Source organism: Spirochaetales bacterium, from assembly GCA_016930085.1.
In the GTDB taxonomy this organism is placed as follows: domain Bacteria; phylum Spirochaetota; class Spirochaetia; order SZUA-6; family JAFGRV01; genus JAFGHO01.
In genome coordinates this window covers 1-57671 of record JAFGHO010000025.1, presented here as the reverse complement: position 1 = coordinate 57671, position 57671 = coordinate 1, and the positions used below count along the sequence as shown (strand labels likewise).

Below are 57671 nucleotides of genomic sequence, written 5' to 3'. Positions count from 1 at the left end.
AGTTAAGCATCAATCGCGGAAAAATGCAATCCATTAACCCGTATTCTCTCAGGTGAGATTATCGCGGTGACAGTGAATCCATTCGACGGCGTATCGCCTCAGGTCGCTGCTCGATTGAAACATGAGTTTGTTTTTGATGCCTGCCCTGAAACCTTCGACCGTGTTGACCGAAAGCCGCAGCTTTCGCGCGATCTGCCGGGGCCGGTATCCTTTCCCAAGAAGCATGAAGGCGGTAAACTCGAGATCGTTGAGCTGATCAACGGCATGCTGTCCGGGATATTTTTCGACTCCCGACATTGCTTCGATTACCCTGCACTTTATCCGGTCGCTGAAGTAGATGTTTCCGTTTAAAATGCTCTTCACCGCCGCCTTTATCGTCCCGGCCGGCGCGTTCTTCATCACATAGCCGTTCGCCCCCGCCTTGAGCGCCCTGTGGGCAAAAAGACATTCGTCATAAACGGTAAAGACCAGAACCGGCAGAAGCGGAAAGGCTTTTCGAACCACTTTGACGAAAGACAACCCGTCCATATGCAGAAAGGCGAGTTCGGTGACGAGAAATTCCGGTTTCACGTCATTGATCCTGCCGAGGGCGTTCATCGGATCGCTTTCCTGAGTTTCAACGAAAAAGCCCGGTTCATTTTCCAGAATGGCGGAAAGACCAAGCCGTGTCATCGGATGTTCATCGATAATCATGAACGAGGTTGTTTTTTGTTTCCCGGTTTCCGATGTTTCGCCTTTTTCTCCCTGTTCCTTTTCTTCGATGATATCCGCGAGGATTGATTTTAAAAATACGATCATTCCGGTCTCTCCATTGTTGTTCTTTCTCTCGTTCATTATTTTGCAAAAAGCATGCCAGACCGGAACAATCGTCATTATTACTTACACGGAAAGCATTTATTTAATTTCCAGAAACCGGACGCGTTTCGTTGAAGATGAAAGAATGCAAGAATTCATTTTGAAATTCAGAAAAACAGGGCGGCATGAAAGGATTATTTCTTTCCGTACAACAATCCGGACGGCATTGCAGGAACGAAACCCCTTCGTTGCATTATTGCAATGCGGGATGTAATCGTGTAGGATCAAGGAAGACGATCATGAATGTGCAGCAGGATTTATTTCATCATGTACGGGAAAACCCAGACGATGCCAAAAGCAGGGAGTTCGAGATACAAAACAGAAAATATATCGGTTCCAAATATCGCCTGCTTCCCTTTATCACCCAAACGATATCCGACAGGGCGGGAACCATAAAGACATTTTTCGACGTGTTTGCCGGAACCGGCGTCGTCGCCCACGCCTTTGCGGACCGGGCCGAAACGGTAATCGCAAACGACCTCCTCTATTCGAACTATGTCGCAAACACGGCGTTTCTCCAAAGTTCACGGGAAAATGTCGATATGGATAACATCGTCCGGTTACTTGATGAATTGAACCAAAGCGAACCGGAAGAAGGGTACGTGTGGGAACATTTCGGGGGAAGTTATTTCTCGTACGAAAACGCGGGACTCATCGACGCGATACGGGAGAAGATCGAGATCGTTTTCAATCGTGGCCGTTGCACATTACAGGAGAAATATATCCTTTTAACGAGTCTTCTTTACGCGATCGACAAGGCCGCGAATACGGTAGGCCAGTACGACGCTTTTTTGAAACATCTGGGCAAAAAAAGCTATAGCCATACCGGCAGCCACCTCGTCGACTCGAACGTTTACAAACGGATCGTTTTGAAACCGCTACTTCTTTCTTTCCGGGGCAATGCCAGGGTCCATAACGAAGACGCGAATACCCTGATACGAAAAATAAAGGTCGATGTCCTCTACCTCGATCCGCCGTACAACACCCGCCAGTACATCGACAACTATCACCTCCTCGAAAACATAATACAATGGAAAAAACCGGCTGTGTTCGGCAAAACGAAAAAATTCGAGCGGACCTCGCTGAAAAGCAGGTATTCCCGGAAGCACGAGGCGGCGATGGCGTTACGGGAACTTGTCATGCAGACAGATGCGGGACACATTTTCCTGAGTTACAACAACGAGGGAATTATCCCCGAGGAAACGATCCGCGGCATCATGTCCGAACGGGGACGTGTCGAATGCGTCGAACGGGACTATTCGATTTTCGGAAACGGGGCCGGGGTATCTGGAAAACGGCGAATAAAGGAAAAACTCTTTTACTGCAAAACATCTCTGCGATATAAACCCGGAAGAAAGGGCAACCCGGAAACCGGAGGCAAGCGGTCGTGAACTGGAAAGAACAGGAACTGCCCATGGAAGGCCCTCCCCGCCGTTCGAAAAAAAAATCCGGAAGCGACAAAACGGAATTGTTCGACCCGAACGGACAGAGCAGGGGATTTTATTCGGACAAGAACCGTCTGAACGACCTGACCGGGAAGGAATGGGTCTTCTGGACCCGGTCCGTGATTACAAAACAATACCCCCCCAACCGCCAACACAAACTGCGAAGCAGACACGGGGGCCAGAAACCCCCCGACCTCTGCGCCGACCTGATCAGGGTGTTCACCAAAAAAGGACAGAGTGTGCTCGATCCTTTCATGGGGGTGGGAGGGGTCCTGCTCGGCGCCGCGATTGCGGGAAGGAAGGCTCTCGGTATCGAAATCACGAAGGAATGGATCGATATCTACGATGAGGTCTGCGAACTGGAAGGAATCGGGCGGCAGCGGACCATACACGGCGACAGCGCGGAAGCCATCGCCGCGCTCGACGAAGAATTCGATTTCATCCTCACCGATGTCCCCTACTGGAATATGGACAAACTCGAAAAATCAAAAGGCAAATACAAGAAGACCGGTGAGGAATCGAAAGAAAACAGGCAGTCGAAATTGTCCTCGTTCAACGGCAAACTCCAGAACAAGGAGGAATGGCTTGCGGAAATGGAACGCGTCTTCCGGCCCGCCTACCGCGTGTTGAAAGACAAGGGGTATTGCGCGGTCTTTATCGGGGAGATGTACCGGTCCGGCAGGTACCATTTTCTGCCGTACGAGCTGGCCCGGGTGCTCGAGGCCATCGGTTTCATTCCGAAGGCGAATCTCGTCTGGTATGACGTGTCGAACAGTCTCCACGTCTACGGCTACCTCTACGATTATATTCCCAGCCTCGTCCATCAGCATATACTGATTTTCAGGAAAGACGAAACCACATGTTAACACCCGGCATCGGCAGCGGGAGGAATGAACGTGCGGAATCCGTGGTTTGCGCAATCCGATCGAAGGGACAATAAAACCGATATCGGTCTATACCGGGAAGGAGGAATATGAAAAGCATACGGTTTCACGACGTGACGAAATGCTTCGGGGACAAAAGGGCGACGGACGCCCTCTCCTTTTCCGTGGAAAAGGGCGAGATTTTCGGCATCCTCGGTCCCAACGGGGCGGGGAAAACGACCATTATCAGACAGATCATGGGACTCCTGGCCCCCGACAGGGGAGAGATCAGGGTACTGGGACTCGATCCGCAGAAAGAATGGAAGGCGATGAGGCGAAACGTCGGTCTCGTTCCGCAGGAAAGCCCCCACTATCCCGAATTGTCAGCCCGCTGTAATCTCGAGTTTCAGGCCTCGCTGTATCTCCCGTCACTGAAAGGCGCCCGGGCCAGAATTCAGGAGATACTCGAACTCGTCGACCTGAAAGCGCGGGCAAACGATCCGGTCAAAACCTACTCGGGCGGTATGAAACGGCGGCTTGCGATCGGGAGGGCGCTGATTCACGACCCCGAAATCATCTTCATGGACGAACCGACCCTCGGTGTCGACGTTCAGGGAACCCACAAAATATGGGACTATATAAGGATGCTGGCCGGCACCGGAAAAACGATTCTTCTCGCAACCAATGTGATGAGTGAGGCCGATTACCTTTGCGGCCGTGTTTTGATTATCGACTGCGGGAAAAAGATCGCTTCCGGTTCTCCCGAAGCCTTGAAAAAAACCCTCGGCGAGAACGAAATCATCATCGGCCTGGAACATGAAACGGAGGAGACCGTCATCAAACAGGCGGTTCCCGTTCCCTTCATGAAACGGGGACTCACGCTTACGGTCCGGGCGGCAAAAGGGACGGAGGACCTGATCGGTATTATCCGGCGTCTTCCCGAAACCCTTCCCGTCAAGAGTATCGAATTGAAAAAACCCTCTCTGGATGATGTCTTCCTCCACTACACCGGCAGATCGTTGAGGGACACGCAATGAAAAGACTCCTGTATATTGTTAAAAAGGAACTGGGCGAGGCAAAAGGAAGCCTCCCCTTTCACATCATCGCGGTCGCCTCCCCCCTGGTTTTCCTCTGTTTCTGGGTGCTGGCGCTCGCCGAAGAAATCAGCCTTCCCGTGACCCTGGCGCACGGAGAAAGGGACCCCGCGTTCGCGTCGTACCTTGAAACCTATGCGACACCCGACGGCATACGGTATTTCGACGTTTCCGATGAATCCCATAAAGACAAAAACGTCATCTCGATCGAACGACCGATAACGGTAGAAAACGGAAAATTAACCGGAACGATCGTCCATGAAATGAAAAGCATGGACAGGAACATGACCAAAAACTTCCGGAACAGACTGACCGGCGCCGTTACCTCCTATATCGAAAAAAACTATCTCGAAAACAGGGCCGTCACGATTACGGAGAAACCTGTCCACCGGCACGATATTCTGTGGAAACGGTATTTCGCTGCGAGTCTTTTAGTCATGGGGATTCTCATGGGCGGGCTCCTCTTCGGTTCGCTCGGTGTGTCGAAGGAATGGCAGGGAACGATGATCCTGCTTTCCGTCTCACCCGTCTCGCCGTGGTGGGTACTCGCGGGGAAAGAGATTGCGGTGGTTCTCAAGGGACTCGTTTCGACCGGCTGCTATGTGCTGGCCGCCGCCATCACCGTCCCGGGCCTTACCATCGACATCGCCGGTATCGCCGCGGCCGTCTTTACCGGATACCTGATCGCCGGTCTCGCCGGCATGCTCGCGGGAATCGCCTTCAGGGATGCCATCATCTGTTTCCTGGTATCCCTTCTGGGCTCACTCGGCCTTTGGCTTCTGGGAAACGGCTTCGGCACCATGGCCGTCATCGGTCCGGCCGGCGCCTGTATAACCCGGGCAAACCCCGCCACCTATCTGCTCGCCGTCATCCAGCATGTCATAAACGGGACACCAGTCCAATGGCAGGTCGCCGTCACGGTTCTTTTCGCCTGGTACGTGATCCTCCAGGGAACCGTCTTTCTGGTCTACCGGCGCCTCATCTATATGCCCGGGGGCAGGCCGCAATGAACCGGTTCACAGCTGAACTGAAAAAAATCGCCGTCATCATCGCCAACGATCCCCGTTCCCTGGCCGCGGGTATTATCGCACCGTCCCTCGTTCTCATCATGTTTTCCCTTCTCTTCGGCGGGCTTTCACCGATGCCAGTGGGTATCGTCGACAATGACCGGGGGTCCTGGGGGCGGCGGCTCGAAAAAGAGATACTCTCACAAATATCGCCGCTCGGGGACATCCCCTATTTCGGGAAAAAGGAAACGGATTATACAAAATCCCTGGCCGAATTCGAAAAAGGAATCCTCACGGGCGTTTTAGTCATCCCCGAAGACTTTTCATCGTGCATGGAACATCATGACAAACCGCATATCGTCTACCACCTGAACAATTTCAATACCGATTTCGCGAAAAACATGCGGCTGTACCTCGAGGAGGGGATATACTCCTTTTACCGGAAGTACTACCGGGATATCGATATCGAAATCGAAGAACGATTCGCCGCACAGGCCCAGGTCGAATGGGTCGACATCATCGCGGTGGGCACCCTCCTTCTTGCCTTTGCCATCGGCGGGATGTTCAATTACCTCTATGTCTTTTTCAAGGAGAAGCTGTACGGAACCCTTCTGCTGTACCGTGTAGCGCCCCGAAGCCCGCTGTTATCTTTTTCAGCCCGTATCATTGCCGCGTTTCTCAGTTCACTCCTTGCCGGACTGTTCAACGCCCTCCTCGCCTGTCTGCTGCTCAATCTGAATCTCTTTGCGTATCTTCCCCACATGGGAACGGCCGTTTTCTTAACCGTGATCACCTATATCTCCTGGGCCGTTTTATTGAGTCTTTTCATGGACAATTTCTACGGCGCCGTCATGGCCGCGATGGGGGGCGCAATGATTCTCTGGTTCTTTTCAGGAGGATTCACCATGGCGGTGCCGGAACAACCCGTTCTGCTTTTTATCTACAGGATCATCCCGAACAGTTACGCCCTGGACGTCATGCGGGGGATCGTCTTCGGATCGAACGCCGCGGACGGCACCCTCGACTATATCGTCCTTACGGGAACGGCCGCCGTCTCTTTTTCATTCGCCGTTTGGGCGTTCAGGAGCAGGGTGTGGAAACGGCCGGCGGCTTGATTTAACACGAAGGGACGAAGGTCACGAAGAATTTTTTTTATGTTTTGTTTTCCTCATCTTTCTCTATGGCCATTACAAAAAAATTATATACTTTCATTATACCATTATATCCTTCTCTCATTTTTCTGTTATCGTATGTCCGTATTTTATCGTTAGCTTTACGCTTTTTTGCATGCATGATATCATTTCTTATTTCAATTCCTTTAATACATAATTTTATATCCTCATTTGAAGGTCGCTCTTCTTTTTCTAAAACCAGATAAGGTGTTAACTTGATAAGTGTATGAAGACCTTGTTCCCGCAGTAGATTATTCAATATTTCATGTTTTGGGTCATTGTAATCTTTTAATTTATCATCTATGAAAATATTTAGTAATGTTCCAAGAGCACCTTCCAAAGCAGCGCATGCGAGTACAATTGCTACAATATAATTCTGTTCAAGCATAGCTGCTTTACCCATCATATAAAATTCATAAAATACATGTCGTCTCAATTTTAATATACAATCATTTATTATATTCAATTTCATTTCACTTAAATCGATGATATCTCCAATTACTTTAGCATTACGCCTTATAGGATATAATTTTGCTTTATTTAATATTACCATAATTTCAGCTTTTGATAATTCATGTTTTTTTGGTATAATTATTAAGAATTCTGTTATATGTGAATTCATATAATCTTCACTATTTGGTTTATGGATTGGCTGTCTTTGTCCAGCTGTAATTATTGGTCCTGTACGAAGCATACTATATGAAAGAATAAACTCATTAAGTAAATCCAATACTTGATTTTTAACACTTCCTTTACCTGCTCCTTGTATATCTTTATTTGTTATAGCTTCAAATTCTTCCGTTTTTAAATCAGGCTTTATATTAATAAGTAGAACTCTTGTATATGCTTTTTCTGTAAAAATATCCTGTGGTGAAGTATCCTCTTCCAGCGTTCCTTCAGGGAAATAGATTTCATTATATAAACATAGTGCGTAAAACGAATTTTCAGGGTCTTTAAAGAAAAAATATTCACCTGTACATAAATGAAATGGCAAGACTAAAAGTGTAGCTGAAATTATTTTATCTTCCTTGGGTGTGTCTATTGAATAATCTTTAAACTCTAATATTTCTCGTCTAAGTACCATATTGAATTATTTTAACTATATATAGTCTTTATATTTTAGTCAATTTTTATTCAATCCAAATGTATATAAATAATCCATAAACCGTTAACATAAAACCAACTGTCTTTTTCATGGCAGAGAATATTTATTATCCTTATTACGTGGAATAAAAAAACCTTTTATGCAGTTCGGATTTCTAATACATATTTGAATATGGTTTCTCTCTTTAAAACCGGCGTTCGGATATAAATCTTCTCCTTCCCAGAAAGTACCTCTTACAGAGTCATAATTGTATTTTTCGCTAATTGCAGAATGCATAAATTCAATGACAGCACAATCAAGTTTTCTCAGTAATAAATCCTTATTATTCTTAAGTGTTTTAAAATTTTCCGGTAGTGGTTTATTTGCTTTATGCATGACTTTTTTTAATTCTTGATAACTTAATTTCAATAATTCCAGATTTCTTGTATTCATTAAATCAAGACAAACACCCAAATCAATTACAGCCCCAATTACGGAAGGTTTTCTTATTTTTGGTTTATTTTTTCGAGGATTTTCATGTAAAAATTTTGCCCACTCATAGGCACGATCTTCATCGTTTTCCCAGAAATAAATTCCATGTCCGAGCCAATCATAATCATTTTGACTTTTGTCCAGGCAAACTTGACCTTTTACGACGTTATCCCTTATTGTTTCATCACATCCATGAAATCCAATAATAAGATTGTATTTATGAGAATACATATATTTCTTTTATTTATAAGGGGCTTTCAAATTTCCTTGTTTATCACAAATCCCGGCCTTATATAATGAATCAGTCGCGTCTTTTTCGGTCGAAGCCGCCATCGTACCGTAACGGCGAATTTCCTTTTTAATATCATTTAGCGTTTTTTCTCCCATGGGATAACTCCTCCATTTAAAATATATCACTTCCGGACAATTTTAGCAATTATTATTTCTTCACTTTTTTACATCAAACTTTCAATCAATTTCCTTTATATTTTTTCTTCTCATAGATTATGCTCTCGTATGTTTCCTCCGGCGCCCCCTCCGCTTGGACAAAAAAAACGCCTTCCGTATACCGTTATTTCGGGACGGCCGCAAGGTGCCGGCGGGTCAACGCGCTTCCTGAAGCGCGCGGTGGATGCACATCGGGTTGTCCCCGATATTACCGGTAAAGGCGATCGCGCACGAACTGCACCCCGCCTTGCAGATGGGACCGTATGTGCATTCGGCGCAATAGCCGGAAAGCTGTTTCATCGAGAACTTTCTGTTGTACGAAAAGCCGTCCGGGTTTTTCCAGAGAGTGACGAGGGAGATTTCCTTTATGTTGCCCTCCAGGTATTCGGGTGTGGAAGGAAGCGACTGGCAGCCCTTGATGTTTCCGTTCGAATCGATGCCGAGAACCTGGATCCCCGCGTGGCACCCCATCCACAGGAGGCCATTGTTTCTCGTGTTTCTCAGATACCCCTCCTCCCACGGCGGATAGTAGCCGACATCGTCCGCGAGATCGATGTGAATGGGTCCTTTCAGCGCGCGTTTTTTGTAAAAAAAATCGTAAAGCGTCTTTATCTGCATCGGTTTGATGAGAATCGGGTCGTCCTTTTCGAGCCGTCCGAGGGGGGAGGCGATCTGAATCTGCCAGACCTTGACCCCCTTGTCGATGAGGAGATCGTAAAGCCCGTCCAGGTCCCTGATCGAGTCCGATGTGATAACGGTACAGACGGCAACGGACACACCGCGTTCCTTCAGAAGGTCCATCCCCCTGACGATTCTCTCAAAGGATCCTTCCCGCCGCAGTTTGTCGTGCGACCGTTTCATCCCGTCGACGCTTATCCCGACGATCGTGAGCCCCGTCTCTTTCAGTTTGTCGCAGACGCGTTCGTCCGTCAGGGTCCAGCCATTGGTAATCACGTTGACGCGAATCTTGTTTTGCTGCAGGCGTTTCGTGACCTCCGGCCAGTGCGGGTGGATGAGGGGTTCCCCCCCGAGCAGGGTGAGGCGCTCGCACGAAAGCTCCCCCAGTTCGTCGGCGCACCGGTACATCTGGTCGAGGGTGAGTTCGTCCTCCCGCCGCACGCCCGCGGTCGAACCGCAGTGGGCGCACCTCATGTTGCAGGCGAGGGTGAGTTCCCAGACGACGTAACGGGGATACCACGGCAGGCTTTTATAGGGGGCCATGGGATCTTTCGCCGCTTCTTCGAGTTTCTGCCGGATAATCTCTTCCGCCTTTTCTTCCTTTATTTCCCTGAAGACCGATTTTGCCTCGTTGAGCAAATTCGCAAGCCGTTTATGTGACATGATCGTCCCCCTTCTTACACATAATCGTTACAGCCACAACCTGTTTCCGTTCCCAAGAACCCCCGCGACGTAACGGATTATCCGTTCCGCCATATTAATTGTAACAAGTTTACTCCATCCGGTAAAGAGCGCGGAAGGGTTAAAATCAAGCAGGTAGTACGCTCCCGTCTGCCCGTCATATTCCAGATCCACCGCACAATAGGCGAGCCCCAAAAGCCGTACCGCCTTTTCGACCTGGTCCGCGGCTGCCGTTTCCAGGGTACACGCCGTTGTCTTCCGCACCCGCTCCCGCCAGTCCACGAACCGTCTGTCGAAGAAAATTTCTCCGGAAGAAACGATCCGCCCGCCGAGAAGGTATGTCCTGAAACTTCTGCCGCTGACGAACTGCTGGTACATAAACGGCCGCTTTCCGAGAACCGCTTCGTTTCGTTCGAAAAACTCATTGTCCGCCATGACGACCTCGGCGCCGCTTGAGCACGGTTTCGCGACGACCCTGTTCCCGAAGCGTTCGATAAACGACGAGACAGTCCCGCGGTCAGCGGTCACGAGTGTGGCGGGCACCCGGATACCGTGCGAATGAAGGAAATGATACTGATACGGTTTGAGTCCGTGGAACCTCGACGCGTCGGGATGATTGACGACCGGAATATGTCTTCCCGCCGCCCTGACAAAGGCCTGCTGAAGGCCGAGGCTGTCTCCCACCCCGCGCGACCACCGTTCGATCCCGTCGGGTGTGGCGACCGGTTCCCTGCCGTGCGCCCGGAAGTTCCTCACCAGGAGGAGATTCAGTTTTTCGACCGGAACGGGGTCATGTATCCCGATATCGTCGTATCCCCGCGGCTTCGAAACGGTAAGCAGGTTGTAGGCGGGAAAGTGCGTGAAGTCGATGACATGGGGCTCGATCCCCTGTCTGCGGCTTTCTTCCGCGAGCTGTATGACATGGGGATCCATTTTGCTGCCGACGATTCCTATTGCGTACACCCGCTTTATCTCCCGAACAACCGCTTTCTGATTTCGGGATCGCGGGCAAGGATGTCCTTTGCCTCGTCGAGGAGGGAAAGGGTCTTTTTCTTCCGCTTTTTCCCCGACTGTTCGATGAGAAACCCGGCCAGGAGGGCGGGAATGTCGATACCGCTCAGCCGGGCAAAATTGACGAACATCGGGGACATATTGCAGTCGATGAGAAAAAACTCGCCGGTCTCACCGTGTCTCATCAAATCCATGCCGCAAAATGAAAGCTCAAGCGATTCCGCCGCGGATTCGGCGATACGCCGTGCCGCATCGGGAAGGGCGATCACCTCGATCCCTGTCTGACTCATTGAAGAATCGACGGTCCCGCCGTGGACGATGCGGGCCGCGGCGATGAGCTTTCCTCCGAGCACATAACACCGTATGGTATCCCCCCTGATGTACCGCTGGTACAATGCACCCCGTCTGTTCCACGCGTGGGTTTTCCACATATCCGTATTCCAGAGATGCGTCTTGTAGATCCCGGCAAGGGGCTTCGACACCACCCCGTCATCTTCAGCGAACGCCTTCTCCGCGAAGTCCTTGAGCGTCATTTTGTCCGATCCCGCCATGAACGCGGGCAGCCTTTGCCCCCCGGTCTTGAGAAACCGGTACAGGTAGGTTTTCATGCGGTGAAGGTCGTTCCGGCGGATCGGATTGACGAGGACGCCTTTTTGCGCGATGAGGTTGATGAATGCCGTTTTGACAGCGAGGTGTTTTTTCTCGTTTTCTATAAAACCGATATAATCCCGGTACAGCCCCCGCCACTCGTCTTCGGATTCGACCGTGGTACTCTTTTCGTAATCGATATACCACGGGGCGGTGGCGCCCCGTCTTCTCAAGTAAGCCGATTCGATCCCCGCGATATCGATACCGTTCAGTCCGGTATATTCCCGCCCGATCGTGAGCGCGGCGTCACCCGGAAAACGGGAAAGATCGACGATGCACGCATCAGCTCCCCTGTTCCGCAGCCGCGAATAGACGGCGTCGACTTCCTGGTCCCCCGGCGGACCGATCACGGCGATCATCGGTCTTTATCCTTGAGAAGGCAGCATAAAGCGGCAAACACCTTTCCCCTGATATCTTCGGGAAGCGCCTCCAGGTCGGGCGAAGGCTCGAAATCGCCAATAACCATCCCACCCTCCCCCTCTCTCAAGGTGATCCCGGCAAGGGGCATGGCGAGGGTCTTCTGGAGGACGGTAATCTTTTCCGGAAGCTTCTCCGGCACTTCAAGCGGGGAAGGTTCGAGGCAGACCTGCTTTCCGCCGGCCGCGACAAGCTGTATTTCCTTTGTACCGGTCAACGCCTGAAGAAAAAGCGGGGTTTCGTTCAATGGATGTTTCCTTATTTCATTCTCATCCATCCACTCGGCAGCCCCGATGCCCGCGAGGGGAAGCGAGAGAAAACACCCGTCATGGGCTTTCAGAAACGAGGCGATCCGCTCCGGATCGTTCCCCGCAAGAGACGGGGCAACAGGAACACCGGCTTCGGTGAGTAGTTCGAAGGCCCACGGTTTGAACACGGCAGCCTCATAGGCGCGCTGCGGGTTGACGCAGAGGGGAACCGCGTCATTGACGATCTCGAGAAGACTGAACCAGAGTGAAGCGCTTTCACGTTCGTTCCTGAGATACTCGTCGAGGTTCTTCCGGCACGCGAGCCATTCGGCTTCCGTGGGCTCAAGCGCGGGCTGGGGCCACATGTATCCCAAATCCGGGATGAAGGCGGCGAGGGTGCCGCTGAGGATATCGGTATCGCCGTACCGGACGGTATCCTCACTCACGGCGAGACGGCCGTCATGAAGGATTTTTTCCCGTTCGATGACGGTCACCCCGTATCCCTTCCCGGCAAGGTACCGGGAAAGGGATGCGGTGCGGTTTTTGTTCTGTGTCAGGATAAGCAGCTTTTTTTCCATAAGTACGACAATTGTAGCATATCGGAGAAGTTTTTCATAGTGACAGGGGAAAGTGCTGCTTGCGACACAGGAAAAAATCTGCCTCTCAGATCACGGCATACGGGAGGCGCTTTACGGCAATAACCAGCGGGACGTCAATCAGGTCATGAAAAATATCGTGTATATGGAACTTTTGAGGCGCGGTTACGAGGCGACGGTGGGCAAGGTAAAAAACGCGGAAGTCGATTTTTGCGCCCCAAAAAGCGGCGATACATTATATGTGCAGGTAACGTATCCTCTTGCCGGTGAGAAAACAATGGAAAGGGAATTCGGCGTGCAGGAAACGATCCCGGACAACTACCCCAAATACATCCTTTCAGTGGATAAAATAAACCGGAGTCAAAACGGTATCACCCATAAAAACATCCGCGATTTTTTATTGGAGCAACAAGATGACGAAAACACGTCACAGGATTGGTTGACAAAAAAAAATATCGCATTTAAACTAATACAACAGGCAGCTGGGAATGTTTTACGGTAATTATTCTGGCCTTTAATAAGCACATAACGTCCGTGTTACCTGCGGTAAATGAAAGATAATGAACGGAGAAATCATGGCAAAAACCAGGGAAAACAAAAACAGCAGCGAACCAATCGAAAAACAGCTCTGGAAATCCGCCGACAAGCTTAGAAAGAACATTGACGCGGCTGAATACAAGCATGTCGTTCTGGGTTTGATATTCCTGAAATATATTTCGGATGCATTCGAAAACCTTCACTCGAAATTGAAAAGCGGAAAGGGCGAATATGCCGGGGCGGACCCGGAGGACAAAGACGAATACAAGGCAGAGAATATATTCTTCGTACCCGAAATCGCCCGGTGGTCATACCTGCAATCAAAGGCAAAACTGCCCGGCATCGGCAAAGAAGTGGATAACGCCATGGACGCCATCGAAAAGGACAACCCCTCGCTGAAAGACGTGCTTCCTAAAGTATTCGCCCGCGGCAATCTGGATCCGGCGAACCTCGGCGGGCTGATCGACCTTATCGGGAATATCGCGTTCGGCGACGCAAAAGCCCGGAGCGCGGATGTTCTGGGCCATGTATTCGAATATTTCCTTGGTGAATTCGCCCTTGCGGAAGGGAAAAAGGGGGGACAGTTCTACACGCCCCGCAGTGTCGTCGAACTTCTCGTGGAAATGCTCGAACCATATAAAGGCCGTGTCTTCGACCCCTGCTGCGGTTCCGGCGGCATGTTCGTGCAGTCGGAACAGTTCGTGGCCGGACACCGGGGCAACGTCAATGACATATCGATTTACGGACAGGAAAGCAACCAGACGACCTGGCGTTTGTGCAAAATGAACCTGGCAATCCGCGGCATCGACAGCTCGCAGGTCAAATGGAACAACGAAGGTTCGTTCCTGAACGACGCGCACAAAGACCTGAAGGCCGATGTCGTCATCGCAAATCCCCCCTTCAATGACAGCGACTGGTCTGGCGACATGCTCCGCAAAGACGGCAGGTGGAAATACGGCGCTCCCCCGTCCGGCAACGCCAACTACGCATGGATACAGCACTTCCATTATCATTTGAGCCCGGGCGGTATTGCCGGTTTTGTTCTGGCAAAAGGCTCCCTCACCTCTAAAAGCTCGGGCGAAGGCGATATCCGCAAGGCGTTTATCGAAGCGCGTCTTGTCGACTGTATCGTCAATCTTCCGGCAAAGCTCTTTTTGAATACCCAGATACCGGCCTGTCTCTGGTTTTTGTCACGGAACAAGGCAAACGGCGGCTACCGGAACAGGAGGGAAGAAATATTGTTCATCGACGCCCGTAACGAAGGTCATTTGATCAACCGCCGCATGAGGATATCATGAAAATAGCATCGACCTATCACGAATGGCGAAAAGAGAAAGGAACATACGAAGATATAAAAGGTTATTGCAACTCCGCGAGTATCGAACGGGTGAAAGAACTCGATTACGTGCTGACGCCGGGCAGATACGTGGGCCTCCCCGATGAAGAGGATGATTTTGATTTCAAGGAACGCTTTACCGGCTTGAAAGTCGAGTTCGAGGCGCAGTTGAATGAAGAGGAGCGGCTGAACAAGGCGATTATAGAAAATTTGAAAAAGGTGAAGCTATGAGTGGAATTATTAAAAAAGACAATGAATATGTTGATTTCATAGAAGAAATAAAAAACCGCGTGCATAGTGCACAGATAAAAGCCGCCGTTAGCGTTAATCAGGAACTTCTACGTTTATACTGGGACATGGCCGTAAGGATTGTAGAAATACAAAATAAAAGCGCATGGGGTGATGCATTTTTAGAACGATTGAGTAAAGATTTACAAAAGACTTTTCCCGATATGAAAGGTTTTTCACTTCGAAATTTAAAATATATGAGACAATGGTATTTATTCTGGTCGGATTCACCAATTGGGCAACAAGCTGTTGCCCAAATTCCATGGGGACACAACCTGGTTATTATCAGCAAAGCAGTTACACTGGAAGAAGCATTATTTTATGTGAAAAAAACCATTGAGAATAATTGGTCAAGAGCGGTTCTTGCCCATCAAATAGAAGGCAGGTTATTTTTCAGAGAAGGAAAAGCATGTACGAATTTTCAGATGGTTCTACCCAAACCGCAGTCTGATCTGGCTAATCAAACGCTGAAAGACCCTTATATATTTGATTTTCTGTCAATCAGGGAAAAACACGATGAAAAGGAACTGGAAGATGCCCTTGTGAACCAGGTGACCAAATTTCTGCTGGAACTAGGAACAGGTTTTTCCTTTATAGGCAGGCAATACAAACTGGCGGTTTCTGGTGATGATTATTTCATCGATCTCCTTTTCTACCATATCCGCCTTCACTGCTATGTTGTTGTAGAATTGAAAACTGTAAAATTCAAACCAGAATTTACCGGAAAGCTGAATTTCTATGTGTCCGCAGTAGACGGGATTCTCAGGACCGAACAGGATAAACCGACAATCGGTATTCTTATCTGCAAATCCAAAAACAAAACAGTGGTGGAATACGCACTCAAAGATATAAACAAGCCGATAGGTGTTAGTGAATACCAGATAACGCAACATCTCCCCGATCATTATAAGCCTTCTATTCCGAGCATCGAGGAGATTGAAGCAGAGCTGGAGGGAATGCATGATTGATAATTATCCTGAAAAAATAACTGTCAATGAATTGATTGAGTTTCTGAAACAATTTCCACCGGACATGCGGGTCGTGACTCACGGTAAACGGAAAGGATTCCATAATATTCTGGTTCCCGAGATCAGAACCGTTTATCGCGATGAAGAGGCGATGTCCGAATACGAGGGTGAATATGATGTGGGTGAAATACCCGGTCAAAAGCCGATTGAGGTCGTCGTGATTTTCAGGGATAACGGGTGGGATTGAATAGGTGAGTGGAAGGAATGTACATTAAAACATGTATTAGGTGATAAAGGTTATATTCGTGGTCCTTTCGGGTCTTCTTTAAAACGTGGAGAAATGCAGACTCATGGAATACCTGTATATGAACAAAAGAATGCAATAAACAATGATCGAACTTTCCGTTTTTTTATAAATAAACAAAAATTTGAAGAACTTTCAAGATTCCAAGTAAGAACAAATGACCTAATAATTAGCTGTTCAGGTACGGTAGGTAAAATTTCAATAATAAAAGATGAAGACCCAAAGGGTATCATCAGCCAGGCACTTTTAATTCTTCGCCCAGATGTAAGCAAAATCAGATTAAAATATCTATACTACTTTCTTTCTTCAAAACAAGGCTTTGAACTTCTAACTCAAGCTTCACACGGTTCTGTACAAATAAATATTGCAGAAAGAAAGGTAGTTGAGAGTATTCCTATTCTCCTCCCCCCTCTCCCCGAACAAAAGGCCATTGCCGGGGTGCTTTCCAGCCTTGACGACAAGATCGACCTTCTGCACCGCCATAACAGGACGCTGGAAGCCATGGCAGAGGCACTGTTCCGGCAGTGGTTTGTGGAAGAAGCGGATGAGGGGTGGGAAGAGAGAAAGCTAGAAGAATTGTGTACTATTACTCGTGGTTCATCACCTCGACCTATCATAAAATATATTTACAATGGAACAGTTCCGTGGATTAAGATTGCAGATGGCTCAAGAAGTAGTAATTTTTTCATCGATAGTACAAATGAATTTATTATTGAAGAAGGTGTAAGTAAAAGCGTTAAAGTTTTTCCTGGTGATTTAATTCTTTCAAATAGTGCCACTTGTGGATTTCCATATTTTGTTGAAATTGAAGGATGCATACATGACGGTTGGTTATTATTCAGAGATTTTAAAGGCATTACTAAGTTATTTTTATTTTTCTTTATTAAAACCATCTTCAATGAATTAAATAATATTGCTGATGGTTCAGTTCAGAATAATTTAAATACTGGAATCTTGAAAGAATACCTAATAAAATTACCTAATATTGATTTGGTTACCACTTTCGACAAACATGCAGAAATATTTATAAATAAGCTAAAACAAAACCAGCTTCAGATCCGCACTCTCGAAAAACTCCGGGACACCCTCTTGCCAAAGCTCATGTGCGGTGAAGTGAGGGTTGTCACGTAATGGAGGCTTTATGAAAATTTCATTCATCGAAATCCAGAATTTCCGTAAGTTAAAATCTTGCCGTATGGAATTCGCTGATAAAGAAACCATTTTTGTTGGTGCAAATAACAGCGGTAAAACTTCCGCCATGGATGCCCTTATCCTATTTCTTGATAAAGGTCAAAGAAAATCAATCGTAACAACAGATTTTACATTGTCTAATTGGGCAGTCATTAATAAAATCGCTGATACCTGGGTCAGAACAGATAATAAAACAGCTTTAAATTTGAGCATAGATCAATGGCGACCATATCTTCCGGCAGTCGATGTTTGGTTGAATGTGAATGAAGATCAGATTCATTATGTGAGTCATCTCATACCAACATTAGACTGGCAAGGAGGATTACTCGGAGTGCGGCTGTGTTTTGAACCGAAAAATGTTGAAAACCTTTATAAAGACTATTCCCAAGCTTTTACTGAATCACAAAATCTTCTAAAATCAAAAGATGAGGAAAAGACAAAAATCAACATCTGGCCTTCATCAATGCAGGACTTTTTAGATAAAAAATTGCATTTGTATTTTAAGATGAAGTCTTTTTTGATTGATCCGAAAAGATGTTGCGATCCAAAAGATGGCATCTCACAGCCACAAATATTACCGGCAGATTTGCCTGAACTTGAAAAAGATCCCTTTGAAGGTTTGATCAAAATAAACTCAATCAATGCTCAAAGAGGATTTTCGGATGTAAATAGCTTTGAAGGTATAGAGGGATACAAGGGAAACAAATTATCAGCACAGCTCAGCAGTTATTATAAAAAACACCTTGATCCTTCAGATTCACCAGGGATAGAAGATCTCTATGTGCTTGAAGCAATTGAAAACACACGTATCACTTTTGATGAAAGACTTCGTGATGGCTTTAAGGTTGCAATTTCTGAACTTGAAGGGTTGGGTTACCCAGGGTTCAGTGATCCGTCATTGATATTGACGAGCAAAGTTAACCCTGTTGACCTGCTCAATCATGATGCAGCCGTCCGCTTTGTTATCGGCAAAAATGATGAATCCACTAATAATATCATGCATCTCCCTGAAAAGTATAACGGCTTGGGATATCAGAATCTCATTTCAATGATATTCAATCTAATCCAGTTCCGTGATGCATGGATGTGTGTGGGTAAATACAGGAAATCTGCAGAAGATGATGGTAAATTTATTGAACCATTACACCTTGTTCTGATTGAAGAACCGGAAGCTCATCTGCATGCCCAAGTCCAACAGGTTTTTATTAAAAAAGCCTTTTCAGTTCTGCGAAACCATTCTAATTTAAAGACTTCGCGTAATTTTAATACGCAGTTGATTGTAAGCACACATTCCAGCCATATTGCGCATGAAGTTGATTTTTCATGCTTAAGGTATTTCAGAAAAAACCCTTCACAAGCTAAAAAGGATGTACCGAATGCATGTGTGATTAATCTATCAACTACTTTTGGAAATCAGGATGAAACTTCAAGGTTCGCCGCACGGTACCTCAAAACAACGCATTGTGATCTATTCTTTGCCGATGCGGTAATTCTTGTGGAAGGACCAGCAGAACGGGTGCTCTTGCCTCATTTTATCCGCCATAAACATCAAAACCTCGATTCACGATATATTTCTATCCTTGAAATAGGAGGCAGTCACGCACACAGGTTAAAACCGTTAATTGAAACACTTGGATTATATACATTAGTAATTACCGATATCGATTCTATTGGTCAATCCGACTCAAAGAAGGTCTTGCCAGAAAAGAATAAAGGTTACAGGACAGGAAATGACACATTAAAAACATGGCTTCCAAAAAAGGAATCATTGGATGATCTCTATGCATGCAAGGATACAGATAAAGAATCAGATAACGGCAAAGTAAGAATCTGCTACCAAACGCCTATTAATTTGAATAGTACCGAAGCCCTACCCTATACATTCGAGGATTCTTTAACCTTATCAAATAAGGCGTTTATAGAAGGTATTAATTCTACAACAGGTTTATTAGATAAGATGAAGCAAGCATTAACAAAAATCGATATCTCAGAAATATGTAAAGAGATGTTTGAAGCTTTAGAAAGTGGTAAGAAAGCAGAAATGGCTTTGGAGCTTTTATTTCATAAAGACCCGAAAGAAATCGAGGTACCAAAGTATATTGCAGAAGGTTTGAAATGGCTGGAAGATAATTTGCGCCAAAAAGACTTGGATTATTTAATAACAGGAGAAAGCAATGAATCCTGTAAGTAATCTAAGTGATGCCGATAGAGAGATCAGCAGTTGCCTTAACCTTGATTCTCCAAAAAGTTTCTTTCTGTTCGCAGGCGCAGGATCTGGTAAAACACGGTCATTAGTCAATGTTTTACAAGAGTTTAGAAAAAGCAAAGCACGATTATTAGCACTGCGTGGACAGAAAGTTGCGGTAATCACTTACACAAACGCTGCCTGTGATGAAATCAAACGCAGGCTTGAATTTGACAATACATTTATTGTTTCAACAATACACAGTTTTTCATGGGAATTGATTAAGCCATTTCAGAACGATATTCGTAATTGGGTGAGAGATAATCTAAATAAGGAAATCAGCGAACTTGAAGCGAAGCAAGGAACTGGCCGTGCGGGTACAAAAGCGGCTTCTGACCGTGCAATACAGATAGAGTCGAAGAGAAAGCGTTTAGATAATATTGAAACTGTTAAAAAATTTTCCTATGACCCGAATGGAACAAATACCGGGAGGGATTCTCTCAACCATGCCGAGGTTATAAGCATTACCGCAACATTTTTAACAGAAAAGAATTTGATGATGCAATTACTAATAAATAAGTACCCCATTCTTTTAATAGATGAAAGCCAGGACACTAAAAAGGAATTGATGGAAGCATTTTTCAATGTTCAAAATAATTATAAGTGTAATTTTTCGCTTGGAATATTTTGTGATACAATGCAACGGATTTATACAGATGGGAAAATTGATTTGGGAAATAACTTGCCCGATGATTGGTCTAAACCTGTAAAGCTAATAAACCATAGGTGCCCCAAGAGAATAATCACACTTATTAATAAAATTAGATCAGTAGTGGATAGCCATATTCAAAAACCTTCCAATACTAATGAAGAAGGGTTTGTTAAGCTGTTTATTGTCAATACTAAGGGTGCTATTGATAAGCTGGAAACAGAAAAATCTATTATGCAACAAATGCAAAACCTAACAAAAGATGCAGGATGGGATTCATCCAATGCTGATGTTAAGATTCTGACACTTGAACATCATATGGCCGCTCGCAGAGGCGGCTTTCTGGATTTTTTTGAACCTCTTTATAGAATAGAAAAGTATAAAACCGGACTGCTGGATGGAACTTTGACTGGAGTATCATTTTTTATACAACAAGTTATACCATTGATACAAGCAAAAAGAGATGATAACAAGTTTAAAGTTGCTCAAATAATACGCAAACACTCTCCACTTTTAAGTTCGAAAATATTGAGCGAAAGTAAAAACCAGTTAGATGAAATAAAAAATGCAGATACTGCTGTTAATGGTGTCTATAATTTATTTAAAAAGGAGAATCAGAAGCCGAAATTGTTAGATATACTTAGCAACATCGATTCGTCAGGTCTTTTGACCATACCCGATGTTTTTGCACAAACACTTAAACGTAAATATACAGAAAATCGGCTTGATGAGGACGATGCGACTGATAAGGAAGAAGCAGTTGATGCGTGGGATAATGCATTAAAGTGTTCTTTTGACCAGATTATTGCCTATTCTGAATATATCACAGATAAATCTATGTTTGGGACACATCAGGGAGTCAAAGGTCTTGAATTTCCAAGAGTACTTCTGATTCTTGATGACGAAGAGGCGCGGGGATTTATGTTTAGTTATGATAAGTTATTCGGCACAAAACCTTTAACTGATACCGACAAAAAAAATATATCGGAGGGAAAAGAAACAAGCATAGATCGTACACGAAGACTTTTTTATGTAACTTGCAGCCGCACTGAAAAAAGTCTTGCGATTGTTGCTTATACAAAGAATTCTGATGCAGTGAAGAATCAGGTTCTAAAAAATGGCTGGTTTTCTGAAAATGAGGTGGTTTTGTTATGACCAGTAAATTCACCGAAATATCTACCACAACCTTCGCCATCCAACGGCTTGGCTGTAATCGTCCCTGTGCTTACGATGGAAATAAATCCGTAAAAAGCACTGCTGCAAAAAATCATATAAAGAGAGGAAATAACCGATGCTTACTCCCCTGAACCGCAGCGCCGTCATCATTACCCCGCGACAGTCTTTTTTTGACATGATTGCCAAAATTTCAGGAGCAAAACCGGAGAAAGCTGTTGCCCCGCTTACAGAAGACGAATCAACAATTTATCTTATTCAGGAAGCAGATCTTAATGAACTTGATTTAAAAGAACGAATGGCAAACTCTTACAAGGAAATATTTTTTGAAGAACTGGAAGGCTGGTTTACCGATACAAGCAGATGGCCGAAAGATGTTACCTGGCAAGAGTTTACCGAATGGTTTCATATCTCGTATCAATCAGTGATACTGGATACGTTGGATGAGGAGATAGAATATGTCTAAAAAACACCACCTCCCCGACAACCGGATCACCTTCTACCGGACCCCGGACGGCCCGGTCAATATCGAGATGATGTACGCCAATGAAAACATCCGGCTTTCGTAATTGGATAAATCCGATCAACGAACGGAATAAAGCCTGAAAGTGCCGGCTTTCGGGCTTTTTTTATCCTTGGTAATATTATATTTAATAAAGAAAATAATGTCAATATAGACAGGCCACTATTTAATAAAAATACTTGAAATATATTAAATAGTCCGCTATATTTATATATATAAGGAGTGTGAAAATGGAAACCGGAAATATTGCCGGCAATACCCGGCGTTTTATGAAGATGAAGAAATTATCTGTTTCCGCATTATCATCCAGAATGGGCATGGGTTCGGCTACTTTGTCCAATATCCTTAATGGCAAATCCGAACCTAAAAGTTCAACTTTGCTCAAACTTGCGGATGCTTTGGGAGTCAGTCTTGTCGATTTGCTGTCGGAATCACCTGCATTGAATAACGTGCGTTTCAGATCCTGTAAGCTTAGTGCGAGGGAAAAGGCGGAACGCGATCAGACCATAATAAGCACCGCTCAATGGCTTGAAGATTACAATTATCTCGAAAAAGAACTGGATGAAAAAAAAGATTACAGCCTGGATAACCTTGCCGATCATAATGGGCGTGACGGTAAAAAAAGTCTTGCAGAAAAAGTTCGTAAGGCTTTTAGAATCAATGACCCGAAAGAACCTGTTTATGATTTTGTTAATTCAATAGAAAATGCCGGGATTAAACTCAGGATTTATAATTTTGGATATAAAAAAAGTTTTGGTCTTTCTGTCGGAAAAGATGAAAAAGGCCCGGCCATAATTATTAATTCGCATCCGGAAATATCTGTCGAAAGACAGCTTTTTACTATTGCGCATGAACTCGGACATCTTCTCATGCATCAGAATACCTATGGTTCCGCTACCGGTAACGCTCGGGAGGATGAAAATCAGGAAAAAGAAGCGGATGAGTTTGCCGGGCATCTTCTTTTACCGGATGAAGGATTACGTCGCGAATGGAATGAATCCGGGGGTTTGCATTGGGTCGATGCCGTTTTACGGATAAAAAAGATATACAAGGTTAGTTATATAACCGTTCTGAAAAGACTGGCCCAGCTTGACAATAATCTTGATTATGGTGATCTGATCAAAAATTTTGCCGTCTATTATAAACGGTTGCATAACCATGATCTGAAAAATCATTATGAACCCGATGCCTTGAGCAGGAATGACCTTGTCGAGGATCGTTTCAGCAGGCTGGTACGGGAAGCTTATGAAAAAGAAATAATATCCTTGTCCCGCGCAGCCGAAATTCTCGGCGTATCGATGGACTCAATGCGGGAATTGCTTGTTTCATGGAAGGAAATGCCTGTTGAGTTCCGATCCTGAACGGAAAGCCGTTATTTGTGATGCAAATGTCCTGATTGATTTCACAACGGTTGATTTGGACATTTTAGCTAAAGCAGCCTCTTTTTATAGTAAAGTATATGTACCCGATTGCATTATTCATGAAGTCAACAACCTTTCAAGTGAAAAAGCAGAAAAACTTGGAATTATTATTATTCCAACACCATATCGGGAAGTAGTAAAATTGCCGAATCTTTCATTTGAGGATGCAGTTTGTCTTTTTTACGTAAAAAAGGAAAACTATGTCTGTATTACCAATGACAAGGTATTACGAAGAGAATGTATTGCAGCCGGCGGGGAAGTCGTATGGGGTATGGAAATGCTTCTGAACATGGTACAAAAGAAAATAATCAGTACCAAAAAAGCTACTTCGGTTGCAAAAAAGATATCAGAAATTAATCCGACTATTACAAAAACGGTCCTTGATGATTTTTTGCACAAACTTGAACAGTAATATAATCTCGTTTTTGTATTGTTCCACATTCATTTATTCGGTATTATACATTTATGACCAGAATCACCGAATCCGCCATCGAAACCTTTGCCGTCGAACTCCTCGAAAAACACGGTTACCAATATATATACGGTCCCGATATCGCCCCGGACGGTGAAGCGCCGGAGCGCGCCTCCTTTGAAGATGTCCTTCTGCCTGAAAGAATAAAAAAAGCGGTTTCCCGCATCAACCCGGCAATACCGGCGGACGCGAGGGAGGATGCGGTAAAACAAACACAACGTCTCAACTCTCCCGAACTGATTGCCGATAACGAAAGCTTTCACCGGATGCTGACCGAAGGCGTCAAGGTCGCCTGTCGGAAAGACGGAAGCAGCCGGGGCGAGCTTGTATGGCTTATCGACTTTAACGATCCTGAAAACAATGATTTTATCGTCCTGAATCAATACACCGTGATCGAAAACCATGTGAACAAACGCCCCGATGTGGTATTATTCGTCAACGGCCTGCCCCTTGTCGTTATGGAACTTAAAAATCCCGCGGATGAAAACGTAACGGTTCATTCGGCATTCAAGCAATTGCAAACCTATATACGGTCGATCCCCTCCCTGTTCGCCTATAACGGCTTTTTAATTGTCTCCGACGGGCTCGAAGCAAAGGCCGGAACGATTTCCTCCGGGTACAACCGTTTCATGGCATGGAAAACCGCAGACGGCAACATCGAGGCTTCTCCCCTCATAGGGCAGCTTGAAACATTGATTCGCGGCATGCTCGATAAAAAAACGCTGCTCGACCTTATCCGGCATTTCATTGTTTTTGAAAAATCCGGAAAAGAGGACCGGGAAACGGGCGTCATCACCGTCCGGAGCGTTAAAAAACTGGCCGCCTATCATCAATACTATGCGGTAAACAGGGCGGTCGAATCGACGCTCCGTGCGGCAGGCTATGGTGAAAAAACGGCCGTTCGTGCCGGAGTCTCCATGGTTAAGGAGTCGCCGGAAAGCTACGGCGTACCCGGCGTGAAATCACAGCCCGCGGGAGACAAAAAAGGCGGCGTCGTCTGGCATACCCAGGGGTCGGGGAAATCCCTGTCCATGGTTTTTTATGCCGGAAAGATCGTTCTTGCCATGGATAATCCCACCATTCTCGTCATCACCGACCGCAACGACCTCGACGACCAGCTTTTCGACACCTTTGCCTCGTCCAGGCAATTGCTCCGCCAGGAACCGGTACAGGCCGGGAACAGGGAGCAATTGAAGGAATTACTGAAAGTCGCCTCCGGGGGTGTGGTTTTCACCACGATCCAGAAGTTCCAGCCGGAAGAAGGAAACGTGTATGAAAAACTGTCGGACAGAACCAATATCGTCGTCATTGCGGACGAAGCCCACAGGACACAGTACGGTTTCAAGGCGAAAACGATCGACGACAAAGACGAAAACGGGAATGTCACCGGCAAAAAACTAGTACTCATACTTTCCGCCGAGGAACACATACTCGGTCTCGAAAACGGAAGAAAACGTTTTATTGACGAAGTTACCGCTTTATCCAAAGCATTGTCCATAGCAATACCCCATGAAAAGGCAATGGACGTGAAAGATGAAGTGGCGTTCTTTCAGGCGGTGAAATCACGGCTCGTCAAGTTCGACATAACGGGTGAAGGCAGAACGGATGAAGAAGTCGGAACAGCCATAAGGCAGGTCGTTGACAAAGCGCTTGTTACGGAAAAGGTAATCGATGTCTTTGATACCGCCGGAATACAAAAACCGGATATTTCCATATTGTCGGAAGACTTTCTCCTTGAAGTGAAGAATATGGAGCACAAAAACATCGCCCTTGAAGTGCTGAAAAAGCTTCTCAATGATGAAATAAAATCCCGGACAAAGAAGAACCTGATTCAAGGCAAAACCTTGATGGAAATGCTCGAAAATTCCATCAGGAAATATCACAACAAAATTCTTACTGCCGCGGAAGTCATAGAAGACCTCATTGAATTATCCAGGGAAATTCATGAAATGGACAAAGAACCTCAGGAAATGGGTCTTTCCGATTATGAATACGCTTTCTATACCGCCATTGCGAATAACGAAAGCGCGCGGCAGGTCATGGAACAGGAAAAACTCCGTGAACTTGCGGTTGTCCTTTATGAAAAGGTCAAGGAAAACGCATCAATCGACTGGTCCATAAAGGAAAGCGTGAAAGCGAAATTGAAAGTAATTGTTAAAAGGGTTCTCAGGCAATACGGCTATCCGCCGGACATGCAAATGCTTGCGACGGAAACAGTATTAAAGCAGGCGGAATTAATTGCAGAAGAGTTGACAAGTGGTAAATAGATACCCCCCCCGGCAAAAAATGCGGGAGCATACTGTGTCAGGCAATACTCCCGCATCCGGCCTTTGAAACGGTGCTTTCGCCGCCGTCACTGACGGCCATAAAGCCGGGTGTCAATCCGAATAAGGATTAAGGCTTTCGAAGTCCACGTCGAAGACGCTTTTCGCCTCCGGTTCTTCGACCTGCGTCAACAATCCCAGGCTCCAGGGAATCAGTTCGTAGGAAGATGCCGAACCGGTGCTCCCCTGATATAAAAACCGGAGATTTCCGTCGTCGATCGTCATGGTCTGGTCATAGCCCGCGCGCAGGAGTTCTCCGTGGCTGAAATCGCGGGTCCAGGGTTCGACGCCATCCGGAAAGGTGACGTTCGCCCCGCCGCAGAACGGTTCGTCGTAACTCGGGGCCAGTTCATACCATGTGCCGTCAATGCTGTCCGAAATGAACGCCTTGTAATACCGCCGCCAGCTGCTGTTCGCGCATTCATTGAGCAGCAGATACCTGTTGCGTCCTTTGATTTTGTACACACAGCAGCCTTCGAACAGGTCTCTCCGCTCGGGGAACGACATGACGACCGTGATCTCTCCGAAACCCTCGGGAAAATCCTTGACCTTCGTCTGACTCCGGTAGAGCTTGCCGTCGTCGCCGGAGAAAAACAGATAGGCGTTCGCCTCGTCGCAGATAATCCAGTAATCGATCCAGAGACCGGGCGCGCCTTCCGGTTTGCGTTTATAGAAATACTTCGGCGCGCTCCATTCGGAAGGCCCCCCCAGTGTATCGGCAGTCGAATAGGTGGGCGGCTGGGACTGGTAGATCAGGTACCATTTCTTCTGCGGTTTGAAATAGAAAACCTGCGGCGCGCACTTGTAGCCGCGCAGCGCCGGATTGGCGTCCATGTAGTATTGAGTGGCGGTATCCGCCTCCGACCAGTCGGAAAAACTCAGGTAAACCATACTCCAGGTTTTTGCGGCCGTATCGTAAATGGTCGCGTAAATATGCCACTTGCCTTCGAAAAAGACGATCGTCGGATCCTTGATCGACACGGGGGTATGGCGCTCGTCGGATTTCGGATTGATCAGAATACCGCTCGATTCCCACGCGAAAGGCGTTTGAACATCGATTACCCGTTGTTTTGCCGCCTTTGGTTCATTTTTTTTCATGGTAGTGCCCTCTGTTTCTTTGATGGTTTGATGCTGGCACGAGGCGGTCATTATCAGACAGATAAAAACGAAAGCGATAAACCTGTACATTTTCTTCCTCCTTATAACATCACATATTTTTTCTCACTGAAGAAGCCGTTCCCGGCTTTCTTCAAAAATGATTATCCTTCATGTATCGGTCCCGGACGCCCAAAACGGAAAGCCGAAGACACGGAATGCGTTAACGTTAACCCGGATATCAAAAACAGTCAACCCCCAATTTTTCAATGAATCCTTTTTCCATTCTATTCCGAACCGTATCCGGAATGACGAACGGGGAGAAACGGCGCCGATATTATTGGAAAAATGGTTATTGTGAGGCCTTATTGTTTGAGATATATTATTCCGTAATTACATGCCACACACGTTCGTGATACGGGAAAGAAGGACTATGCACCTGATAAAGACAGACGAAAAACGGAGGTCATTATTCGGTAAATTATTATCGTTTCTGGGGCCCGGCTTTCTCGTGACCGTGGGATTTATCGATCCCGGCAACTGGGCGACCAATATCGAGGGCGGTTCCGGGTTCGGTTACGAACTCCTCTGGGTGATCACCCTCAGCACGATGATATTGATCCTGATCCAGAGTATGTCGGCGAAACTTGGAATCGCAACAGGTAAATCCCTTGCCGTGAACATCAGGGAGAACTTCCCCCGGCCTGTCTCGGCGGTTTTAGGCGTAACCATCGTCCTGGCGTGCATGGCGACCGATGTCGCCGAACTGCTGGGCGGCGCGATCGGCTTTTCACTCCTTTTCGGTTTTCCGCTTTGGCTCGGTGCGTTCGTCACCGTCGTTTTGGAAGTATTTTTCATCGTCAGCCAGCGTTATCACCATCTCGAGAAGATTATTATCGGTTTTCTCGGCGTCATATCAATCTGTTATGTCATCGAGATCGCGATCGTGAAACCGGCCTGGCCGGAACTCCTTCCGTTTGTCGTCGTTCCCAAAATCACGGAGGGCAACATCTATATCGCGATGGGGATTCTCGGAGCGGTGGTGATGCCCCACAATATTTTTCTCCATTCGAATGTCATCCACAGCAGGCGGTGGGGTATCCGTGAATCGGAGAAAAAAAGGCTTTTAATATACGAGAAAATCGACACCTTTTCCGCAATGTTTTTGGGCTGGATCGTCAATTCGGCAATGATCGTCGTCGCGGCCGCGGTCTTCTCAAAGCACAATATAATCGTGGACAGTATCGAGTCGGCATCGAAAACACTCTCCCCTCTCGCGGGCCCCCTTGCGGGACTGCTCTTCGCGGTCGCGCTTCTTTTTTCCGGCGTGGGTTCCTCCATTACATCGTCCATGGCGGAAGTCAATGTCATTACCGGTTTTCTGGGAAAACCGGAAGACCCCAAAACCCTTTTATATAAAATTTCCACCTTCATTACCGCGATCCCCTCGTTTCTCATCATTCTTTTGAACCTGGATACCTATAAAATACTCATTTTCAGCCAGGTGGTGCTGAGTATCCAGCTTCCGTTTACCCTGATCCCCCTGCTTCTCCTGTGCAGGAAAAAGAAAATCATGGGCTCCTTTCGAAGCGGCCGGGCTGAGTTCGGTCTTGCGGTCCTGATATCAGTCATTATAATTATGTTGAATATATATCTTCTTTATACAACGCTTTTCGGGGGAGGATGACCATGGATTTGTATCGAAAAATACTGTTGACGATAGATCTTTCGTCCGCCGATGATGCGGTCATGGATCATGTATGCAGCCTCGCTAAAATCCACCGCTCCGAAGTCGTTCTCCTGCATGTCGTTCATTCGCATACGCTGGACCAGCATCGCTTCATGACGGACAAGGCCGCGCCGTATCTCGACGAGAAAAAAGCACGCCTGGAAAAGGAAGGAATCCCGGCCGGTATTATCATGCGGCACGGGGAGCCGGAAAAGGAAATTCTGAAAGAGATAGATGGCGGATCGTACGATCTCGTGGCGATCGGCACCCACGGCCACGGCTTCTTTCTCGATTTTCTGTTCGGGAGTGTTTCCGACTGCATCAAGCACAAGACGAATATTCCCGTTCTGCTTATCCGCGGAGAATGATACATAATGCCGCAGGTGGAATGATCGGTCGTTGCACACGAAACGTTTTTACTGTAATATTGAAAGACCGATATATATCGGTATGAATCGGACTATCTCCATTATACATGGAGACAGCGATCAACCGCGAAAGGAACACCATGGAAAACAATCCGCGCTATGATCTTGAAGAAGGATCGGAACTCAGACTCGATTTTACGAAATTATCGGCCATCGCCAAAACAGGACAGGATTGCATTCCGGTCGCGGTCCAGGATAGTGAGACCGGAGAGGTTATTCTGATTGCCTACACGAACCGGCCGGCCTTTGAAACGACCGTCGACACGGGTATTGCGACGTTCTGGAGTACATCGAGAAACGAGTTATGGATAAAAGGTAAAACTTCCGGCAACACCTTTGAAGTAAAACGTATCCTGGTCAATTGTGAACAAAACTCACTTGTGTATGTCGTGAAACCCAAAAAAAGCGGCATTTGCCATACGAAAAACAAAAACGGCGACGCGAGAAACTGTTATTACCGCGAATATAACAGATCGACGAAAGCGCTGGAAAATCTCGATCCGTAACTATAAGATGACACAAAATCTTTGAGGAGGACATTATGAAAGCGATCGAATCGGCCATGGGAACCGCCTTTCTCAAAGCCGTCATGATGCTTTACCCAAAGGGAAAACGTCTCTTTGAAGACCCGTATGCCGAACGGCTATTGTCGCTGCCGTACAGGTTTACACTCAATATCATGCGCAGTCCCCGTCGGTTCGATTCTCTCATGAAGATGAGGGAAAAAATGACGCCCGGCCTGGTCGGCTGGATGTTCTGCCGCGTCCGCTATATCGATGATCTGATAAAAAGCTGCATCGCGGAAAAAAAGATCACGACCATCGTCAATCTGGGCGCGGGCATGGATTGCCGCGGCTTGTATATCCCCGGCATGGAACGTCTCAGATACTTCGAGGTCGATCATCCGTCGGTAATTAATAAGAAAAGGGGGAAAATAAAAAAGATGCTGGGGTCGCTTCCGGATCATATCGTTTTCACCCCCATCGATTTTACCGTGCAAGGTCTCGATACCGAACTGGGAAAAGCGGGATACGATCCCGGCGAAAAGACCCTTTTTATCATGGAAGGGGTGACGCAATATATTACGGAAAAGGCCAATGACGCTACCTTTACCTATGCCGCAAAAGCCTCATCCGGAAGCAGGATCGTCTTTACGTACGTTCTGAAAGATTTTATCGAAGGCGGCCGTATTCCCGAAGCATTGAATACCATGTATACACAGATGAGGAAAAAACGGGACCCGCTATGGATCTATGGACTCGATCCGGTTACATTGCGCGATGACATTTCCCGGTACTCACTTTCCCTGGTTGAAGATATCGGCTCGAATGAGCTTCGGGAACGGTACATGAAACCGGCGGGACTCGATCTAGGTGTATTGAGCATCGAGCGGATTGCCCTGGCGGAGGTTCGTTGATATCCCGATGTTCGATAAACGGAAAGGAGCCGTCTGTGAACAAAAAAAAAAGAAGACTGGATAAAAAATCATCCCGGACCGCCGGCTTTATCTGCATGTACAGGGCCGCATCATATCTTGAAAAAAACCCGTATTATAAATCGGATGATTACGTCGCCCCGATGCTTCTACCGCATCTTGTCAAGTTCTTTGTCAAGCTCCGGCTGGTCGACTTTCGGTGGCCGATTTTCCCCAAAGGGATCTACGAATATGTGATCGCCCGGACAAAGTATATCGACGAACTATTCAGGAAAGAACTTGAAAAAGGCATCGATCAGATTTTAATCATGGGTGCCGGATTCGATACGCGGGCGATACGGTTTGAAAACATCAACCGTTCGACAACTATTTACGAACTGGATTCCGTCCATACCCAGAAAGCGAAAATCAGACAATTGAGGGAGAGAGGGATTTCTTCGCCCGGCAGCACAATCTACATCCCGGTCGATTTCAACACCGAATCACCGGCGGACAAAATAAAGGAGACGGCTTTCGATCCGTCCAAAAAAACACTCTTTCTGATGGAAGGCCTCATCATGTACCTGACAAACGAAGCCGTCACGACGTTGTTCGGATTATTGTCCGATCTCGCTTCCTCAGGAAGTATCGTCGTCTTCGACTACATTTACGCATCGGTATTGAGGCGGGAGAATAGCTGCTACGGGGAGAAAAGTATCTATGGGAAAGTGAACAGCGTGAACGAGGCGTGGCAATTCGGTATCGAAAATGGCGGGGTCGAAGGATTCGCAAAAAGCTTCGGCTTCACGCTCGTGCGGAACCTGACTCCCGCGGATCTGGAACGAACATATTTTACCGATAACGATAACAATCCCACTGGAAGAGTAAACGGCACTCATTGTATTGCGCATCTCGAAAAATAATAGTATCCTTGATATCCGGAATCGCGGCACTTCGGAGTAACAATGAAGACATTGATAGCGTATTATTCTTTTACGGGCAATAACGCGGTGCTGGCCGCCTGGCTGCAAAAACGAATGGGGGCCGATATATACCGGATTGTCGAAATCAAAAAAAGAAGAAAAATCTCCATCCTGTTCGATATATTTTTTCACCGGAATCCCTCCATTGCCCCCTCCGATATCGGTATCGAAACATACGAAACGGTGATACTCGCCGCCCCGGTCTGGGGAGCAAAGATCGCTTCTCCGATGAGAGTATTTCTCGAACTGGAAAAAGAAAAGATTCACCGCTATGCCTTTATTTCACTCTGCAATGGCGTCGAGAACCAGAAAGAAACACTGGCGGGAGAATTATCCGGAATTATACACGAAAAACCCGTCACCGTCACCGAATTATGGATCAATGATCTGCTTCCGCCGGGGGAGAAAAACAAAGTACGACAATTGTTCAATTTCAGGATCACACCCGGCGATGTGAGTCGTTTTGAAGGCCGGATCGAATCGTTTATCCGGACGGTCGGGCAGGGGCACGCCGACTAGTAACGGCGGTACACGCATGACCGGCGGGCGGCCCGTCGATTTTTATTCACCGAACCAAAGGAGTCAGGCCATGAAGGATCTCGGCAGTTTTCTTGTCAAGGCGAAAATCAACACCTACGCGGCACAGAAGGGTCATGTCTCCCCATCCCGCCGGGCTTCTAAGGACATGGCGTACACGGAAGGCGACTACTATTATCTCGACAGCTATTTCGGAGAAAGGGATTTCTCCGGCCAGGAAATCGTCTATTTCAGGGACAAACCGGTCTGGTGTATGAATTATTACGGGACGATGCTGAAAGAAGACCCGCCCCCCGGTTTCATCGAAACACTCCGGGAAGCCCTCCTGAAGGTGACGGTCGCCGCCCCCTTCCGCGGGCCGGAAGAATACCGGAGGGGGACATATATATACCGTTGTTCGCACGAGGGAACCGTCTCCTTTTTCAAGGGTACGGAAGATATACGGTATGACGGCGAAGAAGTGTACCGCCTTTACTTTCACGGGGGTGATATCTATTGATCGTGCGGCCGGATATAGACGGAACGATCCGTATGAATCGGTATTGAATAGACCCGCGGAAGGTGTGTATATTGTCACATATCATGATGTTGTTCGATAACGCCTGCCGGGGAAGGGGGAAAACCGTGGGCATCCTGAAAAAACTTCTGCTTATGCTGTTGGTATTCCTTCTCGCTTCGGCCTGTACGTCAAAAGAGACCCGTCTGTTTTCACGGAAAATCGAGGCGTGGATAAACAATTCAACGGCTGTTTCTCTGAAAGACGAACTGGCCGGCTTTTCCGGGTACACGGTCGGCGATACAAGGACAGCCCGCCTGATCCTGAAAGGCCTCGCCCATATCAGGGACAATTTCGACATGTCGCGTTTCGATACCCTCTACGACGACCTCTATACCCTCGTCTTCTTTTTTCGGAATACCGGAACGCGGGAGGTTTCGGAAATTTTCAACCGGGAGGGGATTCCCCTGCTGGTCGAATTATTCGACCTCTATGTGTTTAAAAACGATGCCCCTCCGGCCGCCTACGACCCCGATATGCTGATTCTCGTCACCTGCGCAATCTATGACTCGGAAACCGGGCATGACCTTATCGCGCGGGCGATAAGGGACGCGTACAAGGAAGAACGTTCCATCTGGTCCGTCATCATTGGAGAAATAAGCGCCGATGAAAAAAAATCGGCGTACCTCACTAATGTCCTCCGCGATTATATTCCCGAAGGACCGCTCCTCGTACCGTATCTCGATATGGTCAACCTCCATGCCATCGAAGGCGGTATCGACCGACATCCCTTTGCTTCGGAGAAGGGATGTAACGTATTGAAAGCCCTGCTTGAAAATACCGATCCCGGAGAATATAACGGCGCGGTCAGCGCGGCGACGGCGATCCCGTTTCTCGACCGGGTCGACCGGGCCTTCCTCCTGGACATCGCGGTCCATCATCCCGACGTCAATGTCATGATCGAAGGCGCGTGGTCGGGCGTGAAGTCCGGGTTGAAGATATATGCCGATCTGCTTGTCCTGTTCGCAAAAGACTACCGCTACAACTGGAAAGCGGAACGCTACCTCCGGGAGCTGGGTCTTGCCGATATGATCCCCCCCGAAACCGCAGAGGAAGATTTCCGGGCCCTTGCCGAAATGTGCGGGTGGCTTTCCCACCCCCTCGAATACGGCGCCCCCCCGGATGAGGCGGTCATCATCGACAAACGGACCCTCTATTGGCCCCCCGTAAAAGAAAAACGATCCATGTATCTGATACGATACACCTATAAAAACAGAAGCGGCGACCGGCCGGATGAAACCGGCATCGGGTGCGTCGGATCCAAAACATACGCGTTGTTCGGCGTGGACGGATTGCTTTCAATGACACCGCCCGAACTCTACGCGCTGTTCTCTAATCTGGAGTCCGGGGACGAGGACTGGAAAAATGTGGAAAAGGGACTCGAACGCCTCAAAAAACAAAACAATGTGTAGCCTGACGGAAAGGACAAAACGATCATGAAAGACAAAACCCCGGGCCCCGGTCTGGCACTTACCCCCCCCATGGGATGGAATTCCTATAATACCTTCGGATGCGAACCGACTGCAGCCCTCATCACATCAATCGCCGACGCGATCGTCTCAACCGGTCTCAAGGATGCCGGTTATATCTACGTCAATATCGACGACGGCTGGATGACGGCGGAACGGGACGGCAACGGAAACATCGTCACGGACAAGACGAAATTCCCAAACGGATTGAAAGCCTTGACCGATTACATTCATTCACAAGGGTTGAAAGCCGGCATATACCTGGGCTGCGGACTCAGAACCTATGGGGAAAAGGCGGGAAGTTACGGCTACGAACAAAAAGATGCCGACTTTATCGCTTCTGCGGGATTCGATTTTCTCAAATACGACAACAGGAACCTGCCCGAAGACCCCCCCGGCAGGGACATCAGGACCGATTACACGACGATGCGGGACTGTCTCGTCCGTACGGGACGCCAGATGGTCTTCAGTCTCTGCGAACACGGTAAAAGCCGCCCGTGGGAATGGGGCCGCGAGGTAGGCCATCTATGGCGGACCACACAGGATATCAAAGACGGGTATGAAGGGAAGGTATTATGGGGATTGGGCTTCACCGCCATCATCGACGCCACCCGAAACCTCGCACCGTACGCGGGTCCCGGCGGGTGGAACGATCCGGACATGCTTGTCGTCGGACTGAAGGGTTCGATCGATTGGCAGGGGCCGGGGTGCACCTTTGAGGAATACAAAACCCATTTTTCCCTCTGGTGCCTTTCTTCAGCCCCCCTTCTCATCGGATGCGACATACGAACCATGGATGTCGAAACGCGTGAAATTCTCATAAACCGGGAACTTATCGCCGTGGACCAGGATGCGCTGGGAAAACAGGGCGATATCGTTAAAAAGAAAGACAATACCGATATCTGGCTGAAACCCCTGTCCGGGGGCGCGTACGCCGCCGGACTTCACAACCGCGCGGATTCAGTACAATTCGTATCGGTCTCATTCGGCGACCTGGGCCTCAAGGAAACGGGAAAAATGAGGGTGAGGGACCTCTGGGAACACCGCGATCTCCAAAAGGCCGGAAACAAACTTTCCAAACAGCTTCCGCCGCACGGGTGCGCCGTTTTCAAATTGACGCCGGCCGGATAATGCTGATCGTTTGAAAGCAGTCCGGGTTGATTAAGCGTTTTTCACCGCGACAATAAAACGATTCGGCGGATGCTCATAGAGATTCCCGCTTTCGATGATTGAAAATCCACTGGTTTTTATATGCTCTTCCAGTTCGGCAATCGAATAAGGCCTGAAGTAAGGAATGAGCCCCGCTTTCGAAAGCAGGGACATAAGGCGGGTGACGATCGATTTTTTCTCTCCCGTACAGTCGGTCGCGGAGATAAAAAGACCCGAAGGCGGCAGCAATTCGCGTATACGGTCCAATACTCTTCTTGAGTCTTCGATAAAATAGAGGATATTGAACGCACAAACGGCATCGAAGGTCTTCCCGTCGAACCGGGTATCGAAGATATCCGTTACCTCGAACGTTATATTCGTTATAGAGTGATCCACCGCTTTCCGCTTCGCAATCGCGATCATTCTACCGGAAATGTCGATTGCATTGATCTTTTTTACGCACCCGGCGAGTTCGACCGTGACAATACCCGTTCCGCAGGCGAAATCAAGCAGTGTATGCTCGCCTTTCAGATAGCGTTTACTCAGATCGACGGTATCCCGGTATGTTTTTTTGTATCGCACCATCACGCGGCGGTCGTAGCTTCCAGCCGATTTATCCCAGAATTGTGCGGATGTATCCATTTGTTCGACCTCCCGGATTCTATAACGTATTCAGGCTCGATATGTATCGATATTTACACACAACCTTTCTATTCTTGACATACAGATACCTCATTGTCAATCGATTATCAACAATAACGGGCGGCCTTTAATGAAGATGTATGGATACCCCCCGGGGAAAACTCCCCGAAGCGATACCTGAAATCTGCCGAATTATTCGAACAAATAAACGGAACCCGAACTATCCCCATTGTCGTCGTCTCCTCGAGATGAAAGACAAATGCCGAACCTGAAAAACTTCCCTTCGGATTGTCCTGGGCAGCACCGATCACAGCATAATTTCCGGAAATACAGACCGCGCACCCGAATGCATCACCGGCCGTACCGCCGGCCGCCGACAGTTTTGTCGCCATCGGCCATGGTTCCGGAGTCGGCGGCGTTGTCGGAAGCGGATGCCTGCCTCATTACCTCCCGTAAATAAAAGAAAAATACTGATGGCGCTTCTCACCTGAAGTGATCGTCATACCGGGCGAATTCAATACCCATTTTTTCTTGAAGCAATCTTGTTTAAAACAATCACATTTCGTGACACCCTAACAAAACCCCGCTATAAGCCCCACGTAGTATTGGGCAATGAGCAGCGCGTCCACGATATTGATGGTTCCATCGCAGTTGGTGTCCGCGGCCCGATCGTTGAAGTTCGCCGGTTGCAGACCCACGTAATACTGGGCGACCAGAAGGGCGTCCACGATATTGAAATTCCCGTCCATATTGACGTCCCCTATAGTCGTCTGTGGGGGATTCGTCGATGCCGGCGGGGACGTTGCTGCGGGCGGTGAGGTTTGTCCGGTCTGTCCCGTTTTGGAGGCCATACGTGAGGAATGGTTTCTGAACACGGAGAGTTCCGGATCCCCTTCCATGATGCCGAAATTGGTGTCGACCACGCGGTCGGCGTACCACCAGAAGGCGCTTCCCGCGATGTTTTCACTCTCGATGGCTTGAAAAACGGCGGACCAGAAATCCGGCCTGTTCACCTCGTTCGTGTGCGCGTTCCATTCGCCGAGGAAAAAAGGTTTTCCCACAACGTTATGCGAATCATCCGCCCACGCGCGGATAAGCATCTGGGTCGCCCTTGTCACCTCCGGGTCATAATAATCGGTTACCTGGGTGATCGCCCACGGTTCTGTTGTGTATGGATGTGCCGACGTAAAGTCGATCGAGGGGGACTGATGTATGTAAACGAAAGGATTACCCTCGTCGCCGCCGAAGTGGTATTTCGCCTCGTGGCCTTCGATCCCGGTACCCACCATATGGTTCGGATCGAGGCTTTTGATGTACGAAGCCATCTCGTCCACCCACGCCCGCAGGCTTTCCCCTGTACTGTTTTCTCCCGCGTCCTGGTAACGGGGTTCGTTCATCAGTTCCCAGGCAAAAATCGCCGGATCGTTTTTGTAGGCAATATCGGAATAATGATTGACGCGGTTGATGAAATACCGCACGTAATTCTTGTACTGTGTCTTGCATCCGGAATGGGTGAAAAAGCGGGCCTTCGCTTCATGGGAACCCGAATTGAGTCCCTCCCACTGAAGCCGCGTGTTGATGCCGCCGTAGGCTTCCCAGTAGTTTTCCAGCACGATGATGATCCTAATCCCGTGGTTCTTTGCCGATTCCATGATATAATCGAAGAGACAGAATTGCGCCTCGTAATACGATCCCTCCTGCGGTTCGAATCCGTGCCAGCTTTCATGGCTGAATCCCCATGTCCGTAGCACCTTCACCCCGTCATTCGCCATCCGCTGCAAATGTGCGTCGATTCTCTCCTTGTCCATATAGTAGTTTTCGATTCTGTCCGGGTCGGTGGTCTGGGAACCGTCGCCAAAGGTAAAGAGATCGTAGCAGTTCGCGCCGGCAAAATAGAAAGGCCGGCCGTCACAATAAAATTGCATCCCGTTCCTGGAAACAAACCCTCCCGACTGGGCGTACATCGGCATATTTCCGGCAATGATAACGGATACAAAAAATAGAAAAGCTTTATATGTGTATTTCATTTTTTTCTCCTTTATAATCCGACGTAAAAGACCGGAAATCTTTATTAATTGCACGGTGACTCAGTTTTCCCGGTTTCATTCAACCACACAGGAATTAATTCCCTGCGCTTACAACATTCGAGGGTTCGGACTCACCCGCCCCGTTTACCGCGATAACGCGGTAATACCACGTGCCGTTTCCCGTATTATCCGAATACAGCGGAAGCCTCGCGACAAGTTGTCCGTCGTAATTCGTGTTGCCGATATCGGTGACATTCGAGGAAAGGGTGGACCAGTTTCCGCCCGCAGAACCGCTCCGCTGGACGATATAATGGGTCGCGCCCGCCGAGCCCTGCCAGTTGATATCGTTCGGTGACGAAATCGGAAGCAGGACGGGGGCCGGCGGTACCGGTTCAGCCGGGACCGACAGTCCCCGTATCCGGTATGCACCGTTTCTCAGGATCGAGAATATATTCCGTTCGTTCGAATCGAAGCCCGGGTACTGAAGCGAGTCCCCCGAAAAATCCTGATGAAAATAGAACCCCCCGTACCCAGTTCTGAACCGGAGCGACCAGATAAGACATCCCGCCGAACCCGCCGAGATGACCGTATCAACGATATTCTGAACCGAACTGTCCGTCGAATACTCTCCGTAGATGTACGGCTTGCCGGACGACGCCGCGCGCTGTGTGAAGTTCTGGATTTCTCCGTCTGTATAGTGGGTGGTGACGATATCGACATCGGGGCTTGAAAGCGAAACCTGGGGAATTGATTTGTGGCCGCCGTCGATGATGAGGTGGTTGGGATCCCGGCTTTTGATATGGGCCGCCATTTCCGTTATCCAGGTGTCGTTAGCCTTGTCGATTTCGTTTCCCAGCTCCCAGGCCATGATCGCGGGTTCGTCTTTGTATTTCCTCCCGTTGACCGTATTTGTCCTGTCGAGCAGCCATGTAAGAAAATCCTTGAACTTGTTTTTGACCGTCTGTGAGGTCCAGAAATCCCCGCCGCCCGCGACAGCGGCAAACTCGCCGCAACCGCCGAACCATTCCCAGTTGTCGATGATGGGGATGTACATCCTCAACCCCTCTTCCGCCGCGATCGCGATACCGCGGTCGACATCCCGGAACAATTCCTCGTTGTAACTGAGGTTGCCGTTCTGCCCGGTGATATGGGCAAGGTTGTTCTCCACATTTACCCCTCCCTGGACGGAAAAGGTGTATGTCCTGAAGACTTGCCCGCCAAGCCGCTTTACTGTCCGGCACGCGTCGCGCTGTTCGAATTCGGTCACCCGGTGCCACTTGTTCCCGACGGTCGCGGCGCGGTCTTCCAGGATAAAATAATTGGGTATATTGACGGAAACGAAACGGAATTCACGATCGCCGTCATAGAGTCTGGTTCCGGATCTTGTAATGAAGTTCATGGTCACCGCGGGAGGTGAAGTTGGGGGCGGTGTCGTCCCGCACGGAAATGAATCGATCAGTCCCACGTAATACCGGGCGACCTGAAGGGCGTCGACGATATCGACGTCCCCATCGCAGTCCACATCGGCATAAGACTGATTGAAATTGGAAGGATAAAGCCCCACATAATACTGTGCGATTAAAAGCGCATCGACGATATCGATGCCGCCGCTTTCATTCACATCCCCAAGCTCCGCCGGATAGAGTGAAATTATAGGAATAAAACAGAAAAAAAGAATCGATAATATACGCGAAAAACCGTTTTTCTTTTTTTTATTGTATTTCATAATTGACTCCTTTTTGTTATGATACCGAAAGCTAAACCGGTTTAGTAACATGTTAAAAAAAATAAGTCCGACAATTGCCGTTCATACTACCACGTTCCATTGATCACTGCAATAAGCTTTTTCCGTATAAATCATGAGGCCATTCATCTCTTACCCCATCGGCGATGAGACCGATGAGGGAAACCTCAGGATATTCCGGAGTCGGGTCGTACGAAAATCAAGGGTATGTCCGGGAGTCGTCAAGCCTAATAAACCAGGTCTACCGTTCTTACAACGGATCGATAGTCGCTATATGATTCAGCGTCGCGTACTTGATTCCGGGTTGTTCGGAAAAGACGGCGATCCATTCCGATTCTTCACCCACAGGGACATCGACAAGGCCCCATTTATTCGCAACGACATACTCGACGATGAGAAGCGCCTCTATTGAACCGATAAGTGCTTCCGCCTCCGCCTCCGTTCCGGTAATGTGCGCGATAATGTAGGTCTTGCCGGACTCACCGCCGGAATATCCCCGCAACTCCGCCCAGGCGACAATCGAATACGATTCAAGAAGTTCGCTGTAGTAGTCGGGATCGCCGTCCACTTCCAGCCAGATCGAAAAGGATTCCGGAAAGTGTTGCTCCCACTCGAGGTCAAACGAAGCGACAAGTTCGTCCGCTTCTTCGAGGGTGACCTCATCAAGAAAACCGACGATAATCTCGCCCGGAACGTAGAGAGGAAGCGGACCCGGCGTCGGTTCTTCACAAACCAGCCCGGACAGCAATCCCACGTAATATTGCGCCACGCGCAGGGCGTCGACGATATTGACCGCCCCGTCGCAATTGACATCGGATTGGTCGAGATCGATCTCATCGGTATTTCCCACATAATACCGGGCGATGATCAGGGCATCGACGATTGTGACATCGCCGTCGCCGTTCGCGTCGCCCCTCGATGACTGGGCGTATATCCCGATTGTTCCCGACAGAAAAAAAATAAACAGGCAAATCGCCAATGGCTGCCAATGAGTTCTATTTTGTACCATTTTTCCAGCCTCCTTTATTATATCGACTAATTATATCTCACCGCGGAACGAAAGTCAAATGGCAATTCACTACTTCGTCGGATCGAGCACCCTGCCCGCGAAAAGTATCGCGCCTGTCGTTCTTGAACGGATGACGAAAATAAACGGCCGGTTTACGACAATTGTCATTGGCGGGGGCTCGGAAGGCGGTCCAATGGTCGCCCCGGTCGCGGCCGTTGCCTCCGTTCCGTTTTCGTCGACCGCGATCGTCGCCTTGTGAATGACATCATAAATCATGAGTTTTTCATGCGTGGTAATCCCGTCTAAATTCGCCGCATCCGTAAAAGCGTCCGTCATCCCGAGATCGGAAAGGGTATCCTTTATCGAACCGCCCCATCCGAAATTGAATTTCGGCATGGTAAATTCCAGCATTTTATCCTCCGTATTCGCGTATATCATCTCACCGAGTGTTTCCGGGGTGAGGGATGATTCGATTTCCCCGAACCTGCCCGTTTCGGGAAGCAGGATCACCATTGAATAATTCCAGTTGTAAAAATCAAGATAACCGACTTTATACATTCCGGGGACTTCCTTTCCATTTCCACGTACGCGTCTGTTGTACATCATCTCTGCGGTGACCGTTGTTCCGTCAAGAAGCGTGAATATTCCCGGCGCGGTATTTGCAGGATCGAATTTGGTATGCCATTCAGACTTGAAATAAAGTGTATTGGCTATTATCAGCCTGACATTCGATTTGATATCACCCTGTCTGAATAATTCGTCGATTTTACCTTCCGTTCTTTCAGCTACCCATTCATTGATCGCCGTCCGGCATAATTCGGGATCGGATAAGAAATCAACCGCGTGCATACCGGCGTCGTAATTGACGGCCAGAATATCGAGAAAGTCATCGAGAAATGGATACCCGGTCTGTCCCCACAAGCTGTTTGCGGTATTGACGACACACAGATCGACCGGCTCGCCATCGATCGTCTTTGAGATTCTTTTAGGCAACTCCAGATCGAGGGCATTGAAAGCATTATGAAGCCTGTCCCGGCCGAGTGTAAAATGCATCACGTTGGCGATCTGGCTTTCCGTCGACCCCCTCGCCCCGGCGCAGCACATGGCCATCACGACCGAAATACTGTGCGGCGAGAAAACGATATTCTCTTCCGAACCGGCGATCATGCGGTAAAAATCAAGTGCGAACGCGGTATTTCCGTTTACAAGCCCGGCGAGTTCCCCGTCTTCGGTTTCTGGGCTTGTGTTTCTCTCCAGATCGGAGCGGACAAGCTCGTAACCCTGGACGCGCGCCGGGAATTCGGAAATAATCCCGACATAGTATTGGGCGATCAAGAGGGCGTCCACGATATTGACCGTACCGTTCCCGTCCACATCGGCGAGTCCGCTGTCGATTTCTACGAATCCGCTCCCCACGTAATATTGGGCCACAAGCAGAGCGTCGACAATATCGATACTTCCGCTGTCGTTGACGTCGCCAAGCAATCCCGCATCCTGGCAGAAAAGAACAACGGCGGGGGATATGACCATGAAAAAAACAAGAAGGCAAACCGGTTTTTTCATAAATCTTTCACTCCGTTTACTTTTTGTTGTTATCATATAGACGAAAAGTATATCATAACAAGGAGTCATGTCGACCGCGTGGGTAGGATCGGACATTGATGGAAACCAAAAAGCGCCTGTAATCGATAATCGTCCGCAATGGATTCTTGCCATCACCCTCACTCACATGCTATCATATACGGCGATCGGGAATCCGAGAGCATAAGGAGTTGCCATGAAACGTCCTGCGTCACCAGTCATTGTGCTTTTAATCTTTGCCATACTTTTTTTCTCCTGCCTCCACACCGCAACGGATGAAAAACCGCAAAAACCGGCCACCCTCCAAAAACACCACCCCACCATGCGGGTTCTGGACAGATTTCTCTACACCGCCTTTAATGAAAAAGTGATCCTGCGCGGGATCAACAAGATGATTATCTGGACGGACAGGGACGGCATCCCCGCGTTCTCCGAAATCGCCAGAACCGGTGCGAATTGCGTCCGTATCGTCTGGCTTACCGAAGGGGCGGCCGGGGAACTCGATACCGCGATCGCCAACTGCATCGCGGAAAAGATGATACCGATGATCGAACTCCACGACGCAACCGGCGCCTGGGACAAACTTCCCGAATGTGCCGCCTACTGGAGTTCTCCGGAAATAGCCGGGGTCATTCGCAAACACGAGGAGTATCTCCTGGTCAATATCGCCAATGAGGTGGGGGACGCTTCAATTCAGAAAAGGCAATTTATCGATGATTACACAAAAGCCGTTCTGCGCATGAGAGAAGCGGGGATTCGTACCCCGATCATCATCGATTCATCTGACTGGGGAAAGGATATCGACATGCTTCAGGCGTGCGGTTTTCCCCTGATCGAGGCAGATCCCATCCACAACCTCGTCTTTTCCGTGCATATGTGGTGGCCGTCAATGTGGGGGTACGACGAACGGAAGGTACAAGAGGAAATAAAGGAAACGGTCGATATGCACCTCCCATTAATAGTCGGCGAGTTCGGCAATATGTGGGAGGAGACCGATGGGGGACAGATCCCGTTCCGCTTGATCATCTCCGAATGCGAGAAAAACGAAATCGGATGGCTTGCATGGTCGTGGGGACCGGGCAACAAGCCCCAGCGGTGGCTCGATATGACAAAATCCGGGCATTTCAGCTCGCTTTCCGGGTGGGGACTGGAGGTGGCGGTGACACATCGATACGGCATCAAAAACACCTCGAAAAAACCCGCATCGCTCGGGGGGACCGTCCTTCCGGGGCCGGTGCCCGATCCGGCGGCATGGCGGGCCAACATGGAATCATGGCTAGCCGGTAAGATCGAATAATCCGATAACTCCGGACACCGGAACAAGGAGGAGAGTTATGAACGAAAAAATCGTGATCAACATCGGCAGTGTACAAAAGACACTTCTGCTGCCCCTCTGGGGAAGGGCGGTCGAATCGAAAAAGGAGAACCCGAGACTGATCGACAGAAAGGCGGTCGAAATCATCGAGCGTATCGATTATGATTTTTCCGTCATCGCGAAAAATATCAGCTTTATTTCCCAGATGGCGTGGGTCGCACGAAGTCTTCACATCGACAATGTCATTCGCGGCTTTATACAAAGAAATCCCGACGGCGCCGTCGTCAATATCGGATGCGGCCTGGATACGACATACGAACGCATGAACAATGACGGACCGTTCTTTTACGACCTCGATCTTCCCGACGTCACGGACCTGAGGGAGAACTTTTTCCGCGACAGTAAAAAAAGAAAAACGATTTCGTGCTCCTTTCTTGAAACTGACTGGTTCCGGCAGATTGAAAAAAAAGGCAGCGTCCTCTTCGTTGCCGCCGGGGTTTTCTATTATTTCAGCGAAAGCGAATTAAAAAAATTTTTAATATCATTAGCGGATCATTTCGTGAGTTGCGAAATGTTTTTCGACGCCGCATCGCCTTTGGGCGTGCGGACGGCGAACGAGAAAGTACTCAAAAGCGGCGGCATGGATGCGGGCGCGATGCTTAGCTGGGGAATAAAGTCGGGGAAAGAAATCGAAAGCTGGGACGACCGGATCACCCTCCTCGATGAGTTTCCCATGTTCAGGGGTTTTAGAAAAAGCTACCCCTTCAAAATCAGATACGGATTATGGTTGTCCGATGTCCTTAAAATCATGTCGATGGTGCATCTGCGGATCGGGGGGTGATGACGGAAAATCATAAAAAAGCAATCAGGAAACTCATCTCACTCAACGAAGCAGATCCGGCCGTCGTCGCTCTTATTCTCTGCGGTTCCTGCGCCGCCGGAACGGCAAAAGCGACATCCGATGTGGATCTGTACAAAGTGGTTACCGAGGAAGCGTTTTTCCAGGTCGAAAAAGAAAAGGCCTATTTCTACGGCAGCTGGGACCCGGAGGAGTATTTCGGGGTCGAGATCGACGGTAAGATTGTCGGAATTGATTTTCTCTATGACGCGGTCGTCAATGCGAACGAACCCACCCGCGCTTCGTTTCTTGCGGCACGCGCGCTTTTTTCGCATGAAAGAAGCATCGACACCTTGATTAAAAAAATCGCCGTATACCCCGAATTGGAACGCGATAAAAAAATCAGGGCTTTCTATGCGTATGTCAAACATTACCGCTACACCTGCGAGGGGTCTTTTAAAAGCGGCAATAGCTTTCATGCCGCCCACTGTGCCATGGAACTGATTTTTTTCGCCGCCCGTCTCGTGCTCGCCCACAACCGAGTCCTCTTTCCCTGTCACAAATCACTTTTCGATGCGGTCGCCCGTTGTACGGACATGCCCGATGATTTTATCGGTCGATCTTCTCACCTCCTCCGCCATATCGATTATCAATCGGTGGTCGACTATTACGATACGGTGGCCGGCTATTTTTCGGCTTATGATTATCCGGATACCGAACGAATCGGTCTTATTCTGGAAAACGAATGGACATGGCACACAAAAAAAATGACGATAAGCGAATGGTAAAGGATGTAAAACGATAAAGCTGTCGTGAGGAGAAAAAATGGGTCGACTGGTAAAAGGCGGCAAGTATGTCTTCGGGTGGTCGATTGTCGGCAAAAACGGGAGCATCACCGTCCCGCCCGAGGCCGGAGTATCATACGGACTGCATCCACACACAAAAATATATGTGTTGCCGGGGAGTAAAACATCGAAAGGATTCGCCATAACGACACCGGACCTGATAAAAAAAAGCGTTTTGGTCAATATGATAACGTCCCTACCCGATGTCTTCCATTTTAAACGATTACCAGGCGGATTTATGACATATAACGACAAGACAGTCACCTGGTCCAAAATCGACGGCCGGCTTATTTTCCGGATCGAACACCCGATCCTGGAAAAGTATTCAGTGCACGCCGGGGACAGGCTTCTTGCCGGCAGGGGAAGCCGGTATGCCCTCGCCTTTATAAAAGAAGGGAAAATCATCGAGGAAGCCCTCAAACATCCCGAATTGCCGGTATTCGGATAGACCCTGCCCCTCATGTTGTGCGTCCGCCGGTTTTATGATACCATCGCAATCATCGCGCCCTCGGACATTCCATGGCAGACAGAGCGAAAAAATCGGTCGAACCCGATAGGGCTACGATATATTAATGAAGAGGATATCTCTGTTTTGAATCATACCGATATTGTTGCCGACAGTTATTACATTCATGATATTCCGGTTACGACATCGTATAAAAAAACGGCATTCAGAATGCCCGTTGTCATCTTTTCCCACGGATTCACGCGAAGCAAGGAAGATTTCACCGGAGAACTTCTCGAATACGCAAAGCGCGGGATATACGGCATTGCCCTCGACAACAGGGGGCACGGTGAAAGAAAGGAAAAAAAATTTTTCGAGGTTGCCATGGAGGCCGGCGGACTCAATATTCTCACGGTGAGGGAATTGATCGATGCAACGGCGAAAGACATTCCCATTATTATCGATTATCTTAAGGACGAGCCGTATGTCGATATCGAACGAATCGGGGTATACGGCGTTTCGATGGGGGGATTCACCGCATTCCGCGCCGTTACCCTCGACGACAGAATAAAGGCAGCCGCACCGGTGATCGCCTCGCCTGTCTGGGACGAGTTTCCGAAAGGAAACGGGCTGGTCGACACGCCGGAATTAAGGCAGCGTCTCGGAGAATTTGCACGGAAAAAGGAACCGGTCAACCTTAAGGACAAATTCCACAACAAACACATCCTCATTCAGATCGGAAAAGACGATCCCCATTTCGATCCGGACAAGGTGCGTTCGTTTGCGGAAGACGTTATAACGCATAACACCGTTCCCGGCCGGATGCAATTGAAGGAATATGCCAATGTCGCGCACGAAGTAACGGACGAGATGAGAGCAACGGTAATGGAATGGATGACAGAGGTATTATAGTATGATTTTCTGAGACAACGGTGGAAATTATGTGTATTGAACAACAGGAGAGCATCTAATGGCTTATATCATTATTGTGGAAGACAACGACGCGATTCGCGAAGCGGCCGTATCCTATCTTTCACTCGAAGACCACCGGGTTGCCGAGTTCAGGGGCACAACGGGTGTTCTCGATGCAGTTTCCGCCAATCCGCCCGATCTCGTCATTCTCGACGTCATGCTTCCTGACGGCAACGGTTTCAAACTCGCCCGGGATATCAGGAAATCCTTTGACATGCCGATTGTTTTTCTCACGGCAAAAACATCGGAAACGGACAGAATCACCGGTTTTGAAATCGGGGGGGACGATTATATCGTCAAACCATTTTCACCGCGGGAACTCGTTCTCCGGGTAACGGCCATCCTCAAACGAAGCGGTAAAAAGGAGGGGAAAATCGAATCGGGATACTGGCGTCTCGATAAACAGGTGCTGGCTTTGCGTCCGGATTCGCATAAAATAACGGTGGAAGAAAAGGACATCGATCTCACCTCATCCGAATGGGAAATTTTAGTCTATCTGATTCAACAGGAGGGCATCGTGGTCTCGAGGGAACGACTTCTATCCCAAAGCCTTCATTATATAACCGGAGATTCCGCGCGAACGATCGACACCCACATCAAAAACATAAGGATAAAACTGGGAAACCCCGCCTGGATAGAAACAGTGCGCGGGTACGGATACAGATTCGCGGGAGAAAAGCAGTGAATACGATATTTACCCGCACCATGTTCGTCATCGTCATCGCCTTTTTGCTGTTTCTGGCAATACTCTGGTTCGTTTTTACAACCGGAATCGGGATGTCCTTTCAGGCCTGGCAAAAGGATCAGGATGAGACATTGATACAAAACCTGAAGGAAATCCTGGACTCCATCACATCTCCTTCCGGATCTCCATCCCCCCGGGAACTCCATGAGGCCCTCCGTTTTCTCGTTCCAGAACGGGGCTACGTCATTCTTTTTGACACCGAAGGACGGGTTATTACGGGATATCGGAAGACTTCGTCCGGGTACCAGGCCGGCACGGAAGGCAACTGGTTGCACAATTACCTTCGGCAGCATCCCGATGATATCGTCCGCCATCCCCTTGATCCGCAACATCCTGAAAAAGGCTCCTTTACTTTCGGCATCATCGGTGAAGGAAACAGAAGCGGTGAAAATAAAAAACTCGTATCGTCTCTCACATTGACCGCGGCGGTGGGAATCGGCCTTTCTTTTTTATTTTCTTTTCTGTTTGCCGTCATTTTCTCTACATTTCTTTCGCGAATCGCAAACCGGCTGGTCAGGGGTATCGAAGCGATCGCCGCGGGCGATTTGCTCTATGAAATTAAGGAAACCGGCATCAGGGAAATCGAACAAATTGCCGCATCCGCAAACGCACTCGGAAAAAAACTGGATGAAGAACAACGGCTCAGGACTCAGTGGACCAACGACATCACCCATGATTTACGCACCCCGCTCGGGGCACTCCGCGCCCAGCTTGAAGGAATGCGGGACGGGGTCTTGAATCCCCTTCCTTCACGATTTGATCTCCTTCTCGCAGAACTTCGCAGGATCGAGGAACTGGTAAACGATTTTAACGAACTCGTGGCACTCGAATCACCGGAAATGAACCTGCATCGGGAAAATATCGACGTTTCCGATTTTCTGAACGAATTGACCGACATGTTTTCATTATGGGCCGAAAAGAAAAAGGTAATCCTCGAAACACGGATTCCGGCAGAAGGGAAGGCCGGATTGTCGCTATGCGGCGACAGGCGCCTCCTCCTTCGCGCGGCGTCTAACCTCATCGATAACGCCGTCCGGTACGCGAATGAGGGCGGAACGGTTGAACTCGCAGCCGTGTATGGCGGCGGTTCTTTCGTCTTCTCCGTATTCAATACCGGGACATCCATTCCGGACCGCGAAATTCCCCTTGTTTTTAACAGATTCTATCGGGGAGAGTTCGCGCGTCATACCCAAGGGTCAGGGCTGGGACTCGCGATAACCAAAAGAATCGTCGACCTCCACGGCGGGACTATCCGAATCGAAAGCGGGGAGGGCAAAGGGACGAAGGTGATTATAGAATTACCCGGAACGGTTCCGGCAGACTGATAAATTATAGCATATATCGGTTTTTTATTTCCATTTATTAAATAAATCAAAGCAGCAGGCAGTTTCCATGCGTTATATAGTATATGAGACCAATTAATCAAGGAGTGTTACATGATACAATCAGGACTGCATGAATTCCATTTTATAATGACGAATATAATGAGAGAGAAGCTGCACAACCTTAAATTGTTCGGTTCGATGCGTTCGTTATCCGCCATAATTGTCAGGATATTGTCCTGTATCGATCCTTTGATTATAAAGGAACATAAATGGGGAAAACAACGGATGAGCCGGTATCAATCGGTCTCACACAATCCCTGTGAAACGCGGGAACACATGCATGTCTATTTATCAGAGGATATGTATCGGAAGATCAAACTGCTGCATGCTGATTTGAATTGTTTTAGTATTGCGCAATTGGTGAGGGGGTTGCTGGAGTTGTTTTTGACGATGGTGGAGAGATATGGAAATAAAGTAATCGAAGAATTTGAGAAAAAATTTAGGCAATGGAGTAGTGAGGAGAGAAGATTACAGCAGTCATCTCGAAGGAATTTACGACAATTGTTTACGATAATCCAACACCTACCTAGGCAAAATAGATTAATTTCTCTATATATGAATCATTATATGCCATTTTGGATACTTCTTCTTTAGAAAATCCATAACAGACAGATACTCCTTCCTGCTATCCTTCACACAATCTTCACACACCCTCCGGGAAGTCTTCACACCCATGGTGGATATTAAGGATATATCATCTGAAGGAGGTTGATGATGAAAAACAAAGCCAGACTTAACTATATTGTGGATATTGTCATCGGGATAGGATTTATCGTCTCGATCGTATCCGGGTTTGTCCTTTTATTTTCGCCGCAGGGCGGCTATATGGGCGGACGAAATCCCGGTTTCGGGGGTGACCTGCTTTTTTTCGGCAAGCAATTCTGGAAAGATATCCATAACTGGTCTAGTATCGCCATGGCCGCCGGTGTGCTGGGCCATATCATCCTGCATTGGAAATGGTTTGTCTGCATGACAACATCATTATTTAAAACAAAGAAAAGACAGGATTGCCCTGTCTGATAGAGGAGGTGTCACATGAAAACGAACGATAAAGCAATCATTATAATTTTAGTATTGCTACTCCTTGCCGCGGGTTTTCTTTTTGCCGGTGGTAATGGCCGGACGGGAAACGGGGGAGTCGGTGGAACGAATGATGAAAGTGGTTATGATTTGGAGAATTATCCGCCGGAATTCCTGTCGCCTGAGGAAGAAGCCGGCCTTAAAAAAATGTATGAAGAAGAAAAACTCGCCCGTGATGTTTATCGCGCGCTGTATGAGAAATGGAATATACCGATATTCGCAAACATTGCGGCAAGCGAACAGACCCATATCGATGCAGTGGGCAGCCTTCTCGATCGATACGGAATCACCGGGGTTACGGATCAGTCGGTCACGGGTATTTTTGACGATCCCGGGCTTGCCGCACTCTACGACAATTTAACTGCCGCCGGATCGAAGGATATTGTCGGCGCGCTAAAGGTGGGCGCCAAGATCGAAGACCTCGACATCTTCGACCTTGAACAGTTGAGGACAGCAACCGACAACAGGGATATAAAAATCGTCTACGCGAATCTTCAGAAAGGCTCGAGAAACCACATGCGGTCATTTTACAGTCAAATCCAAAGATATAACGGTACCTACGAAGCCGCCTATATCAGTGACGATTATCTGAATAAAATTATAACGACGCCGCAGGAAAAGGGAGCAATAACGGATCCGGATTATATCTTCTGACACGTACGATAAAATGAAAAAAGGGGCCGGCTGATAAACGGGCGGCCCTTTTTTATGGAATTATGTTTTATTCCCGTCATCAAAACAAAAGATAAAACGTTCGGTCCCCATCCCGCTTGTTAGAAAACGTTCTTTTCTGCTTCCGAGAAGGCGTTGTGTCCAATCGGTAAAACCGCCGTCGACAACAAGAAACTCCTCCCCTTTCCCGTTTCGGATATATATCCGGTAGCCGGCACCGGAATAATAACCGGCACCTTCCGTTCTCTCCCGATCGAGCGATATCCGTACATCTGGAATACGACCGGAGAGGGGGGCGGCAACCCCGGATTCAAGGGCCGGGATTCTGATACGGTCGAAAGCGGTGAGTGCGACCCGTGTGTCTCCAGGTGAAAAATCCCTTTTTTTTAACGCAGTTATCAGGTCAATAAAAAAACCGATATGTTCGCAAAGGGCGGTGATCTCGAAACCGAATGATCCGGTGTCTCTTCCGGCTGTCACCATTCCGAACAGGCGGAAGTGGGAAAAGGACGCCGCACCTGAAAAAAGTTGCGGCCGCAGGAGACGGTGGCTTGCGCAACGTTTCACCTGCATCATTTTACTTTTTTCCGATTTGAGATATTCCCTCCTCACCAGCGCCGATTCGAGTGCGAGCACGTTCGTCGCATCAGAACAGACTTCATTATTGCGTATTGTCGCTACGACATTATATTGATCGACGGGACCCAATATCGAACACGAACCGAGAGGGGCGACCGGGGAAAGTTCCAGCACCTCGTATTCTTCGGGCAGAAGGGAAAAGGCGATCATGTCCAGATCCATCATACGCCGGGGGGAAACCATCGCCGGCCGGACGAATCTGCTTTCCTCGTATTGCCGCAGCACCCGCGAAGGCGTTAACCCTCCCGCCCTCCTTTTGTAGACTTCAAGCAAAAGACTCTGGAGATCGGGGGGCGACAAGCGGCGTGAGAGGATTTCAACGAGCCGACCGTTTCCGGCACTTTTGAGTATCCGGTTCAGGATATCTTTTTTCATACCTTCCATTTTACCGATAGATGGTTTCAATCACAAGGGGGAGGAGTTTACTCCCATTGCCGTCTCTACCGAAACCAAATCGTTTTCAACAGTAGAAGTGAACAACAAAAATTTTCCGAAAAAATAACCCGCCTGCATGGCAGACGGATTTCCTTATACAACGAAACGAATTACAGAACGTCACAACTCAATGACTATTTTCTCCAATCCTTGATTTTTCCAATGGCATCGATGTCCTCATGGACGCTGCCATTGACAATATAGGGACGAAATTTATAAGCCGTACACCCGCCCTCCTGGTTTCCTTCGACGGTACAAACCCAACCGAGTGTCGGGGAAACCGCAACGGCGATTGCCGAATGGGATTTTTCCCCGGCACTACCGGTCAACGCAAGATAATCGCCGGGGTAGATTGTGTTGCCGTTTACCTGTCCTTTCGAGGTCACAAGCCATTGACCATAATCCCTGAAAAAATCCCTGAATTTATCGACTGTGGTAACCTTTCTCAGCATATTCCAGGCCTGGAAGTAATCGCTGTATATCCCGGATTCGAGATACACATACCGGGCAAACTCGCTGCACCATTTGGCATCCGGTTTCGCTCCATACCGGCTTTTCGCCTCCGCACCGCAATAGCCTGTCTTTACTTCATTTAAGCCGACATTCAAGACCAGCGTGCGGAACTCTTCAACGGTCTTTTTTGACCGGGCATTATCATTGGAAACGATCATGAGGTTGATATCGTTTACCAATTCCGTATACGGTAAATAAATATAGCGGCCGGCGAACCATAACGCCGCCTCCCGTGTTCCGAACTCTGGATTGCTGAAGATGTAACCGTACTCGAATTTATTGTACCGTACCGATTCATAAAGCCCTTCATCGGTGATGGGAAAACCCAGCCAGCTTCGCTCCCATCCTATCTGTCCCCACCTGTTCATGATATCACCCCGAACATAATGTGCGCCCGTCGATGAAGTCCAGTATATGCATCCATTCTGAAAAAAATTGTATCTGCCCCTTCCGTCAGGGCACCCGTATTCATCGGTGACCGGATATCCCAAAATACTGGCGACATTTCCCATTCCGTTCCATTTCGAATATATGGCCCCGTAAATCGCATGCGCACCCGATGACGGCGACCAGAAAATGTACCCGCCCTGGAACGCGTTAAACCGTCCTGAAAAATTTGATGTATTGAGTTCGTCCGTGGTCGGATAGCCCAGAAAACCGTTCTCCCATCCGTATTCCCCCCATTTGGTAAAAATCGCCCCATATACCATATGCACTCCCGCATCCGGATGATTGTAGATGTAACCGCCCGCATACCGCCTGAAAACCCCGCATTCTTTGAGAACGTAATAATCCGATGTCGGATCCCCGAGGAACGAGTTCGCCTTTCGCTTGTTGTCGATCTCCGCCTTTGCGAGGTACTGACAGGAATAGGTGCAATTGGTTTTACAGGCCGTCGGATAGTAGCCGGTTTTGCTTTCAGCTTCATTGTCGGTCTCGAGTGTTTGAATTATTTCCTCATTGTCCAGATGACATGAACTCAACATGGCAAATGCGGAAAGAATCATGATACCCGTTACGATTCGTTTCATTCTGAAACCTCCTTTATTCTTATCGAATATTATAAAGACAGATACCATACCGGTCCTGTCACGGAATATTGTGCCGCCGGAACTCCGATCACGATAATTCCGGCAGATTCAAATACATGAGATATCAGTATAGAATTAAAAGCAAAAACAGTCGACCGCATATATCAGATTGGACACATTTTTTAACTACGAAATTGATATTTTCTTGGTGATTTCAGTGTTGTTTATTAAACACTACCCTATATTATGAATAACAAAGGGCCGCCCCTTCGGACGGCCCAGTTCTTTCGTATTTCCGTTGTTATCGATACCAGGCAGCCGCCTGTTTTGAATCAGCAGAATGAAGTGACGATACCCACATAGTACTGGGCGATGCGGAGGGCATCGACGATGTTCACCGTTCCGTCGCAGTTCGCGTCCGCCGCGCATTCGTAGTAATTGGCCGGTTCCAGTCCGACATAGGCCTGGGCGGTGACGAGGGCGTCGACGATATTGATCGTGCCGTCGCAATTCACGTCCCCGATTTCACACGGACAGTTTCCCGGCGGATTGGTCGTTGTCGGCGGTGTTGTCGCTGTCGGGGGTGTCGTTACCGTCGGGGGCGTCGTTGCCGACGGAGGCGTTGTCGCACCTCCCGATGATCCCGGTTCGTTGCCGTAAACGAGGGCATCATTCAAATAAATCGGGATATTCTCTGTAAGTTCCATCGATTTTGTGAGTCCTTCACGGCTCGGGTCGTTTGTCGGGTCCCAGTGATATTCATATGCGGCATCCTGGGCGTTTATCAGACCGAATTGCAGTTCCCGGTCGCCGAAAAGCGGAACATTCGACCAGTCGATCTCGACATAATAGAGGTTCCCCGACCCGGCGGAAAACGGCCCGTTCACCGGGGCGGCAATACCGTCCATGGTTTTCGCTTCATCGTAGTAGATATCAATGGATATATCGCCGATATCCTGGCCCGCGTCGACCAGTTCGCTGATGTCGAAGTAATACCTGCATGTCAATCCGGTTTCAAACCGCGGCGGGTGCACCGGCTGGCAATCGATCTGGACAGTCACCTGGGTGCGCGCGTTGTTTTCCTGTTCCAGTTTCGCCCGCATGAGGTATTCCTCTACCGGCGGTTCGGATGGCGGGAAATCGGCAAGCGGTTTGTGATCCATGCCGTAATAGTAGACATGGCCCGCGAGCGCGCCGACAAATCCCGCGTTGTAATCGATGGCGACTTCGTTATAGATATAATCCCAGATATCGTCGTTATGATCATCCTGGAGATCCGGTCCGCCGACCAGGGCGCCCCAGAGGGTGTGTTTGTGTTCCGGCGGATTGTCCGGGCTGTTGGTCGTCGAGCCGTGTGCCGCGCGGTGGTGGGGATGCTGGGCGTACTTTTCGCCGTACCCGACTTCATAGGAAAGACCGAGGGGGTTGTCGCCGAGGAGGTATTCCATCTGGCCCCGCGCCCAGTCGGCGAAATCCGTTCTTCCCGTGTATTTTCTGTACACGAGGCATTGAAGCTGCGCGGCGGCGTTGTACCGCGCCGAACCCCAGCCGTTCAGAAAGGCATATCCGGCGGGAGAACGCGCGAGGAAATTCGTGTCGCCCGGGTCCTCATGATCGATCCCCGCCCAGTATTCGCAGTTCCATCTGAAAAACCACCAGTGCTGGGAATCGTCGGTAATCGGGGCGAGTTTCGCGAATACACCGCCCCAGACCGTATCCCACGAGTGAACCCAGATGTTCTGCCAGTCGTCTTCGGGATTCATCACGATCTTTTTCAGATAACCGGTGTATTGTCCCGCCGAATCCACGGAAAGGATATCTTCGATGTAATCATAATTATCGGTTGCAATATAAAGCCAGACGGCGCCCCAGCTCATCTGGTCTTCATCGAAACTCGAATTATAAAAGCCGCCGTCATACCCGAGACCCCTTTTGGCAACGGCATGGGCGTACAATTCCTTTGCCGCAGTCAGACACTTTGTCGCATACGCCGAGTCTTCGTCCTGAAGGATAAGGTACATGATGGCAAGGGCCGCAGCGGCCTGTGAAGCCTGGTCGCTGGCGGGATGGGTATCTGTCGCATAAGAAGGCCGCTCAAAATCTTCCGTTTTCTGAAGTTCAGGCGGGCCCCAGTAGTTGTGATCGACCGATCCCTCACCGACATGATAGATAAATCGGGAACCGTTCCAGCACCTGAGGAAATAATCGGAAAACCACCGCAATATTTCCATAATGTGTTCGTATTCATCTATCTGGACAAAAGCGTCCTTGAACTCATAGACACCCCATGCAAGGGTCGACGCCGCATACGACTGCGGAAGTCCGAACTTGACATGATCGCCCGCATCATGGAAACCGCCGTAATACACATCGTCCGTATGGCAGTCGCCGCGCCATTCGAGACGGCCGCCCGTGACGCCGGGGCCGCATTTTTCCGCATCATAGAAATAAATCGATTTTTGAAGTGCTTCGGCAAAGTTTTGCGCCATTAGAGTGGTTACGGTCATAAAAAATAGAATTACCACCAAAAAAACCACCGGTCGCATGTGATGCTGTTTCATTTTTTTTCTCCTTTTTTACTTTTTTATGCTTTTTTTAAGCTGTTTTTACGTCGCTTGCGGGAAATATTGTATCATGAAATAAAAGATAATTCAAGTATATTCTTGGCAGGGAACTCACGCCGACCTGATAACCTCATGAACGTGCCGGATATACCGGTTAATGATCACCGAGTCCATGATATGATCGGAAAAAACGGCCTCTTCAAAGGTATCTGCAATAAAAATCAAGGCATCACCCATCTCAGGCCGCCTTTCAATCACCGAAATGATATATTCTTTTGGTCCGAGTGAGGGATGATAACCGATACGCCGTTTACAACCCCATTTGATCAGGGTGGAAAACGCACGAAGAACGCGGTTTTTCTGGACCGTCTTCCTGATACCGATCCTTTTTCGTTTTGGACCGATATCCTGCCTTCCGGGTACGGCAGCGTCAACAGCCCGCTTTTCACGGGGACGGAAAAGTGAACGCAGCGTACGGCCGATCTGACGCCCGGTCTTTCCGATCAGCAATATAAGCGCCTTGAGTTTTTTCCGGATCAGTCTGAACGGGTGGATACCCCTTGAAAGTCCGCTTATTCCCTTTTCGAAAAGGGGTTTGAACAGAAACCAGAGGAGAAGAATACCAAGCAGGATCAAGATACTGATCCCCAGAATTTCAATGATGAAAGACAAATCGAATCCCGTTTGTATTCCCTCGATATTGGGATCGAAGGGAAAGGGGTCGGGGCCTTCGGGAAGCGTTTCCCCGCCCGGATAATCTGGAATTCCGCCGGCGAGCCTGGGGGCCGGCAAAAGGCTCAATAACCAGGAAAAAAATCCGGCAATGTCGGCGGGTGAAAAAAGGGCGTCGTCCCTTGAAAAGGGGACGACCAGAAGCAGACATAGAAGAAGCACTATTATAAAAAGCGCTATCCTCCGTTGTTTGAACCTGCCGCTGATACCAAAACTCTCATTATAATATCGGTATTCATCAATACAGATGGTAATGATGATATCTACTATCACTCCGGCGAACATCACAACGACACAGAAAATCAGCGTGACAATCCGCAACGCTATTCCGATAACATGAAGCAAGGCGACGGCAAAAATAAAAAGAAAGAGTATGACATTGATCATGGAACGCAGCCGCTTGAGGCTGAGATACGAATCCCGGCCGGGGTACCTCTCGGCTGCCTCTTTACTGTTGCCGGAAGATTCCCGTCTTTTTTTCACATAGTACATATAGATGATATATTCTTTCCATCGCGCGGACATGGAAAAGGCAACGATCCATCCGAGTGTCACAATGAGTGCCGGATAGGTAATATACATGAGGGAGTCACGAAGAAGAAAGACGAAAATTCCCGCCACAAAAAGATAAACAAAGATATTGACTCTGAGGATCGAGGACACCTCCCAGCGGTATCTGACGGCGAGTGAAAAGGAGACGGCGACGACGATTGTCGCGACTGCCGCAACCAGGATAAACCACTGCGGAATAACACTGAGAACGGGAAAGGTATCACGCGCGAGAAAATCGACACCCGCCATTAACAGGCACGGGAAAACGGCCGTAAAGACGATATCGATATTAATGGCGGGAAAAATCTCCTGTCTGTCGTCGATGTTGTCAAACATAGAGAACCTCACCCCCGATATCGGACTCGAATATCATTGC

General features: G+C 48.3%; 52 protein-coding genes and 1 pseudogene. 34 read left to right on the top strand and 19 right to left on the bottom strand.

Going from position 1 to position 57671, the window contains the following annotated elements; genetic code table 11:
• Nucleotides 1-48: 48 nt before the first annotated feature.
• Nucleotides 49-798, bottom strand: a complete 750-nt coding sequence (locus tag JW881_04600; protein ID MBN1696771.1) for a response regulator transcription factor — start codon at nucleotides 796-798, stop codon at nucleotides 49-51.
• Between the two features lie 296 nt (nucleotides 799-1094).
• On the opposite strand from JW881_04600, the gene JW881_04595 reads away from it, so the two are divergent.
• The 5 genes from JW881_04595 to JW881_04575 all read left to right on the top strand — a co-directional run bounded on the left by JW881_04595 (nucleotide 1095) and on the right by JW881_04575 (nucleotide 6379).
• Entirely contained in the window at nucleotides 1095-2246 is a 1152-nt protein-coding gene (locus tag JW881_04595; protein ID MBN1696770.1) for a DNA adenine methylase, read from the top strand.
• The gene (locus tag JW881_04590) at nucleotides 2243-3166 is read left to right on the top strand and encodes a hypothetical protein (GenBank protein ID MBN1696769.1); all 924 of its coding nucleotides are present in this window, start codon (nucleotides 2243-2245) and stop codon (nucleotides 3164-3166) included. Before JW881_04595 ends, JW881_04590 begins: the two co-directional genes overlap by 4 nt.
• Nucleotides 3167-3273: 107 nt before the next feature.
• Nucleotides 3274-4200 (top strand): ABC transporter ATP-binding protein, encoded by a 927-nt coding sequence (locus tag JW881_04585; protein ID MBN1696768.1) that lies wholly within the window; start codon nucleotides 3274-3276, stop codon nucleotides 4198-4200.
• The gene (locus tag JW881_04580) at nucleotides 4197-5267 is read left to right on the top strand and encodes an ABC transporter permease (protein MBN1696767.1); all 1071 of its coding nucleotides are present in this window, start codon (nucleotides 4197-4199) and stop codon (nucleotides 5265-5267) included. Before JW881_04585 ends, JW881_04580 begins: the two co-directional genes overlap by 4 nt.
• Entirely contained in the window at nucleotides 5264-6379 is a 1116-nt protein-coding gene (locus JW881_04575; GenBank protein MBN1696766.1) for an ABC transporter permease, read from the top strand. Before JW881_04580 ends, JW881_04575 begins: the two co-directional genes overlap by 4 nt.
• 37 nt (nucleotides 6380-6416) lie before the next feature.
• Here the strand turns inward: JW881_04575 and JW881_04570 are convergent, their stop codons facing one another.
• The 7 genes from JW881_04570 to JW881_04540 form a co-directional block, all read right to left on the bottom strand.
• On the bottom strand, nucleotides 6417-7520 hold the full coding sequence (locus JW881_04570) for a hypothetical protein (protein MBN1696765.1): 1104 nt from the start codon (nucleotides 7518-7520) through the stop codon (nucleotides 6417-6419).
• A gap of 108 nt (nucleotides 7521-7628) precedes the next feature.
• Complete coding sequence (locus JW881_04565; protein MBN1696764.1) at nucleotides 7629-8243, bottom strand: hypothetical protein; 615 nt, start codon at nucleotides 8241-8243, stop codon at nucleotides 7629-7631.
• 9 nt (nucleotides 8244-8252) lie between these two features.
• Nucleotides 8253-8399, bottom strand: coding sequence for a hypothetical protein (locus JW881_04560; protein MBN1696763.1), 147 nt, complete (start codon nucleotides 8397-8399; stop codon nucleotides 8253-8255).
• A 216-nt stretch (nucleotides 8400-8615) separates the two neighbouring features.
• Entirely contained in the window at nucleotides 8616-9800 is a 1185-nt protein-coding gene (locus JW881_04555) for a radical SAM protein (protein ID MBN1696762.1), read from the bottom strand.
• Nucleotides 9801-9827: 27 nt separating this feature from the next.
• On the bottom strand, nucleotides 9828-10781 hold the full coding sequence (locus tag JW881_04550; GenBank protein ID MBN1696761.1) for a hypothetical protein: 954 nt from the start codon (nucleotides 10779-10781) through the stop codon (nucleotides 9828-9830).
• 5 nt (nucleotides 10782-10786) lie between these two features.
• Nucleotides 10787-11836, bottom strand: coding sequence for a hypothetical protein (locus JW881_04545; protein ID MBN1696760.1), 1050 nt, complete (start codon nucleotides 11834-11836; stop codon nucleotides 10787-10789).
• Complete coding sequence (locus JW881_04540) at nucleotides 11833-12720, bottom strand: hypothetical protein (protein MBN1696759.1); 888 nt, start codon at nucleotides 12718-12720, stop codon at nucleotides 11833-11835. Before JW881_04540 ends, JW881_04545 begins: the two co-directional genes overlap by 4 nt.
• Before the next feature lie 52 nt (nucleotides 12721-12772).
• Between JW881_04540 and JW881_04535 the strand changes: the two genes are divergently transcribed.
• The 11 genes and pseudogenes from JW881_04535 to JW881_04485 all read left to right on the top strand — a co-directional run bounded on the left by JW881_04535 (nucleotide 12773) and on the right by JW881_04485 (nucleotide 26112).
• Nucleotides 12773-13240: an ATP-binding protein gene (locus JW881_04535; protein MBN1696758.1), complete on the top strand. Its 468-nt coding sequence runs from the start codon at nucleotides 12773-12775 to the stop codon at nucleotides 13238-13240.
• Between the two features lie 73 nt (nucleotides 13241-13313).
• A pseudogene (locus tag JW881_04530) lies at nucleotides 13314-14842 on the top strand (SAM-dependent DNA methyltransferase).
• Nucleotides 14839-15867 (top strand): DUF1016 family protein, encoded by a 1029-nt coding sequence (locus JW881_04525; protein ID MBN1696757.1) that lies wholly within the window; start codon nucleotides 14839-14841, stop codon nucleotides 15865-15867. Before JW881_04530 ends, JW881_04525 begins: the two are co-directional and overlap by 4 nt.
• Nucleotides 15860-16114, top strand: coding sequence for a hypothetical protein (locus JW881_04520; protein MBN1696756.1), 255 nt, complete (start codon nucleotides 15860-15862; stop codon nucleotides 16112-16114). Before JW881_04525 ends, JW881_04520 begins: the two co-directional genes overlap by 8 nt.
• A 93-nt stretch (nucleotides 16115-16207) precedes the next feature.
• Nucleotides 16208-17302: a restriction endonuclease subunit S gene (locus JW881_04515; protein MBN1696755.1), complete on the top strand. Its 1095-nt coding sequence runs from the start codon at nucleotides 16208-16210 to the stop codon at nucleotides 17300-17302.
• Nucleotides 17303-17312: 10 nt separating this feature from the next.
• Nucleotides 17313-19553: an AAA family ATPase gene (locus JW881_04510; protein ID MBN1696754.1), complete on the top strand. Its 2241-nt coding sequence runs from the start codon at nucleotides 17313-17315 to the stop codon at nucleotides 19551-19553.
• Nucleotides 19537-21411: an ATP-dependent helicase gene (locus JW881_04505; protein MBN1696753.1), complete on the top strand. Its 1875-nt coding sequence runs from the start codon at nucleotides 19537-19539 to the stop codon at nucleotides 21409-21411. Before JW881_04510 ends, JW881_04505 begins: the two co-directional genes overlap by 17 nt.
• A gap of 136 nt (nucleotides 21412-21547) precedes the next feature.
• Entirely contained in the window at nucleotides 21548-21895 is a 348-nt protein-coding gene (locus tag JW881_04500) for a hypothetical protein (GenBank protein ID MBN1696752.1), read from the top strand.
• A 287-nt stretch (nucleotides 21896-22182) separates the two neighbouring features.
• A complete protein-coding gene (locus JW881_04495) occupies nucleotides 22183-23313 on the top strand; it encodes an ImmA/IrrE family metallo-endopeptidase (GenBank protein MBN1696751.1) in 1131 nt (376 codons plus the stop codon).
• Entirely contained in the window at nucleotides 23297-23785 is a 489-nt protein-coding gene (locus tag JW881_04490; GenBank protein ID MBN1696750.1) for a hypothetical protein, read from the top strand. The genes JW881_04495 and JW881_04490 overlap by 17 nt, the downstream gene beginning before the upstream one ends.
• 53 nt (nucleotides 23786-23838) lie before the next feature.
• Nucleotides 23839-26112: a DUF3387 domain-containing protein gene (locus tag JW881_04485; protein MBN1696749.1), complete on the top strand. Its 2274-nt coding sequence runs from the start codon at nucleotides 23839-23841 to the stop codon at nucleotides 26110-26112.
• A gap of 111 nt (nucleotides 26113-26223) precedes the next feature.
• On the opposite strand, the gene JW881_04480 is transcribed toward JW881_04485, so the two are convergent.
• Nucleotides 26224-27357: a hypothetical protein gene (locus JW881_04480; GenBank protein ID MBN1696748.1), complete on the bottom strand. Its 1134-nt coding sequence runs from the start codon at nucleotides 27355-27357 to the stop codon at nucleotides 26224-26226.
• A gap of 340 nt (nucleotides 27358-27697) precedes the next feature.
• On the opposite strand from JW881_04480, the gene JW881_04475 reads away from it, so the two are divergent.
• The 9 genes from JW881_04475 to JW881_04435 all read left to right on the top strand — a co-directional run bounded on the left by JW881_04475 (nucleotide 27698) and on the right by JW881_04435 (nucleotide 35511).
• Nucleotides 27698-28951 carry an Nramp family divalent metal transporter gene (locus tag JW881_04475; protein MBN1696747.1) on the top strand — a complete coding sequence of 418 codons (1254 nt, stop codon included), beginning with the start codon at nucleotides 27698-27700 and terminating at the stop codon, nucleotides 28949-28951.
• Nucleotides 28952-28953: 2 nt separating this feature from the next.
• A complete protein-coding gene (locus JW881_04470) occupies nucleotides 28954-29361 on the top strand; it encodes a universal stress protein (protein ID MBN1696746.1) in 408 nt (135 codons plus the stop codon).
• A 140-nt stretch (nucleotides 29362-29501) separates the two neighbouring features.
• Nucleotides 29502-29927, top strand: a complete 426-nt coding sequence (locus tag JW881_04465; GenBank protein MBN1696745.1) for a phosphoribosyl-AMP cyclohydrolase — start codon at nucleotides 29502-29504, stop codon at nucleotides 29925-29927.
• A gap of 35 nt (nucleotides 29928-29962) precedes the next feature.
• Nucleotides 29963-30838 carry an SAM-dependent methyltransferase gene (locus JW881_04460; GenBank protein ID MBN1696744.1) on the top strand — a complete coding sequence of 292 codons (876 nt, stop codon included), beginning with the start codon at nucleotides 29963-29965 and terminating at the stop codon, nucleotides 30836-30838.
• A 35-nt stretch (nucleotides 30839-30873) separates the two neighbouring features.
• Entirely contained in the window at nucleotides 30874-31758 is an 885-nt protein-coding gene (locus JW881_04455) for a class I SAM-dependent methyltransferase (protein ID MBN1696743.1), read from the top strand.
• A gap of 42 nt (nucleotides 31759-31800) precedes the next feature.
• The gene (locus JW881_04450; protein MBN1696742.1) at nucleotides 31801-32337 is read left to right on the top strand and encodes a hypothetical protein; all 537 of its coding nucleotides are present in this window, start codon (nucleotides 31801-31803) and stop codon (nucleotides 32335-32337) included.
• A gap of 70 nt (nucleotides 32338-32407) precedes the next feature.
• On the top strand, nucleotides 32408-32854 hold the full coding sequence (locus JW881_04445; protein ID MBN1696741.1) for a hypothetical protein: 447 nt from the start codon (nucleotides 32408-32410) through the stop codon (nucleotides 32852-32854).
• 71 nt (nucleotides 32855-32925) lie between these two features.
• The gene (locus tag JW881_04440; protein MBN1696740.1) at nucleotides 32926-34323 is read left to right on the top strand and encodes a hypothetical protein; all 1398 of its coding nucleotides are present in this window, start codon (nucleotides 32926-32928) and stop codon (nucleotides 34321-34323) included.
• Between the two features lie 24 nt (nucleotides 34324-34347).
• Nucleotides 34348-35511, top strand: coding sequence for a glycoside hydrolase family 27 protein (locus JW881_04435; protein MBN1696739.1), 1164 nt, complete (start codon nucleotides 34348-34350; stop codon nucleotides 35509-35511).
• Nucleotides 35512-35541: 30 nt separating this feature from the next.
• On the opposite strand, the gene JW881_04430 is transcribed toward JW881_04435, so the two are convergent.
• The 6 genes from JW881_04430 to JW881_04405 all read right to left on the bottom strand — a co-directional run bounded on the left by JW881_04430 (nucleotide 35542) and on the right by JW881_04405 (nucleotide 42514).
• Nucleotides 35542-36171: a methyltransferase domain-containing protein gene (locus tag JW881_04430; GenBank protein MBN1696738.1), complete on the bottom strand. Its 630-nt coding sequence runs from the start codon at nucleotides 36169-36171 to the stop codon at nucleotides 35542-35544.
• A 107-nt stretch (nucleotides 36172-36278) separates the two neighbouring features.
• On the bottom strand, nucleotides 36279-36563 hold the full coding sequence (locus JW881_04425) for an FG-GAP repeat protein (GenBank protein ID MBN1696737.1): 285 nt from the start codon (nucleotides 36561-36563) through the stop codon (nucleotides 36279-36281).
• Between the two features lie 180 nt (nucleotides 36564-36743).
• Nucleotides 36744-38198 (bottom strand): cellulase family glycosylhydrolase, encoded by a 1455-nt coding sequence (locus JW881_04420; protein MBN1696736.1) that lies wholly within the window; start codon nucleotides 38196-38198, stop codon nucleotides 36744-36746.
• 94 nt (nucleotides 38199-38292) lie between these two features.
• A complete protein-coding gene (locus JW881_04415; protein ID MBN1696735.1) occupies nucleotides 38293-39924 on the bottom strand; it encodes a cellulase family glycosylhydrolase in 1632 nt (543 codons plus the stop codon).
• A 268-nt stretch (nucleotides 39925-40192) separates the two neighbouring features.
• Nucleotides 40193-40951 carry a dockerin type I repeat-containing protein gene (locus JW881_04410; protein ID MBN1696734.1) on the bottom strand — a complete coding sequence of 253 codons (759 nt, stop codon included), beginning with the start codon at nucleotides 40949-40951 and terminating at the stop codon, nucleotides 40193-40195.
• Nucleotides 40952-41020: 69 nt separating this feature from the next.
• Nucleotides 41021-42514, bottom strand: coding sequence for a hypothetical protein (locus JW881_04405; protein MBN1696733.1), 1494 nt, complete (start codon nucleotides 42512-42514; stop codon nucleotides 41021-41023).
• A 214-nt stretch (nucleotides 42515-42728) separates the two neighbouring features.
• Here JW881_04405 and JW881_04400 point away from each other — a divergent pair, with 214 nt between their 5' ends.
• From JW881_04400 to JW881_04360, 9 genes are all read left to right on the top strand, one after another.
• Complete coding sequence (locus tag JW881_04400) at nucleotides 42729-43829, top strand: cellulase family glycosylhydrolase (protein MBN1696732.1); 1101 nt, start codon at nucleotides 42729-42731, stop codon at nucleotides 43827-43829.
• Between the two features lie 37 nt (nucleotides 43830-43866).
• A complete protein-coding gene (locus JW881_04395) occupies nucleotides 43867-44688 on the top strand; it encodes a class I SAM-dependent methyltransferase (protein ID MBN1696731.1) in 822 nt (273 codons plus the stop codon).
• Nucleotides 44688-45473, top strand: coding sequence for a nucleotidyltransferase domain-containing protein (locus JW881_04390; GenBank protein MBN1696730.1), 786 nt, complete (start codon nucleotides 44688-44690; stop codon nucleotides 45471-45473). Before JW881_04395 ends, JW881_04390 begins: the two co-directional genes overlap by 1 nt.
• A gap of 37 nt (nucleotides 45474-45510) precedes the next feature.
• A complete protein-coding gene (locus JW881_04385) occupies nucleotides 45511-45978 on the top strand; it encodes a hypothetical protein (GenBank protein MBN1696729.1) in 468 nt (155 codons plus the stop codon).
• A gap of 144 nt (nucleotides 45979-46122) precedes the next feature.
• A complete protein-coding gene (locus JW881_04380) occupies nucleotides 46123-46887 on the top strand; it encodes an alpha/beta fold hydrolase (protein MBN1696728.1) in 765 nt (254 codons plus the stop codon).
• Nucleotides 46888-46945: 58 nt separating this feature from the next.
• On the top strand, nucleotides 46946-47632 hold the full coding sequence (locus tag JW881_04375) for a response regulator transcription factor (GenBank protein MBN1696727.1): 687 nt from the start codon (nucleotides 46946-46948) through the stop codon (nucleotides 47630-47632).
• Complete coding sequence (locus tag JW881_04370) at nucleotides 47629-49017, top strand: HAMP domain-containing histidine kinase (protein MBN1696726.1); 1389 nt, start codon at nucleotides 47629-47631, stop codon at nucleotides 49015-49017. The genes JW881_04375 and JW881_04370 overlap by 4 nt, the downstream gene beginning before the upstream one ends.
• A 771-nt stretch (nucleotides 49018-49788) precedes the next feature.
• Complete coding sequence (locus JW881_04365; GenBank protein ID MBN1696725.1) at nucleotides 49789-50097, top strand: DUF4405 domain-containing protein; 309 nt, start codon at nucleotides 49789-49791, stop codon at nucleotides 50095-50097.
• Between the two features lie 15 nt (nucleotides 50098-50112).
• Nucleotides 50113-50811: a DUF2202 domain-containing protein gene (locus JW881_04360; GenBank protein MBN1696724.1), complete on the top strand. Its 699-nt coding sequence runs from the start codon at nucleotides 50113-50115 to the stop codon at nucleotides 50809-50811.
• Nucleotides 50812-50871: 60 nt separating this feature from the next.
• On the opposite strand, the gene JW881_04355 is transcribed toward JW881_04360, so the two are convergent.
• The 4 genes from JW881_04355 to JW881_04340 form a co-directional block, all read right to left on the bottom strand.
• The gene (locus tag JW881_04355; GenBank protein ID MBN1696723.1) at nucleotides 50872-51843 is read right to left on the bottom strand and encodes a hypothetical protein; all 972 of its coding nucleotides are present in this window, start codon (nucleotides 51841-51843) and stop codon (nucleotides 50872-50874) included.
• A gap of 194 nt (nucleotides 51844-52037) precedes the next feature.
• Nucleotides 52038-53447, bottom strand: a complete 1410-nt coding sequence (locus JW881_04350) for a hypothetical protein (GenBank protein ID MBN1696722.1) — start codon at nucleotides 53445-53447, stop codon at nucleotides 52038-52040.
• A 332-nt stretch (nucleotides 53448-53779) separates the two neighbouring features.
• Nucleotides 53780-56008: a glycoside hydrolase family 9 protein gene (locus tag JW881_04345; GenBank protein ID MBN1696721.1), complete on the bottom strand. Its 2229-nt coding sequence runs from the start codon at nucleotides 56006-56008 to the stop codon at nucleotides 53780-53782.
• 114 nt (nucleotides 56009-56122) lie between these two features.
• Nucleotides 56123-57631 carry a DUF4129 domain-containing protein gene (locus tag JW881_04340; GenBank protein MBN1696720.1) on the bottom strand — a complete coding sequence of 503 codons (1509 nt, stop codon included), beginning with the start codon at nucleotides 57629-57631 and terminating at the stop codon, nucleotides 56123-56125.
• Nucleotides 57632-57671: the final 40 nt, after the last annotated feature.

What these genes read in the sequence shown, in the direction of transcription:
- JW881_04600 (MBN1696771.1), bottom strand. Translation starts at nt 798, where the DNA reads ATGATCGTATTTTTAAAATCAATCCTCGCGGATATCATCGAAGAAAAG.
- JW881_04595 (MBN1696770.1), top strand. Translation starts at nt 1,095, where the DNA reads ATGAATGTGCAGCAGGATTTATTTCATCATGTACGGGAAAACCCAGAC.
- JW881_04585 (MBN1696768.1), top strand. Translation starts at nt 3,274, where the DNA reads ATGAAAAGCATACGGTTTCACGACGTGACGAAATGCTTCGGGGACAAA.
- JW881_04580 (MBN1696767.1), top strand. Translation starts at nt 4,197, where the DNA reads ATGAAAAGACTCCTGTATATTGTTAAAAAGGAACTGGGCGAGGCAAAA.
- JW881_04575 (MBN1696766.1), top strand. Translation starts at nt 5,264, where the DNA reads ATGAACCGGTTCACAGCTGAACTGAAAAAAATCGCCGTCATCATCGCC.
- JW881_04570 (MBN1696765.1), bottom strand. Translation starts at nt 7,520, where the DNA reads ATGGTACTTAGACGAGAAATATTAGAGTTTAAAGATTATTCAATAGAC.
- JW881_04565 (MBN1696764.1), bottom strand. Translation starts at nt 8,243, where the DNA reads ATGTATTCTCATAAATACAATCTTATTATTGGATTTCATGGATGTGAT.
- JW881_04560 (MBN1696763.1), bottom strand. Translation starts at nt 8,399, where the DNA reads ATGGGAGAAAAAACGCTAAATGATATTAAAAAGGAAATTCGCCGTTAC.
- JW881_04555 (MBN1696762.1), bottom strand. Translation starts at nt 9,800, where the DNA reads ATGTCACATAAACGGCTTGCGAATTTGCTCAACGAGGCAAAATCGGTC.
- JW881_04545 (MBN1696760.1), bottom strand. Translation starts at nt 11,836, where the DNA reads ATGATCGCCGTGATCGGTCCGCCGGGGGACCAGGAAGTCGACGCCGTC.
- JW881_04540 (MBN1696759.1), bottom strand. Translation starts at nt 12,720, where the DNA reads ATGGAAAAAAAGCTGCTTATCCTGACACAGAACAAAAACCGCACCGCA.
- JW881_04525 (MBN1696757.1), top strand. Translation starts at nt 14,839, where the DNA reads ATGAGTGGAATTATTAAAAAAGACAATGAATATGTTGATTTCATAGAA.
- JW881_04520 (MBN1696756.1), top strand. Translation starts at nt 15,860, where the DNA reads ATGATTGATAATTATCCTGAAAAAATAACTGTCAATGAATTGATTGAG.
- JW881_04515 (MBN1696755.1), top strand. Translation starts at nt 16,208, where the DNA reads ATGCAGACTCATGGAATACCTGTATATGAACAAAAGAATGCAATAAAC.
- JW881_04510 (MBN1696754.1), top strand. Translation starts at nt 17,313, where the DNA reads ATGAAAATTTCATTCATCGAAATCCAGAATTTCCGTAAGTTAAAATCT.
- JW881_04505 (MBN1696753.1), top strand. Translation starts at nt 19,537, where the DNA reads ATGAATCCTGTAAGTAATCTAAGTGATGCCGATAGAGAGATCAGCAGT.
- JW881_04500 (MBN1696752.1), top strand. Translation starts at nt 21,548, where the DNA reads ATGCTTACTCCCCTGAACCGCAGCGCCGTCATCATTACCCCGCGACAG.
- JW881_04495 (MBN1696751.1), top strand. Translation starts at nt 22,183, where the DNA reads ATGGAAACCGGAAATATTGCCGGCAATACCCGGCGTTTTATGAAGATG.
- JW881_04485 (MBN1696749.1), top strand. Translation starts at nt 23,839, where the DNA reads ATGACCAGAATCACCGAATCCGCCATCGAAACCTTTGCCGTCGAACTC.
- JW881_04480 (MBN1696748.1), bottom strand. Translation starts at nt 27,357, where the DNA reads ATGTACAGGTTTATCGCTTTCGTTTTTATCTGTCTGATAATGACCGCC.
- JW881_04475 (MBN1696747.1), top strand. Translation starts at nt 27,698, where the DNA reads ATGCACCTGATAAAGACAGACGAAAAACGGAGGTCATTATTCGGTAAA.
- JW881_04470 (MBN1696746.1), top strand. Translation starts at nt 28,954, where the DNA reads ATGGATTTGTATCGAAAAATACTGTTGACGATAGATCTTTCGTCCGCC.
- JW881_04465 (MBN1696745.1), top strand. Translation starts at nt 29,502, where the DNA reads ATGGAAAACAATCCGCGCTATGATCTTGAAGAAGGATCGGAACTCAGA.
- JW881_04460 (MBN1696744.1), top strand. Translation starts at nt 29,963, where the DNA reads ATGAAAGCGATCGAATCGGCCATGGGAACCGCCTTTCTCAAAGCCGTC.
- JW881_04450 (MBN1696742.1), top strand. Translation starts at nt 31,801, where the DNA reads ATGAAGACATTGATAGCGTATTATTCTTTTACGGGCAATAACGCGGTG.
- JW881_04445 (MBN1696741.1), top strand. Translation starts at nt 32,408, where the DNA reads ATGAAGGATCTCGGCAGTTTTCTTGTCAAGGCGAAAATCAACACCTAC.
- JW881_04435 (MBN1696739.1), top strand. Translation starts at nt 34,348, where the DNA reads ATGAAAGACAAAACCCCGGGCCCCGGTCTGGCACTTACCCCCCCCATG.
- JW881_04430 (MBN1696738.1), bottom strand. Translation starts at nt 36,171, where the DNA reads ATGGATACATCCGCACAATTCTGGGATAAATCGGCTGGAAGCTACGAC.
- JW881_04425 (MBN1696737.1), bottom strand. Translation starts at nt 36,563, where the DNA reads ATGGCGACAAAACTGTCGGCGGCCGGCGGTACGGCCGGTGATGCATTC.
- JW881_04420 (MBN1696736.1), bottom strand. Translation starts at nt 38,198, where the DNA reads ATGAAATACACATATAAAGCTTTTCTATTTTTTGTATCCGTTATCATT.
- JW881_04415 (MBN1696735.1), bottom strand. Translation starts at nt 39,924, where the DNA reads ATGAAATACAATAAAAAAAAGAAAAACGGTTTTTCGCGTATATTATCG.
- JW881_04410 (MBN1696734.1), bottom strand. Translation starts at nt 40,951, where the DNA reads ATGGTACAAAATAGAACTCATTGGCAGCCATTGGCGATTTGCCTGTTT.
- JW881_04405 (MBN1696733.1), bottom strand. Translation starts at nt 42,514, where the DNA reads ATGAAAAAACCGGTTTGCCTTCTTGTTTTTTTCATGGTCATATCCCCC.
- JW881_04400 (MBN1696732.1), top strand. Translation starts at nt 42,729, where the DNA reads ATGAAACGTCCTGCGTCACCAGTCATTGTGCTTTTAATCTTTGCCATA.
- JW881_04395 (MBN1696731.1), top strand. Translation starts at nt 43,867, where the DNA reads ATGAACGAAAAAATCGTGATCAACATCGGCAGTGTACAAAAGACACTT.
- JW881_04390 (MBN1696730.1), top strand. Translation starts at nt 44,688, where the DNA reads ATGACGGAAAATCATAAAAAAGCAATCAGGAAACTCATCTCACTCAAC.
- JW881_04385 (MBN1696729.1), top strand. Translation starts at nt 45,511, where the DNA reads ATGGGTCGACTGGTAAAAGGCGGCAAGTATGTCTTCGGGTGGTCGATT.
- JW881_04375 (MBN1696727.1), top strand. Translation starts at nt 46,946, where the DNA reads ATGGCTTATATCATTATTGTGGAAGACAACGACGCGATTCGCGAAGCG.
- JW881_04365 (MBN1696725.1), top strand. Translation starts at nt 49,789, where the DNA reads ATGATGAAAAACAAAGCCAGACTTAACTATATTGTGGATATTGTCATC.
- JW881_04360 (MBN1696724.1), top strand. Translation starts at nt 50,113, where the DNA reads ATGAAAACGAACGATAAAGCAATCATTATAATTTTAGTATTGCTACTC.
- JW881_04355 (MBN1696723.1), bottom strand. Translation starts at nt 51,843, where the DNA reads ATGAAAAAAGATATCCTGAACCGGATACTCAAAAGTGCCGGAAACGGT.
- JW881_04350 (MBN1696722.1), bottom strand. Translation starts at nt 53,447, where the DNA reads ATGAAACGAATCGTAACGGGTATCATGATTCTTTCCGCATTTGCCATG.
- JW881_04345 (MBN1696721.1), bottom strand. Translation starts at nt 56,008, where the DNA reads ATGAAACAGCATCACATGCGACCGGTGGTTTTTTTGGTGGTAATTCTA.
- JW881_04340 (MBN1696720.1), bottom strand. Translation starts at nt 57,631, where the DNA reads ATGTTTGACAACATCGACGACAGACAGGAGATTTTTCCCGCCATTAAT.